This is a genomic window from Salmonella sp. SA14318, from assembly GCF_029866905.1.
GTDB classification, from domain to species: Bacteria; Pseudomonadota; Gammaproteobacteria; order Enterobacterales; family Enterobacteriaceae; genus Salmonella; species Salmonella enterica.
This window is the reverse complement of record NZ_CP123282.1, coordinates 2357507-2413878: the sequence shown is the minus strand read 5'-3', so window position 1 is coordinate 2413878 and position 56372 is coordinate 2357507. Positions and strand designations below refer to the sequence as shown.

The window sequence follows — 56372 nt, the reverse complement described above, 5'->3', positions numbered from 1 at the left end:
GGATTACCTTTCGCCAGTGGGGAAGGCCGGTGCGACGTCAGAATGTTAATGGAGCCGCCGCGATCGACTTTGTCGCCAAACATGTCGGCATTTAACCAGGCGCCCTGGCCGATAGCGGTGACGCCAGGCAATATGCGCGGCGTGACTTTTGCCGGAATGAGCATCTCTCCGTTCTGGTTAAAGACCCGCACGGTGTCGCCGTGCTGAATGCCGCGCGCTTGCGCATCAATCGGGTTGATCCAGATCTCCTGCGGACACGCCTGTTGCAGGACGTCGATATTGCCGTAGCTGGAGTGGGTACGCGCTTTATAGTGGAAGCCGGTTAGCTGTAGCGGGTAGCGCTGACGAAGCGGATCGTCCCAACCGTCAAAGCCTGGCGTATAGGCGGGTAAAGGATGGATAATCTCATCTTTCTTCAGCTCCCACGTGTTGGCGAGGGTTGCCAGACGCTCGGAATAGATTTCGATTTTACCGGACGGCGTTTTCAGTGGGTTGGCGGCAGGGTCTTCGCGGAAGGCGCGGAAAGCGACGTAGTGCTCCTCCGGGCATTTTTTCTTGAAAATCCCTGTTTGTTTCATCTCTTCGTAATCCGGCATTTCCGGGTTACGCGCTTTGGTTTTTGCGTGCAGGTATTTGACCCACTCATGCTGCGTGCGGCCTTCTGTGAAGGTCTGGTATACGTCCGGACCAAGCCGTTTAGCCACTTCACTGAGCGTCCAGTAAATGGGCTTTCTTTCAAATTTCGGCGAGGTGGCGGGCTGACCAAGAATGACATAGCCCATATTGCCTGCGGATTCGTGGGAAATCAGATCTTCCTGCTCGGTCGGCATTAAATCAGGCAGCAGAATGTCGCAATATTTTGCCGATGCGGTCATAAAGTGCTCGATGCCGACGATCATTTCACATTTACTGTCGTCCTGAAGCACCTCGTGGGTGTGGGCGATGTCGCCATGCTGATTGATCAGCGTATTACTGGCGTAGCACCACAAAAATTTGATCGGCACGTCGAGCTTGTCTTTTCCCCGCACGCCGTCGCGTGTGGCGGTCATTTCCGCGCCATGATCGATAGCGTCGGTCCAGGTAAAGACCGAAATCTGGGTTTTTACCGGGTTCTCCAGCATAGAAAACCATTCGACGCCCAGATCCCAGGTGCCTTCGCGCACGCCGGAATTACCGCCATTTATGCCGACGTTACCGGTGAGTACAGACAGCATGGCGATTGCGCGTGCGGTCTGCTCCCCGTTAGAGTGGCGTTGCGGTCCCCAGCCCTGGCAAATGTAAGCCGGTTTCGCCGAGCCGATTTCCCGCGCCAGTTGAATGATTTTTTCCGCCGGAATACTGGTAATCTGCGCGGCCCATTGCGGCGTTTTAGCAATACCGTCTTCGCCCTGACCCAAAATATAGGCTTTATAGTGCGCGTTACGCGGGGCCGAGGCGGGCAGAGTGGTTTCGTCGTAGCCGATGCAGTATTTATCCAGAAACGGTTTATCAATAAGATCTTCGGTAATCAGCACCCAGGCGATTGCCGCCGCCAGCGCGCCATCGGTACCCGGGCGAATCGGCAGCCACTCGTCTTCGCGGCCGGCGGCAGTGTCGTTATAACGCGGGTCAATGACGATCATCCGGGCGTTGGAGCGTTCGCGCGCCTGTTCGACATAGTATGTCACGCCGCCGCCGCTCATACGTGTTTCCGCGGGGTTATTGCCAAACATCACCACCAGTTTTGTATTGGCGATATCATCCGGACTATTGCCGTCGTTGCCGCCGAACATATAGCTCATGGCCGCGCTGATTTGGGCGGTGCTGTAGCTACCGTAACGGCTGAGATAGCCGCCGCAGGCATTCATCAGGCGATACGGTACGTTAGAATTGGTAATATTGCCGCCGTCCACGCCGGTACCGTAAAGCACATGTACCGCTTCGTTGCCGTAGTCCTTGAGGATGCGTTTCAGGTTATCGCCGATGGTATCCAACGCTTCATCCCAACTGATACGTTCGAATTTGCCTTCTCCTCGTTTACCAACGCGTTTCATCGGATATTTCAGGCGATCGGGATGATTCATCCGGCGACGAATAGAACGACCGCGCAGGCAGGCGCGTACCTGATGGTTGCCATATTCATCGTTGCCCGTGGTATCTGATTCAACCCAATATACGGTGTCATCTTTTACGTGCAGGCGCAGCAGGCAGCGGCTGCCGCAGTTAACGGTACATGAACTCCAGACCGCTTTTTCTGCCACATTGCCAGATGCGAGGTCTGCTGCGGCGTGGGCGATGCGGGAGAACGGAAGGGTGAAAGCGCTACTGGCAAGCGCAAGGCTACCGATAGCGGAGGTTTTCACCAGGCTTCGTCGGCTGATACTGGCCGCCATTAATGCCTCAGGGTTGGTGATTTTCATAACAGCTCACTATGCTCATCCAAAAAAGAGTTTTAAATGTCGTTGTGTTCGCAAAACGGGGAGCGCCGGGCGCGTAAAAACGTCCCGGAGCAGGCGGCTTAGATTTTTTCGATTTCCACCAGATTTGTATGTTGAGGATTCCCTTTTGCCAGGGGGGAAGGACGCAGCGTCGTGAGCGTATTGATGCAGGCGCCGTGGTCAATTTTATCGCCAGCCATATCCGCATTATGCCATGCGCCCTGACCCATCGCGCTGACGCCCGGCAGAATACGCGGCGTGACTTTGGCGGGTAGACGCACCTCTCCACGATCGTTAAAGACGCGAACCCTATCGCCATTCGCGATACCGCGTTTTTGCGCATCGAGCGGATTTATCCACACCTCCTGGCGGCAGGCGGCCTGTAGAACATCAATATTGCCGTAGCTTGAATGGGTACGGGATTTATAGTGAAAGCCAAACAGCTGTAGCGGGAAGGTGCTCCGTTTCGGATCGTCCCATCCTTCAAAAGTAGGGGTATAAATCGGCAGTGGGCTTATCACGTCGCCTTCCGCCAGCTCCCAGGTACTGGCGATGCGAGCGAGTTTGCTTGAGTAGATTTCGATTTTACCGGACGGCGTTTTTAACGGATTGGCCTGCGGATCTTCACGAAATTTTTTATAGGCGACAAAATGGCCGTTGGGATCTTTGCGTTTATAGATGCCCATTTTTTTCAGCTCGTCATACGCGGGCAATGCCGGATCTCTTGCCTGCATTTTGGCGTACAGATATTGCAGCCATTGCGCCTGGGTACGGCCTTCGGTAAACCGCTGATACACATCGTCGCCGAGGCGTCTGGCGATTTCGCTGAGTACCCAGTAGATGGGCTTGCGCTCGAACTTAGGCGTCGTCGCCGGTTGGATAAAAATCAGATATCCCATATTGCCGGCGTAATCATTGGGGATGATATCTTCCTGTTCGACGGTCATGAGATCTGGCAGTAAAATATCGGCGTACTTCGCGGAAGAGGTCATAAAGTTGTCGATGACCACAATCATTTCGCATTTCGCTTCATCCTGAAGAATTTCATGGGTTTTATTAATATCCGAATGCTGATTAATCAGGGTGTTGCCAGCGTAGTTCCATAGAAATTTGATCGGGACATCCAGCTTATCTTTGCCGCGTACGCCGTCGCGCAGGGCGGTCATTTCCGGGCCGCGCGCAATGGCGTCCGTCCAGCTAAAGCAGGAGATGGCGGTTTTAACGGGATTCTCCAGGACCGGCAGACGTTCAATGGTAATGGTGTAAGTGGATTCGCGTGCGCCGCTATTACCGCCATGAATGCCGACGTTGCCGGTCAGAATCGGTAACATGGCGATGGCGCGAGCGGTTTGTTCGCCGTTCGCCTGACGCTGCGGGCCCCAACCCTGACAGATGTAGGCCGGCTTGACGCTACCTATCTCGCGCGCCAGTTTGATAATTCGATCGGCGGGGATGCCGGTAATATGCGATGCCCACTGCGGCGTTTTGGCGATACCGTCCTCGCCCTGGCCCAAAATATAAGCCTTATAATGGCCATTGGGGGGCGCGTCAGCCGGAAGGGTCTTTTCATCGTAGCCGATGCAATAGTTGTCGAGAAAAGGCTGGTCAACGAGATTTTCGTTAATCAATACCCAGGCAATCCCTGCCACCAGCGCGGCGTCGGTGCCGGGGCGAATCGGTATCCACTCGTCTTCACGTCCGGCAGCGGTATCGGTATAGCGCGGATCTATCACGATCATGCGCGCATTTGAGCGTTCACGCGCTTGCTCCAGAAACCAGGTAATGCCGCCGCCGCTCATGCGTGTTTCAGCCGGATTATTGCCGAACATGACCACCAGTTTACTGTTTTCGATATCAGACGTGCTGTTGCCGTCGTTGGAGCCATAGGTGTAGGGCATGGCGCAAGAAATTTGCGCGGTACTGTATGAGCCGTATTGATTCAACGAACCGCCGTAGCAGTTCATCAAACGCTTCACCGGCGAGGCGGCAGGCGACGAGCGGGTTATGTTGCCGCCTACGATGCCGGATGAATAGTGGATATAAACGGCTTCATTGCCGTAGGTCTCTACGGTCTTTTTCAGGCTGGCGCTAATGGTGTCCAGTGCTTCCTGCCAGCTAATGCGTTCAAATTTGCCTTCGCCGCGGCGGCCAACGCGTTTCATGGGATAGTTAAGGCGATCCGGATGGTTAATGCGCCGACGGATTGAACGGCCCCGCAGACAGGCGCGAACCTGATGATTGCCGTAGACATCGTCGCCAGTATTGTCAGTTTCAACCCACCAGACTTCATTATCTTTTACATGCAGACGCAGGGCGCAGCGACTGCCGCAGTTGACCGAACAGGCGCCCCAGACGATTTTATCTTCTTCGTTGCGCATAGCCTGCTGCACCGCCGCGGCCGCGGTACGCATCCCAAACGGTAAAGATACGCCTCCGGCAGCCAGCGCCAGTGAGCCAAGCGCCGCTGATTTCACTAACGTCCTGCGGCTAACGCCTGTTTGTTGCTTTTCTCCGGGCATCACTCACTCCATTGTCGTTATTATTTCGCTATATATTGATAACTATAACGAAATTATTAACATGCTAATGATGTAATGAGTTTACCCCTTTGGGAGTAAGGATTATTAATCCATATCAAAGAGCGTTACCCTCCGGACCCGGAGGGCAGGAGGAGGTTATTGCGGTTCGGCGGATGAACCGTCCTGAGCGGGAGAGGTATTGGCTGGCGCATTGCCGCTGCTGGTGCGGGTATAAAGAATTTTATGCGTGTCGTTCGCGCAATGGCCCACCACCTGTGAGTCCGGCTGATCGGCCTGGTCGTTAGGAACGATAGTGAGCGTAAAATTATCCGCTGGCACGCCGTTATTGATGATACGTTGTTCAATATCGCTTTTTACTCTCTCGCACGATCCCGGTGCCGCCATCACCAGCGAGGGGGTGCTAACTAACGCCAGAGTGGCTATTGCAGTTGCGATTTTCATCATGAACTCCTGTGATTAATGACGATGTTCTAAGCTTAGCATTTTTCGTGTAAATAACTGTATTTGCTAATATGATGATAAATATCTTTTCATCCTGGTGACACGCGTGAAGAAACCCCTTTTACTGACGTTATTGTGCATGATACTGGCAGGTTGTGATAACCCGAAATCCCTTGAGCCTTTTACGCCGGAAATGGCCAGTTTTTCGAACGAATTTGATTTTGATCCATTACGTGGTCCGGTAAGGGATTTCAGCCAGACATTGATGAGTGAGAATGGCGAAGTGGCGAAGCAGGTCACCGGTACGCTTTCACAGGAAGGCTGTTTTGATACGCTTGAGTTACACGATCTGGAGAATAATACGGGGCTGGCGCTCGTGCTGGATGCCAATTATTACCGGGATGCTCAGACGCTGGAAAAAAAGGTGCAGTTACAGGGGAAGTGCCAGCTGGCGGCGTTGCCTTCGGCGGGCGTGACCTGGGAAACGGACGACAACGGTTTTGTGGTATCGGCGACGGGCAAAGAGATGAAAGTCGAGTATCGCTATGATAGCGAAGGTTATCCGCTAGGTAAGACAACCATAAACTCGCAGAATACGCTCTCTGTGACGGCAAAACCCTCCGCGGACCCGCGTAAAAAGCTGGATTACACGGCAGTCAGCCGGGTGGATGATCGACAGGTCGGCAACGTCACACAGAGCTGCGAATATGATGCGTATGCGAACCCTGTTGACTGCCGGCTTGTTATCGTCGATGAGAGCGTTAAGCCGGCAGTGTCCCACCATTACACCATTAAAAATCGTATCGATTACTACTAAACCGGGCGCGGTGCGACTCTCCGTGACTACCGCGCCGGGCTTACTGCGCGGTGGGTTTCAGGAGCGTAGAACCGGAGGTTTTATGTTCATCCAGATACTGCTGCTGGAAGATACACATGCGGATGGTGTTACGGTATTCGCCGTTAATGAAGAACTCATGAATCAGCTCGCCTTCTACCCTAAACCCGAGTTTACGGTAGATGTGAATCGCTTTTTCATTCTCTTTATCGACGATCAAATACAATTTATAGAGATTGAGTACGGTAAATCCGTAATCCATCGCCAGTTTGGCCGCGCGTGACGCCAGGCCTTTTCCCTGGTACTCCGGCGAGATAATAATCTGAAATTCCGCCCGCCGATGCACATGGTTAATTTCCACCAGTTCTACCAGCCCGGCGTTTTCACCGTCGCATTCGACGACAAAGCGCCGTTCGCTTTGGTCGTGGATGTGTTTGTCGTAGAGATCCGACAGTTCGACAAAAGCCTCATACGGCTCTTCAAACCAGTAACGCATAACGCTGGCATTATTATCAAGCTGGTGGACAAATCGTAAATCTTCACGCTCAAGCGGGCGCAGTCTGACCTTGTAGTCACTTGTCATACTGTATCCTTACACTTCCTTTTAGTTATCCTGCATCAGGGCGTAATAACGCGACCTGTACGACGATCCAGACACCGCAGCGTATTGGGTTCCCAATAGGCGTTGATGTTGGCGCTTTGCTCGCATTTATCGCGGTTATCAAAGGCGGCATCGGCTTTGTCCCACTCTTTTTCTGCGCGGGTATTCACTTTCTGACGCAGACTGCGAGTGTCGTTCCATTGTTCCTTTTCCATCGCCGCTTCCTGACGACTTTGTGCGCTATCTCCCGATTCAATCACCAGTTTACTGGTTTCAGCGAATGCGGAAGTAGTATATACAACGGCCGCCAACGTAAGCATTGCCGTCAGGCACAGGCGTTTGCTCAGCGTATTGTTCATCACAATATCCTTTCATTAGAGGGGAAAAAGCGGTAAACCACCTGTAAATTCTACACTAATCCTTATGCCTGGCATATACACAAGAATGGCCGGATAACCGTAACGATATTCTGTTGTATTATCACTTATCATTTCGTAACCAAATGAATCTCATGCTAAAGACGACTCTGCTTTTCTTTGTCACCGCCCTCTGTGAAATCATTGGATGTTTTCTTCCCTGGCTATGGCTTAAGCGCGGCGCCAGCGTGTGGTGGCTTCTGCCCGCCGCCGCGTCACTTGCGTTATTCGTCTGGCTTTTGACCTTGCATCCGGCGGCGAGTGGGCGGGTTTATGCGGCTTACGGTGGGGTATATGTCTGTACTGCGCTCCTGTGGTTACGTGTTGTCGATGGCGTCCGACTCACGGTTTATGACTGGTGCGGCGCGCTGATCGCGCTGTGTGGAATGCTGATTATCGTCGTCGGATGGGGACGTACGTAACATTGCCGCGCGACCAGAACATTTTGTGATCTGGCAGCGCTTTTTACATCAATATACTTGTATGGTAGTAGCTCAGCTGGGTAAATTTCCTGCATCCCATAATGCGATGTAAGGAATAAACATGAAGATTGTAGGGGCTGAAGTTTTTGTTACGTGTCCAGGGCGTAACTTCGTCACCTTAAAGATAACCACGGAAGACGGGATCACCGGTCTGGGGGATGCCACCCTGAACGGACGCGAGCTCCCGGTGGCCTCGTACCTTACCGATCACCTGTGCCCACAGCTCATCGGGCGGGATGCTCGCCGCATCGAAGATATCTGGCAGTTCTTCTACAAAGGCGCGTACTGGCGCCGTGGCCCTGTCACCATGTCCGCCATTTCCGCGGTTGATATGGCGCTATGGGATATTAAAGCCAAAGCCGCCAATATGCCGTTGTATCAGTTACTCGGCGGCGCTTCGCGTGAAGGCGTCATGGTGTATTGCCATACCACAGGCCACACTATCGACGATGTGCTGGAAGACTACGCGCGTCATAAAGAGCAAGGGTTCAAAGCAATCCGCGTGCAGTGCGGCGTTCCGGGGATGAAAACCACCTACGGCATGGCGAAAGGCAAGGGGCTGGCCTATGAGCCCGCGACAAAAGGCCAGTGGCCGGAAGAACAGTTGTGGTCAACGGAAAAGTATCTCGATTTTACGCCAAAGCTGTTTGACGCCGTGCGCAATACGTTCGGGTTTAATGAACATCTTCTGCACGATATGCATCACCGACTGACGCCTATTGAGGCTGCCCGCTTTGGCAAAAGTATTGAAGACTATCGTTTGTTCTGGATGGAAGACCCGACGCCGGCTGAAAATCAGGCGTGCTTCCGCCTCATCCGCCAGCATACGGTCACGCCGATTGCGGTAGGCGAAGTCTTTAACAGTATCTGGGATTGCAAACAGCTCATTGAAGAGCAATTGATTGACTATATCCGCACCACGCTTACCCATGCCGGTGGTATTACCGGGATGCGCCGCATTGCCGATTTTGCCTCGCTCTACCAGGTGCGTACCGGTTCGCATGGGCCGTCCGATCTGTCGCCGGTTTGTATGGCCGCTGCATTACATTTCGACCTGTGGGTGCCTAACTTTGGCGTACAGGAGTTTATGGGCTACTCCGAACAGATGCTGGAGGTTTTCCCGCATAACTGGACGTTCGAGGGCGGCTATATGCATCCGGGCGACAAGCCAGGACTGGGCATTGAGTTCGATGAAAAACTGGCGGCGAAATATCCGTACGATCCAGCCTATTTGCCGGTGGCCCGCCTGGAAGACGGCACACTGTGGAACTGGTAAGGAGCGAAAAATGAAAAGCATCGTAATCGAAAAACCGAATACATTAACTATCGAAACGCGCGCGCTTCCGCAGCCTGCGCCGGGCGAAGTTCGCATTAAAGTGAAACTGGCGGGTATCTGCGGTTCCGACAGTCATATTTATCGGGGACATAATCCTTTTGCAAAATATCCCCGTGTCATAGGCCATGAATTTTTCGGTGTCATCGACGCGGTAGGCGACAACGTCAATCACGACCGGATAGGAGAACGGGTATCCGTCGATCCGGTGATCAGTTGCGGGCATTGTTACCCTTGTTCAGTCGGTAAACCCAATGTGTGTACCTCGCTGGTGGTGCTGGGCGTGCATCGTGACGGCGGTTTCAGCGAGTATGCGGTGGCGCCGGCCCGTAATGCTCATCGCATACCGGACAACATCGCAGATCATCATGCCGTCATGGTTGAGCCGTTTACCATTGCGGCAAATGTGACGGGGCAGGTGAATCCAACCGAGCAGGACGTGGCGCTTATCTATGGCGCTGGCCCGATGGGACTGACGACCGTACAGGCGCTGAAGGGGGTTTATCAGGTTAAAACGGTCATAGTCGTTGATCGCATTGAAGAGCGTTTAGCGATGGCGAAGCAGAGCGGCGCTGACTGGACCCTCAATAATGGTCAACATTCACTGGCGGAATTTCTACAGCAGAAGGCGCTAAAGCCGACCTTGATTGTCGATGCCGCCTGTCATCCCGCTATCCTGCAAGAGGCGATTACCCTTGCATCGCCTGCGGCACGCATTGTCCTGATGGGATTTTCCAGCGACCCGTGTGAGATTGTACAGCAGGGTATTACCGGAAAAGAGCTGGCTATTTATTCATCGCGTCTTAATGCCAATAAATTCCCGGTCGTGATTGACTGGCTGAATAAAGGGCTTATTGATCCGGATAAGCTGATAACGCATACATTTGATTATCAACATGTCACCGACGCGATTGAGCTTTTCGAGAAAGACCAGCGTCAATGCTGCAAAGTCTTACTCACGTTTGCGAAATAATATAAATAATTGCGAGTAAGTGGTACGCATCTTACCTCTTAGAGATTGCCTATATGACACAAATAAAGCATGAACGATCGACTCAGGATTTAGTGCGCGCTGCCGTATCTGGCTGGTTAGGCACCGCGCTTGAATTTATGGATTTTCAGTTATATTCACTAGGCGCGGCTCTGGTCTTCCATGAGATATTTTTCCCGGAACAGTCTGCCGCGATGGCGCTTATTCTGGCAATGGGCACCTATGGTGCAGGTTATATAGCCAGAATTATCGGCGCCTTTGTTTTTGGTAAAATGGGCGACCGCATCGGACGAAAAAAAGTATTGTTTATTACTATCACCATGATGGGGATCTGCACCACGCTGATTGGCGTACTGCCGACGTATGCGCAAATCGGCATTTTTGCGCCAGTATTACTGGTAACATTGCGAATTATACAGGGGCTGGGCGCCGGGGCGGAAATTTCCGGCGCGGGTACCATGCTGGCCGAGTATGCGCCGAAAGGAAAGCGTGGCATCATTTCCTCGCTGGTCGCGATGGGTACCAATTGCGGTACGTTGAGCGCGACGGCGATCTGGGCGGTGATGTTCTTTGCGCTTGAACGCGAACAACTGATCGCCTGGGGATGGCGTATTCCTTTCCTGGCGAGCGTCGTTGTTATGATATTCGCGATCTGGCTGCGAATGAATCTGAAAGAAAGTCCGGTATTCGAAAAAGTAAGCGAAGGCGAAAAATCGCCAGCGTTAACACCTGCGTCAGAAAATACATTGGGCGCGATGTTTACCAGCAAATCTTTCTGGCTGGCTACCGGTTTACGTTTTGGGCAGGCGGGCAATTCCGGGCTTATTCAAACCTTCCTTGCCGGATATTTAGTTCAGACGTTATTATTTAACAAATCTATCCCAACCGATGCGTTAATGATAAGTTCCGTAATTGGTTTTATCACTATCCCACTCTTGGGGTGGTTGTCCGATAAATACGGTCGTCGGCTGCCGTATATAATATTGAATATCTCCGCGATTATCCTCGCCTGGCCGATGCTGTCTATTGTGGTAGATAAAACGTATAGCCCTGGCGTAATTATGGCGGCGCTCATTGTTATTCATAACTTTGCCGTGCTGGGATTATTTGCGCTGGAAAACATCACCATGGCGGAAATTTTCGGATCGCGTAATCGCTTCACCCGGATGGCGATTTCAAAAGAGGCAGGGGGGCTGGTGGCGGTCGGTTTTGGCCCCGTCCTCGCAGGGATCTTTTGTAACATGACCGATTCCTGGCTGCCCATCTTAATTATGCTGGTGATCTACTCGTGTATTGGTCTGATTTCTGCGTTGTTGATGCCGGAGGTCAGAGATCGCGATCTGAGCTTGCCTGAGGATGCGGCGGAAGCGACAGCGGCAGAGAAGTTACGCCACTCCGCAACTCAGACGAGTTAAATCGTGTTGGCGGTATGGCCGGAACGCTAATGCGGTTTCGGCCATGCTGTCCGGTCACTTTTGTTTAATTAGCGTAAATCCAAATGCACCAGGGCAGGCGTTACTCTGCGACTGTTCCGCTTTCAGAATATAGAGGTTATAAAATGCAAAACAGGCTTTTATCGGCAAAGGCGACGCTTCCTGATTACGATCGCGCGGCGCTGGCGGCGCGGATGGTCCATCTCGGTTTTGGCGCGTTTCATCGCGCGCATCAGGGGGTTTATACAGATATTCTGGCTGCGGAGCAGCATAGCGACTGGGGCTATTATGAGGTTAATCTTATTGGCGGCGAACAGCAGATTGCCGATCTAAAGCAGCAGGATAACCTCTATACCGTGGCGGAGATGTCGGCGGATGCCTGGACGGCGCGTGTGGTGGGCGTCGTCAAAGCGGCGTTGCATGTTCAGGTTGATGGTCTGGAACGTGTGTTGGCGGCGATGTGCGAACCGCAAATAGCGATTGTGTCTCTGACCATTACCGAGAAAGGGTATTGTCATTCGCCAGCCACGGGCCAACTTCTGCTGGAACATCCCATGATTGCCGCCGACCTGCAAAATCCGCATCAACCGCTAACGGTACCGGGTATTATTGTCGAAGCGTTAGCGCGTCGTAAAGCCGCAGGCTTACCGGCATTTACCGTGATGTCCTGCGACAACATGCCGGAAAATGGGCATGTGACGCGTCAGGTTGTGACGGCTTACGCCCGGGAGGTGGATGCGGAACTGGCGATATGGATCGAGCAAAACGTGACATTTCCGTCAACCATGGTTGATCGGATTGTCCCTGCGGTCACGCCGGAGACGCTGGATAAAATCGAACAACTGACCGGCGTGCGCGATCCGGCGGGCGTTGCCTGTGAACCGTTTCGCCAGTGGGTGATAGAAGATACGTTTGTGGCGGGGCGTCCGCAGTGGGAAAACGCGGGCGCGACGTTGGTCGCCGACGTGGTTCCGTTTGAAGAGATGAAACTGCGAATGCTTAACGGCAGTCATTCATTCCTGGCTTATCTGGGGTATCTTGCCGGCTATCAGCATATTAATGACTGTATGGATGACGACAACTATCGTCTGACCGCGCAGGCGTTAATGTTACGCGAGCAGGCGCCAACGCTGAAAGTCCAGGGGGTAGATTTACAGCGTTATGCCGATCAGTTGATTGCGCGTTACCGTAATCCGGCGCTGCGTCATCGTACCTGGCAGATTGCGATGGATGGTAGCCAGAAACTTCCGCAGCGTATGCTGGACTCCGTTCGCTGGCATCTTGCTAATCATAGCGATTTTGATTTGCTGGCGCTGGGCGTGGCGGGGTGGATGCGTTACGTTGGCGGCGTGGATGAGCAGGGCAAGGCGATCGACATTAGCGATCCGCTATTGCCGGTTATTCAGCGCGCCGTGGCAAACAGTGAAGAAGGCGCCAGTCGTGTTAAGGCGCTGCTGGGAATGGCTGAAATTTTCGGCAACGATTTGCCGCAGGTGGCGCGGTTTACGCAAAAAGTGCAAGAAGCCTATGACAGTTTACTGACATATGGCGCGAAAGCGAGCGTGGCGAAATATGCCGAGCGGTTGAAGTAGCGCAACAGAGACCCGGTAGCATTATGCTACCGGGAAGGCCGGAGCGGTTCTTAGCGGCCAGTGGTATCAGTTCATGCCAAGACGAATCAGTTCGACCGGCGCGAATTTACCTTCACAACCTTCGACAATCACCGTTTTGCCGCGGCGAATTTGACCTGCATCCAGACCTTCGCTCTCAATGGCTTTGATAATCCCGGTATGACCCGTGCCGCTTATCATGACCCGGCTACCGGTAGTGATTGCGTTACGGTTACGATCGTATGTCATCATGGTGTTTTCTCCTTTCAAACTTACAGCCAAAGCCCGCAGGTTTCCCCGCATGACGGGCGACATATAAATACGCTTATCGTTGCGAATTTTTTTTGTTTTTGATCAAGCTCACGGCTTTTTAGGCGGGAATGTGCAGGGTGAGAAAGCGGAGAAGGCGTCTCACCCCGACGTTAAAGGGGGTTAGTCTTCGCTAAACCAGCCGCTGTTTTCCTGACGGATAAGCTGAACGGATTCGCTAATTTCCTGCAAATGCTGGGTCATTGCGCTCTCAACCGCATTGCCGTCACGATTTTCCAGCGCGGAGAAAATATCATGGTGCTGGCGCAACAACATCTCCGGCGGAGAAACATGATCCAGACTCATATAGCGAACCCGGTCGATTGTCGCTTTGATATTTTCAATGGTATCCCACGCTAACTGGCAATCGGCGATCTGCGCCAGTTTTTGGTGGAAATCGTCATCAAGCTGGAAAAAATCATCAATCTGTTTGCGCTCGATGGCAATATGTTGCAGGTGCAGGTTTTGCGCCAGTTGATAGCACTGGTTGTCGGTGATCATCGCCGCCGCACGGCGGACCACCGCGCATTCGATCGCCTGCCGTACAAAACAACCATTCTGTACCTGAGAAAGCGAAATCTTATTCACATAACTACCGCGCTGAGGGCGGATCTGAATCAACCCATTTTCCGCCAGCTTTATAAAAGCCTCGCGCACCGGTTGACGCGAAACGTTAAAACGGGTTGAGACCTCTTTTTCTGATAGCGGCGTGCCAGGCGGGATAAGACAATGCACGATATCACGCCGAAGAATACGGTAAATTTGCTGGTTGACAGGCTGTGTAGGGTTAAGCTGCGTTTCGACGGTCATTCATTCTTACTTTTTAGGCGGTTGACCCGGATACTCTACCACTTTTCCGTGGTGGTCTATACCGATCATGTTCTTGGTTGCAGATACGTTTGCCAGGGATTACCCGGCCCGCAGACCGGGTATAACCTCTTAGCTACGGTGGACGCTGAGCCCTGCGAAAGATTGGGTAACAGGCATCATTTCAACGGTATTAATATTCACATGCGCGGGGAGTGTGGCCACCCACCATACCGCTTCGGTAATGTCTTCTGGCGTGAGCGCGGTGGTATTTTCGTAGGTTTTACCCGCTTTCTCATCGTCGCCTTTGAAACGGACGCTGGAAAACTCGGTACCGCCAACCAGACCCGGTTCAATGTCGGTCACGCGAACCGCCGTGCCGTGTAAATCCGTGCGCAAATTCAGGCTAAACTGGCGCACAAAGGCTTTCGTCGCGCCATAGACGTTGCCACCAGCATAAGGCCAACTGCCGGCGGTTGAACCGATGTTAATGATATGACCGCGATTACGTTCGACCATTCCTGGCAGCACGGCGCGGGTCATATAAATTAAGCCTTTATTATTAGTATCGATCATAGTTTCCCAGTCTTCTACGCTGGCTTTATGCGCCGGTTCAAGACCCAGCGCCAGACCGGCGTTATTGACCAGCACATCAATATCGCGCCACTGCGCAGGCAGAGAGGCCATCATCTCTTCGATGGCCGCGCGGTTGCGCACGTCCAGTTGGGCGGTCAATACGTTCTCGCCAAGCTCATCTTTTAACGCTTGCAGGCGTTCATGACGACGTCCCGTGGCAATGACTTTATGTCCATTCTCAACAAAACGGCGTGCAATGCACTCGCCAAACCCTGCGGTTGCTCCAGTTACTAAAACGATCATCACACAGTTCCTCAACGCTTTTTGTGTTGTATTACCATAGCACGCGGCGTTTATGAAAGGGTAATCCTGGTTAACACGGTTGCGGTCAGCATAGGGGGAAGCTTACTCTTATGATCAACCTATTTTCAGGAGTGAAAAATGTCGACGAATCCTTTGTTAGACCAGAGTATGTTGCCTTATCAGGCACCGCGTTTTGATCGGATCAAAGATTGCCATTATCGTCCTGCTTTTGATGAGGGCGTGCGGCAAAAACGCGTAGAAATCGAGGCCATCGTCAATCATCCGGCGGCCCCTGACTTTACGAATACGCTTCTGGCGCTGGAGCAAAGCGGGGCGCTTCTGTCACGCGTCACCAGCGTTTTTTTCGCGATGACGGCCGCGCACACTAACGATGAACTCCAGCGGTTGGATGAGGCCTTTTCTGCCGAGCTGGCGGCGCTCTCCAACGATATTTATCTGAATAGCGCGTTATTCGCTCGCGTGGATGCCGTCTGGCAACAGCGTCACTCACTGGGGCTGGATGATGAGTCGCTACGGTTGGTCGATGTTATCCATCAGCGTTTTGTGTTGGCAGGCGCGCAGCTTGCCGAAGAGGATAAAGCGCGACTGAAAGTATTGAATACTGAATCCGCGACCTTAATGAGTCAGTTTAATCAGCGTCTGCTGGCGGCAAGTAAAGCGGGCGGGCTGGCGGTAGATGACGCGCATTGCCTGGCAGGATTAAGCCCGGAAGAAATGACCGTCGCTGCTGAAGCGGCGCGTGAAAAAGGCCTGGAGGAGCGCTGGTTCATTCCGCTCCTTAATACGACGCAACAGCCTGCGCTTGCTACGCTGCGCGATCGCCAGACCCGCGAAAATTTATTCGCAGCGTCATGGACTCGGGCGGAAAAAGGAGATGCCCACGATACCCGCGCTATCGTTCAGCGTCTGGTAGAGATTCGTCGCTGTCAGGCAAAACTGCTGGGTTTCCCCAATTATGCCGCATGGAAAATGGCCGATCAGATGGCGAAAACGCCGCAAGCCGCACTGAGCTTTATGCGTGGCATTGTGCCGCCAGCGCGTCAGCGTGTACTCAATGAACAGGCGGAAATTCAGAACGTCATTGATGGTGAGCAGGGCGGCTACACCGTTCAGTCCTGGGACTGGATGTTCTATGCCGAACAGGTACGGCGGGAAAAATATGCGTTAGATGAAGCGCAACTGAAGCCCTATTTTGCCTTAAATACGGTGTTGCAAGAGGGGGTTTTCTGGACCGCCAACCAGCTATTCGGCATCACCTTCGTCGAGCGTTTTGACATTCCGGTGTATCACCCTGATGTTCGGGTATGGGAGATTTTCGACTCCGATGGTGTCGGCATGGCGTTATTTTATGGCGACTTCTTCGCGCGGGACTCGAAAAGCGGCGGCGCGTGGATGGGGAATTTTGTCGAGCAATCCACACTCAATGAAACCCGGCCCGTTATATACAATGTATGTAACTATCAGAAACCGGTTGATGGGCAGCCTGCATTACTGCTTTGGGACGACGTTATTACGCTCTTCCATGAGTTTGGTCATACGTTACATGGTTTGTTTGCCGTTCAGCGCTATGCCACGCTTTCAGGTACCAATACGCCCCGCGACTTTGTCGAGTTTCCCTCCCAGATTAATGAGCATTGGGCGAGCCATCCACGTGTGTTCGAACGCTACGCGCGTCATGTCGACAGCGGTGAAAAAATGCCTGCTGATTTACAGGAAAAAATGCGCAAGGCGAGTTTATTTAATAAAGGTTACGATATGACTGAATTGCTCGGCGCCGCATTGCTGGATATGCGCTGGCATATGCTGGAGGAGAGCGTAGCAGAGCAGTCTGTCGCTGAGTTCGAGCAGCAGGCGCTGGCCGCCGAGCATCTTGATTTACCGGCAGTGCCGCCCCGCTATCGCAGCAGTTATTTTGCCCATATCTTCGGCGGCGGCTACGCAGCGGGATACTACGCCTACCTGTGGACGCAAATGTTAGCGGATGACGGTTATCAATGGTTTGTAGAGCAGGGCGGCCTGACGCGTGAAAACGGGCAGCGTTTTCGTGATGCTATCCTTTCCCGGGGGAATAGTACTGATTTAGAAACGCTTTATTCAGCCTGGCGTGGACATGAACCGCATATTGACCCCATGTTGCAATATCGTGGGCTCGATCGCTAAGCTGATACGGTTGTTCGGCACTGTCGAACAACCGCCTGAAAATGAATCCTGCACTTCTGATGACAGCCAGTTAAATTTATGGGGTTAAGTTGTCTGAATATAACGAGGGCGTGCATTCGGATTTTTCTACTTATTTTCCCGTGGTGGCTTGATTGCCAATGATTTATTACCGCTTCGCTGTTGACGTTTTCGAAAAATATATTTTCCGCTATGTGGTGGTATTATGTAAATAATGCGGAAATGAATTTGACACTGCGCGCAGGGCGACTAGATTTAGAACTGTATCACATGATATGAGAAGACATATCATATTTAAAACGCAACATCATCATGAGGATTATATTATGGCAGAACATCGCGGCGGTTCCGGTAATTTTGCAGAAGATAAAGAGAAAGCCTCAGAAGCAGGTCGTAAAGGCGGCCAGCATAGCGGTGGGAACTTTAAAAACGACCCACAGCGTGCATCTGAAGCGGGTAAAAAAGGTGGCCAGAATAGCCACAGTGGCGGACGGAAATCCGGCAATTAATTTTACTGCTGATATTTCATAAATATATTCTGAAATATTGCGCATACGATGCGGGCCATAGGCTCGCATTTTTTTATTCTGACCGGGAGTTATTCTGACCGGTCAGATAAAATTATTGTTTATGCTTTCTTCGTTAACAGAAAAAGCAATTCAGCGAGGGCGAAGCGTACGCATTTTTCCAATACTTCCTGACAATCTCCGTTGAAATGTTGTCGGCTTGTAAAAGTTGTATTGTTAATATTCCAGGCAAACCAAACGGTGCCCGCCGGCGTGCCATCTTCGCCGCCTTCCGGACCGCCATAGCCGCTGATCGCTATGCTGATATTGACCTCAGCCTGATCCTTAGCGCCCTGTGCCATTTCAGTAACGACCGCTTCGCTGACGGCGGTATGTTCGGCAAGACTGTGGCGTTGTACGCGTAAGATTTTTGCTTTGGCTTCATCAGTAAAGGTGACATACCCCACACCGTAAAATGAGGGCGTATCTTCTGCTGCGCACAATGCTGAAGCCAGTTTCCCGCCAGTGCAGGATTCTGCAGTGGTCAGACGGAGTTTCTGGTTAACCAGTAAATCACCAAGTTTTTTTGTCAGGCTATCGACGGATTCGGCTTCATCAAGGGTGACAATATCGTGCTGTTCTAATCTCATCGTTTATTTTTCCGTTACAGAGACAAATGAAATATGTTCGTTCTTCTCAAGTATGGCATATTTATTTTATGACATTGTCAGTGAATGATTATTTTATCTAGTTACCAACAAACCCGCTGTTGCATAACTTGCTTACTTTCTTGCGGCGATGACTGTCATTGATTATGCGTAAGGCCATTATCCTCAAAAAATAAAGCCGATTATTCTGAATTGCTATCCAGACGTTGATGCATATGACTTCAGCTATGTGGCAAGTTAACTATTACGCCGTTACGCTTTCGCGCTCACTGGCGCTGATATCGGTTGCATATTAATCCGGATGGGTTGATTTTATTGCTTAATATTCTGCGGGTAAATTCATGTTTGTAAAAACTAAAAATAGCGGCCAGACTTAATACGTCAAATAGACGTTATTAAGGAGAGAGCATGAAACTACAGGTGGCTGCATTTTTAAGTTTTCTGATAATGCCTTACGCGCTAGCGGAAGATCAGGGGGGATTAAAAAAAGACGTGGCACCGCCGCCGCCTCATGCTATTGAGGATGGTTATCGCGGTACGGATGATGCAGAAAAAATGACCATCGAACAGGCAAAAACCCTGCATGATGGCGCGACCGTTTCGCTGCGCGGCAACCTTATTGATCATAAAGGCGACGATCGCTATGTATTTCGTGATAAGTCCGGCGAGATTAACGTGATAATTCCTTCCGCCGTATTTGATGGGCGGGAAGTTCAGCCGGATCAAATGATCAACATTAACGGTAGTCTGGACAAGAAAGCGAAGGAACCGCTTGTCCGCGTGAACCGATTGCAAAAATAACGCGCGCTAACCGGCAATATCCAGGTCAGCCATACGGGGCATGCGGCTGGCCTGATACTATGGGTCTTGTAAAAGCGCCCTGGGGACAAAAGGTCCCATAATGTCTTATTCAGGTCTGGTTGCGTATCGTTTAAGCTTCATTGATATTGACGGTGCTACAGTCGTTAGCGATCCGTTATCCTCGCAAGAATTTGCCCGGTAGCGTATAAGCAAAACACAAATCTATCCATGCAAGCATTTACCGCTGGTGAACCGGCGGTTTTTTTTGCCTGCCATCCAGACAAAAGCGGCCCCTTGCGCAACGATGCAGCAAGGGGCCGGCTCTGCGAGGGATTATCTCCGTTCATTAATCATCCCATTTGTGACTGAACCAGGCGGCCAGAAATCCAGAAAATAAAATAATTCCTAATACAACGATAAAAAGGTTAATACTGCCTAACATCTCGTTTCTCCTTATTTTAGTGTGCATCCTCTTTTTTAAAAAACCTCGTACAGACTATAGTACTAATTTATACTTAAGCAAAGTCTGAATTGCGTATTTATTTTACTGGAAGGGTAAAGCATTAGAATATTTTCGTCAGCGCCCAGGAATATTCCTGAATTACCGCAGTGACAGCAGATAATTAGCCTGCAATATATAGGGTTAACCCGGTGCGCCAGAAACTGCGCACATCACTGGCTGCAGATAATTAACAGGTAATAGCCTGTTGCGTAGGGGTAATCCGCATTCCTTTTAACATCAGTGCCCAGGCGAACACAATGGCGATTATCAGGACAACGAAAAGCGACCAGGCTGGAAGCGTCGTCAGGATGACGCCGCTGGCCAGCGGGTTTACCGCCGCACCCAGCCAGCCCAACGATTGCGCTGAAAAATAGCTGGCTTTCATCCCGGCAGGCGCAATGTTGTCAATTAACATATATTCGCCGGGGGCATAAATAATTTCGCCAATCGTGAATACTGCCGCTGAAAGCCCCCAAAAAAACAGATTGTCGCCTGAAAAAATAAATCCGATGAGCCCGGCGATAAAAAAGACGGTGCCGGTCGTCATCATTGGTCGAATATTGACGGCGGTAAGTCGACGGCCCACGGCGTATTGCAAACTGACCACAATAACCGCATTAACCGGCAGGACGACGGCTACCACTTTTTCCGCGAAGCCGCTATCGGCAACGACCATAACGTACTGTGAAATACAGGACGCAAAGGCGCCCCCCACAAAGGAGGCCAGAAATGCCGAAAGCGTAAACCACAATAATGCTTTGTCGCGCAGCAGAACGGAGGGAGACCAGATAGCGGCGTTTTTCCCCTCGCTGGCGGCAACCGAACGTGTCACCCATACCTGAATAAAGACCAGCGGAAATGCGGAACAGATGGCGGCAAGCCAGAAGGGTAAATTGATGCTTTGCATCACCAGCAGCGTGCCAAGCGGCGGGCCAACCGTCCAGCCGATATTGAGTACGGTATAGTTGAGCGAAAAAATCCGTGTTTTTGTTGTCGCGGTGAGATTATCGGCGAACCAGGCCTTCAGGACGATAGAAAAAACCGAATAGGCGCAGTTAATAAGCGCAAAAAGCAGGACAACCAGTACGACATTATGCACCATTGGGATGGCGATAAATCCGCAGGCGAAGGCGATAATCGCGAGTAACATGTAGCGCTTTTTATCAAACTTGTCCGCCAGAATCCCAAAGCCAAGACTAAAGACGACGCCAATCGTTAACGCGCTGGTCAGCGCGTAGCCAATCAGATCCACGCCTAAACCGTACTGACGGTTAAGATAGATGGTCATAAAGGGGAGCGTGGCACCGCGTCCAATTGTCAATAACAGCGATGAGGCGAGTAGAGCCAACGTCGAACGTCTCAATCCTGGATTCATTTTTCCTGCCTGAAATGGAGGTTACGTATCGGGACGTTTTAATCTACCGTGCCCGCAAAAGCATGATGTCTGTACGCTATAGCGTAGTCTTAACATACCATAACGCAGGATTTTGCCCATCGTGTGTTGTTCAATGCCATGCTCACGGTAAAAAGAAAAGTCCTGTTATGGCGCACTGATTTCCGATAACTTACCTTTTTACAAAATTTTAATAATGACAGGGGCCGATGATGTCGCGTAAAGACGGTTTTTTGGCGTTACTGGTGGTTGTCGTATGGGGGCTCAATTTTGTTGTCATCAAAGTAGGCCTGCACCATATGCCGCCATTATTGCTGGCAGGATTACGATTTTTACTGGTGGCGTTTCCGGCAATTTTCTTTGTCGCCCGGCCTAAAGTCCCGCTTACGCTGTTGCTGGGCTATGGGCTGACGATAAGCTTTGGGCAGTTCGCCTTTCTCTTTTGCGCGATAAAGTTTGGTATGCCCGCAGGACTGGCGTCGTTGGTATTACAGGCGCAGGCCTTTTTTACCATGGCATTGGGGGCGTTTGTTTTTAGCGAGCGGTTACAACGTAAGCAGTTGGCGGGAATCGCCCTGGCGATTATAGGTGTACTGGTATTGATTGAAGCCAGTCTCAACGGACAGCATATAGCGATGTCGGGATTTATGCTGACTCTGGCGGCGGCATTTAGCTGGGCCTGCGGCAATATCTTTAATAAAAAAATTATGCAACATAGTCCGCGCCCGGCGGTGATGTCGCTGGTGGTCTGGAGCGCGCTGATCCCGATCCTGCCGTTCCTGCTGTCATCGCTGCTACTGGAGGGGGCGGATCACATTACGCAAAGCCTTATTACCATCGATATGACGACGATATTGTCGCTGCTTTATCTGGCTTTTGTTGCCACTATCCTTGGCTACGGTATCTGGGGCGCGTTACTGGGACGCTATGAGACCTGGCGCGTGGCGCCGTTATCATTGCTGGTGCCGGTAGTCGGGCTGGCGAGCGCCGCGGTGTTACTCGGGGAAACGTTGACCGGGATGCAACTTGCGGGCGCAGTACTGATTATGGCTGGACTCTATATCAATATGTTTGGATTTCGTGTGCGCCGTACTGCGCGCGTCAGGGGATGAGGCATTATGTTACTAAGAAGACAAACGCTAATTTCAGACCATGCCGCGAGGTAATAGCGGCGGACTTGTCATCGCCAGACAGTACTAAAAAAATGCCCCGCAAAACGGGGCAAAGAGGTTAAAGGTGTTGGTCGTTATAATAGGGCACGCCTAATTCATCTGACTTATCGCTGTTCACGCTCACGGGGTGAAGGTCATTTGGCGGATCGCCCACACAGGGCAGAAGCATCACATCGCGGCTATTTTGCGCCACAGGTAACAAAGTTTGTTCTGCAATGCCATATCCGGAGGCGATAAGTAACAGACCCGGCAGGGCGGGAAACAGCATTTTCATGGTGCTCTTCGCGTGGCGCATAAACAAACTAGTAGTTGCCATGGTTCAGCGGCAGCATATACCGTGATTCGCCATGCATATTGGTGATCCGGTATTTGTGTGGCGGCACATCAAAATAGTTTTTGAACGTCCGGGTCAATGTTTGCTGTGACTCAAAGCCATAGCGTTCCGCCAGATAGAGAATGGGCTCGTTGCTCTCTTTTAATTTTTGCGCGATTTCCGTCATCTTACGGCTGCGGATGTATTGACCTAATGAATGACCGGTCTCTTTTTTAAACATCCGTTGCAGGTGCCATTTGGAATATCCTGAACGCTCAGACACTTTTTCCAGTGAGAGCGGCGACTCCAGGTTATCCTCGATCCAGTCCAAAATGCTATGAATAGTAATAGCGTCAGTGTTGCGTCTGGACATCGTCATACCTCTTTTTTGTCTACGGCAGAATTTTTTTGAGCAAATACTCAAGCGTTGCCACTTCGTCCGCCGTTAAGTTTTTTGTTAATTCCTGATGCAGGTCTTGCCCTGGTCGTTGATGACATTGCTCACAAATTGCCGCGCCGTCCGGCGTTAGCTTCACCAGTACGCCGCGTTTGTCATTAGGATTCGGCAGTCTTTCGATCCAGCCTTTGCACAGCAGGCGGTCGAGCATCCGCGTCAATGCGCCGAGATCGACAGACAGCACTTTTTTAAGTTCAACCGGGGTAATACATCCCGCGCAGCGTATCGAGCACAGCACTTTAAACTGTGTTGCGGTGATATCCAGCGGGGATAAATAGTTATTTAACAGGCGATCTTTTTTTTGATTTACCATGTAGATCAAGCGACCCAGCGGAATGATTTCATTGAACAGATCACTGGTGCTTTTCAAAATGGTTGCCCCGGCAAGTAATTAATTTCGTCAGATACTATTGCCCAGGCAAGTATAAGTCAACTAAATGAATTGGCCGATGCCACGATTTGCTAAAAGGCGTCCGGAGTATTGTGCTGTGATAACTTGTAACTAATTGATAATTACAGGTTATAGGTTGTAGAGGATATTAATTTGCACACTGGCGAAATGGCGCGCCTGGGCAATTTCACTTTATACTTCCGGTTCATGAAACGCTGATGGGTAAGAGATAGTATTATGATGGATTTGTTTAAAGCGATTGGATTGGGGCTGGTCGTACTGCTCCCGTTAGCCAATCCGCTAACCACCGTGGCGCTGTTTCTTGGCCTTGCGGGCAATATGAATAGTGCGGAACGCAACCGGCAGTCCTATATGGCTTCGGTTTATGTCTTCGCTATTATGATGGTGGCGTACTACGCCGGGCAGTTAGTTATGAACACCTTCGGTATTTCGATTCCAGGGCTACGGATCGCCGGGGGGTTAATCGTGGCGTTTATCGGCTTCAGAATGCTTTTCCCGCAGCAGAAGGCGCATGAGTCGCCGGAAGCGAAAAGCAAATCGGAGGAGCTGGCAGACGAACCGACGGCCAATATTGCGTTTGTTCCACTGGCTATGCCAAGCACCGCAGGACCGGGGACCATCGCAATGATCATCAGTTCCGCTTCCACGGTGCGTCATGGCGGCGAGTTTCCCGACTGGGTCATTATGGTCGCGCCGCCGATTATTTTTCTTGCCGTGGCGGTGATCCTGTGGGGATGCTTACGCAGTTCTGGCGCTATTATGCGGCTGGTGGGTAAAGGGGGGATTGAAGCGATCTCCCGCTTAATGGGATTCCTGCTGGTGTGTATGGGCGTGCAATTTATTATCAACGGCGTGTTGGAAATTATTAAAACGTACCACTAAGGCGCATTGTCGTCTGCCGGAAACCTGTTCCCGGCAGACGAATGTCTTAATGCGGTTGTTCTTCCAGCGTCACTGGCCATTTGCGGAATATGAGCACAGCCCATACCAGCGCGGCACAGGCGGGTATGGCGCCAATATAGCCGATGGCCGACATTGACCAGTGCAAACTCACCTGATTACCTACCAGCGCGCCAGCGCCAATACCAATATTAAAGATGCCTGAAAATAGCGCCATTGCGACATCGGTCGCGTCCGGGGCCAGCGCCAGTACTTTCACCTGCATACCGAGCCCTATCACCATAATCGCGATGCCCCAGAAAATGCTCAGTATGGCCAGATGCGCTTCGCTATCCGCCGCAGGCAGCAGCAGAAGCAGACAGACAACCAGCAGGGCAATAGCGATACTGACGAGCGACGAGGCATGACGATTACCCAGTTTACCAAACACAAGGCTGCCGATGATCCCGGCGCCGCCGAGGATCAGTAACAGGACGGTAGCAAAATTCGCACTGAGCCCGGCGACATTCTGAACGAACGGTTCAATATAGCTATAAGCTGTGTAATGCGCAGTCACCACAACGACGGTCAGTACATAGAGGCTCATCAGCGCCGGGCGTCGGAATAGCAAAGGTAAACTTTTTAGTGAGCCGGAATGCTCGCTCGGCAATTTCGGTAGAAGCTTAATCAGACATAGCAGCGTAATTAATGCGCCCATGCCGATGGCAAAAAAGGTGGTGCGCCAGCCAAAATACTGACCAACAACGCGACCTATGGGCAGCCCAAGCACCATGGCCAACGCGGTGCCGGTCGCTATCAGACTTAATGCCTGCGCGCGTTTCCCGGCAGGGGCCAGGCGGATCGCCAGCGAGGCGGTTATCGACCAGAAAATAGCGTGGGCGAAAGCGATACCAATACGGCTAATGACCAGCACGGTAAAGTTCCATGCCAGAAAGGAGAGCACATGGCTGGCAATAAACAAAACAAACAGACAAATGAGTAGCTTACGGCGCTCCATTTGACTGGTAAGAAGCATAAAAGGCAGCGACATGACGGCAACTACCCAGGCGTAAATGGTTAGCATGATGCCGACCTGCGCGGTTTGCATATGAAAGCTTTCAGCAATGTCTGATAGCAAACCAACCGGCACAAATTCTGTGGTATTGAAAATAAAAGCGGCAATAGCAAGCGTAACTACCCGTAGCCACGCGACCTTGCGGGAAACTGGATTGATTGTCATAAAAATATTTCGGGTTAGTTGCGAGAAGGTGAGACCGCGATCTTAAAACGTTTACTGGCGAAAAGACAATCATTTTGTGACCTGCTTCTCATTTACTTCCCAGGCCGTTTCGTCTTCAGTCGACGCTCGCCAGTTGGGCGTTAAGTAACTCGATAAAGGCCTCAAGCTGACGCGTCATCGCCCCGCGCCGCCACATTAGCCATGTGTTAAGCCAGCGCCACTTCTCCGCCAACGGCCAGGCTTCCACCTGATGATGTCCTGGCATACTGTTGAGCATACTTGCTGGCATCAGCGCAATACCTGCGCCGGCAATTACGCACGCCAACATTCCATGATATGACTCCATTTCGTGAATCGTACCGGGGGTCGCGCCATCGGCATGAAACCAGCTTTCGAAATGCCGTCGGTAAGAACAGTTGGCGCGAAAAGCATAGATGTTATAACCATTCACCTCGCTGGCCCGCGAAACGACGGAATGGCCGTGTGGCGCGACGATCATCATCTCTTCCTGGTAAGCCGGTATACCTTCCAGCCCCGGATGCATTAGCGGGCCATCAATAAAGGCGGCGTTCAGCTTTCCTTCGAGCACGCCATCCAGCATGGCGCCGGAAGGACCGGTCGTTAACGCGAACTGAATTTTAGGGTAACGCTGGTTATAACCCGCCAGCAGCGCGGGGATACGTACGGCGGCAGTACTTTCTAACGCGCCGAGTGAAAACAGTCCTTGCGGTTCCTCTCCGGCAACCACCATGCGGGCTTCATCAACCAGCGCCAGGATCTGCTGGCTGTAACGTAAAAAGTTATGCCCGGCTGGTGACAGCCTGAGTCGCTGGTTTTCGCGAATAAACAGAGAGACGCCCAGGTCGGCTTCAAGCTGACGGATACGCGTGGTCAGGTTGGACGGAACGCGGTGCACTTTTGCCGCCGCCTGCGTAATGCTGCCCGTCAGAGCGACAGCGTTAAACATTTCCAGTTGCGTCAGGTCCATGGTTTTCTCAATTCGTGAATAGTCTGGTTAATATTATTCATTTTTCAGAAAGGGTAAAGGGCGTCATGATGGTACAACTCCCCTGATAACGAGAGAAAGAACATGACCATGATGACTGCAACACAGGCGTTATCCGTGAATCCTGCGACCGGCCAGACGCTGGCGGCAATGCCCTGGGCTAACGCGCAAGAGATTGAACATGCGCTGAGTCTGGCGGCGAGCGGTTTCAAAAAGTGGAAAATGACATCGGTAGCGCAACGGGCGCAAACATTACGCGATATTGGTCAGGCGCTTCGCGCTCATGCAGAAGAGATGGCGCAATGTATTACGCGTGAAATGGGTAAACCCATAAAGCAGGCGCGTGCGGAAGTGACGAAATCCGCCGCGTTATGCGACTGGTATGCGGAACATGGCCCGGCAATGCTGAATCCTGAGCCTACGCTGGTAGAAAATCAGCAGGCGGTGATTGAATACCGTCCGCTGGGCGTCATCCTGGCGATAATGCCGTGGAATTTTCCTTTATGGCAGGTGTTACGCGGGGCAGTGCCGATACTGTTGGCGGGGAATAGCTACTTGTTAAAACATGCGCCCAATGTCACGGGTTGCGCGCAGATGATAGCCCGAATCTTGACGGAAGCCGGTACTCCCGCTGGCGTCTATGGATGGGTGAACGCCAATAATGAGGGCGTGAGTCAGATGATTAACGATCCGCGAATCGCGGCCGTGACGGTGACCGGTAGCGTGCGCGCCGGCGCGGCGATTGGCGCTCAGGCTGGGGCGGCGCTGAAAAAGTGCGTACTGGAACTGGGTGGCTCGGATCCGTTTATTGTACTCAATGATGCCGATCTCGAACTGGCGGTAAAAGCCGCAGTTGCCGGACGCTATCAAAACACCGGACAAGTCTGCGCCGCCGCCAAACGTTTTATTGTCGAAGAGGGCATTGCGCAGGCGTTTACCGATCGTTTTGTGGCGGCTGCCGCAGCATTAAAGATGGGTGATCCTCTGGTTGAAGAGAATGACCTGGGGCCGATGGCGCGCTTTGATTTGCGTGATGAACTCCATCAACAGGTGCAGGCTTCCGTCGCCGAAGGCGCACGGCTACTGTTGGGCGGTGAGAAAATCGCCGGGGAGGGCAACTATTATGCCGCGACCGTTCTGGCGGATGTCACACCTGACATGACGGCATTTCGTCAGGAACTTTTTGGGCCTGTTGCCGCCATTACCGTTGCAAGAGATGCGGCGCACGCCCTCGCGCTGGCGAATGACAGTGAGTTTGGCCTGTCGGCGACGATCTTTACCGCCGACGATACGCTGGCCGCGGAGATGGCGGCGCGTCTTGAGTGCGGCGGGGTATTCATTAATGGGTACAGCGCCAGCGATGCGCGTGTGGCATTCGGCGGGGTGAAGAAAAGCGGCTTCGGTCGCGAGCTTTCGCACTTTGGTTTACACGAATTTTGTAATGTGCAGACCGTCTGGAAGAACCGCGTCTAATCGCCCTGACGTCGCGTGGCGCCCTCTGCTATACTCGCAGGCCTTTTCAGACCTGCGAGCAAGGAGCATGTTGTGGCCAGGGCCATGGATAATGCAATTTTAGAGACGATTTTACAGCGCGTTCGCCCCCTCATTGGCCAGGGCAAAGTCGCTGACTATATTCCGGCATTAGCGTCCGTCGAGGGTTCAAAGCTGGGGATAGCGATTTGTACCGTGGACGGGCAGCATTATCAGGCGGGCGATGCGCACGAACGCTTCTCTATTCAGTCTATTTCGAAAGTGCTCAGTCTGGTGGTGGCGATGCGCCATTATCCGGAAGAGGAGATCTGGCAGCGTGTCGGAAAAGATCCTTCCGGCTCGCCGTTCAATTCGTTGGTTCAGTTAGAGATGGAACAAGGCATCCCGCGTAATCCATTTATTAATGCGGGCGCGCTGGTGGTATGCGACATGTTGCAAGGGCGGCTTAGCGCGCCGCGTCAGCGAATGCTGGAAGTTGTGCGCGCGCTTTGCGGTGTATCGGATATTACATATGACGCTACGGTCGCGCGTTCTGAATTTGAGCATTCCGCCCGTAACGCCGCTATTGCCTGGCTGATGAAATCATTCGGTAATTTTCATCATGATGTGCCTACCGTGTTGCAAAATTACTTTCACTACTGTGCGTTGAAAATGAGCTGCATGGAACTGGCGAGGACGTTTGTCTTTCTGGCGAATCAGGGCGAGGCGTTTCATCTCGACGAGCCGGTAGTTACCCCCATGCAGGCCCGACAGATTAATGCGCTAATGGCGACCAGCGGTATGTATCAGAATGCCGGAGAGTTTGCCTGGCGGGTGGGATTGCCCGCTAAATCCGGCGTGGGCGGCGGTATTGTCGCCATAGTGCCGCATGAAATGGCGATTGCCGTCTGGAGTCCGGAGCTGGATCCTGCGGGAAACTCTCTGGCAGGTATCGCCGCGCTTGAGCAATTAACACAAACGTTAGGACGTTCGGTATACTGATGAATGCGCTTGAACCGCTCTTTGCCCGCCTGGCGCGATCGACATTTCGTTCGCGTTTTCGTCTCGGGATAAAAGAAAAACAATATTGCTGGGATAAAGGCGCGGAGGTGATTGATAAACACGCCGCCGATTTTATCGCCCAGCGACTGGCGCCAGCTCACCCGGCGAATGATGGTAAGCAAACGCCGATGCGGGGCCATCCGGTATTTATCGCGCAACATGCGACGGCAACCTGCTGTCGCGGGTGCCTGGCGAAGTGGCACCAGATACCTCAGGGAGAACCGCTGAGCGAAGCGCAGCAACAGTATATTGTCAGCGTTATCCATTACTGGCTGGTCATACAAATGAATCAGCGGTAGAGCAGCGCGTCGTTGCTGACGCTTTCCCCGATAAATCACCCTATACCACTGATAGCAGCCGTTGACCGTCATATATCTCATGTGCTGAAGTGTCTTTTTAGTTACAACATACATTTGGTTGTTTTTTTTCAATGCCTGTCAGCACCGTGCAAAAAAATGTTCTACAGGGCAGGGGAGCCGTGTATCACCAGAAGCTTGCAACCTTGATCTGGATCACGTTTAATGACAGTGCTTTTTTACCTGCTGAAGATAATCATGATCGTTAGACCACAACAGCACTGGATTCGCCTGATATTTGTCTGGCATGGTTCCGTGTTATCTAAAATCTTTTCACGACTGCTCCTTAACTTTCTTCTTTCTATCGCCGTTATTATCATGCTGCCCTGGTACACAATGCTGGGTATTAAGTTTACCCTTGCGCCGTTTAGCATACTGGGCGTCGCTATCGCCATTTTTCTTGGGTTTCGCAATAATGCCTGTTATGCGCGTTACGTCGAAGCGCGACATTTGTGGGGGCAGTTGATGATCGCTTCACGCTCAATACTGCGTGAGGTGAAAACAACCTTACCTGATGAACGCGGTATCGAGGATTTTGTTCGGTTACAAATCGCTTTTGCCCACTGTTTGCGTATGACATTGCGTCGACAGCTTCAAACGCAAGTTTTGGGCAACTATCTTGACCAGGGCGCGTTACAGAAAGTTGTCGCTTCCCATTCCCCCGCTAACCGTATCTTATTGCTGATGGGAGAGTGGCTGGCGATTCGCCGCCGCAGCGGAAAGCTTTCCGATATTTTATTTCATAGCCTCAACAACCGTTTAAATGATATGTCGTCAGTGTTGGCCGGCTGTGAACGCATCGCCAACACACCGGTGCCTTTTGCCTATACGTTAATTTTGCATCGTACGGTTTATCTTTTCTGCATTATGTTGCCATTTGCACTGGTGGTTGATCTGCACTATATGACGCCGTTTATTTCGGTGCTTATTTCTTATACGTTTATCGCGTTGGATGCGTTAGCGGAAGAGTTGGAAGATCCGTTCGGTACTGAAAATAATGATTTACCGCTGGATGCGATATGCAATGCGATAGAAATCGATTTACTGCAAATGAATGATGAAAGGGATATTCCGGAAAAACGGATACCGGATAAGCGCTATCAACTGACCTGAGTTTGTCTTAACAGGCGCAGAATGTTCATCTGCGCCATAACCTGAAGAGCAAAGCTTAATAGCCTTCTCCAACGCCGGTTTTGGCTGGACCGGAGTAGTGGACATGAACGATTCGCCATCCTGTGTTTGGTATCTTCGCCCACACCTGGCTTTCGCGGCCTGTCGTGTGTTGAGTCTGCCCATTATCACGGCGTACCGCGGTAAAATGCCAGTCGAACTCTGCAACGGCGGCATTGCCATACACATGAATAGCAGGGGGAGCGTCCAGTTTTAATGTGCGTTTACTGAAAGTTTTACCCATAGTGGTGCCATAAAAATTTTCAGCGATCTGCGACCATCCGCGTTCGTGACCGCGTGGATGAATAAAACTGGTTTCCGGTGAAACATAAAAGAGCTGCTTGCCTAACGTTGGGTCTGCCTTATCTATTGAATAAAGGTAACGGTTAATGCCTTCTGTAATTTCTTGTTTAACGGTCGACGTAGCTTCATTTTGTGCGGCGGTTGGCGTTGCCGCTGATGCCGATGACACCATCAGAGTTAACGTTATCGCGGCGGCCGAAAACAATAGTGACGTTTTTTGCATAATAGTTATACCCATATGGTCTGTTTTTGAGACGCTTTATCTTTCCTGTTACGTTCACTTTTATACTAAAGGAGCATGGCTCACGAGCAATAAAAAACATCCTTCTATAAAATTACCCCGAAAAGGGAGTAGTGCAATTAAGAATATCGTATTTGTTTGTAACGGCATGACTCAAAATATCAAAATTTAGAGTTTCAGTATTGTTGTTGTCCCTTGATTTGTTTTTGTATTTATTACCGCTGGTAAATAGTTAATCTTATGAATAGTGATACACAAATGACCGTTTGCGCTATGTGATAATTAACCATAGTAAAAATACACGAAGCGAAGAAGTGCTATTTCAGTAGTACTGATATTTTCATAACGCTAATTTAAAAATAAATGTAAACGTAACAAATTATACACAAAAATAAGAAGGGCTGTGGCCTCAACTGACTTGATTATGATTCCGTCTTAACGAATGCCAGCCGAGTGTTCAGTGCCATTCTCGCCCTGGCATCCCCGACCGTAAGCCAGTTCTCTACTGGTAACCTCCTTGTTATTACAGCAGAAAACAGGGCATATCATTGATGTAGCCATGCTTAACTTGCATTTTAACATCACTAATACATAGCAAGCTAATATTACACTTTGAAACTTAACGCACGGTAATTGTTAGTGATATTGTCCTGGACAGTTCCGCGAGCAGGCTTTGCGGAAAGTCCAAAAATAAGACAAATAAGGCATATAAAATGAAAAAAGTAGTGGTGTTATCTGCGGTAGCCGCAGCCGTAATGATGGCTGGAGCCGCCAATGCAGCAGAAATCTATAACAAGGATGGCAATAAACTGGATTTGTATGGCAAGGTCGACGGCCTGCATTATTTTTCCAGTAATCATAGTACGGATGGCGATCAATCTTATATCCGTATGGGTATTAAAGGCGAGACTCAAATTACCGATCAACTAACCGGTTTTGGACAGTGGGAGTATCAGGTCAACGCCAATCGTCCGGAAGATGGTGACTCCAGCGGTTCCCCGCAAAGCTGGACGCGTCTCGGTTTTGCTGGTTTAGCATTTGCCGATATGGGGTCTGTTGATTATGGTCGTAACTATGGCGTGTTATACGACATTGGTTCATGGACTGACGTACTGCCTGAATTTGGTAATGATTCGTATGAAGCTTCCGATAATTTTATGACCGGACGCGCGAATGGCGTTCTGACTTATCGCAATAATGATTTCTTTGGTCTGGTTGATGGTCTGAATATTGCGTTGCAGTATCAGGGTAAAAATGACGGCCTGTCGAAAGAAGGTGATCCTTTAAGTAATAATGCCAGAAAAAGTATCGCGTACCAGAATGGCGATGGTTTCGGGGCATCAGCGACATATGATTTGGGCATGGGGGTGAGCCTGGGGGCAGCCTATACCAGTTCCAAACGCACGCTTGATCAGATGACGCAAGATAAATACGACAATGGTAACCGCGCTGAAGCCTGGACTGGCGGCGTGAAGTATGATGCCAATAATATTTACCTGGCGGCAAACTATACCCGTACTTATGATATGACCTATATGGGCGATACATTGGGCGGCTTTGCACATAAAACCGATAACTGGGAAATGGTAGGGCAATATCAATTTGATAATGGCTTACGCCCATCACTGGCGTTCCTGCAATCCAGAGCCAATGATGTTGATGGACTGGGTTCGTTCGACCTTGTGAAATATATTGATGTGGGTTCCTATTACTACTTCAATAAAAATATGTCCGCGTATGTTGACTACAAAATCAATCTGCTAAAAGATGGCAACCCATCGAATCCTAATACAGACAACACCGTGGCGCTCGGCTTAGTCTACGAGTTTTGATAAAACTTGCTGATTAAGACAGTTTAGGGATACCCTCCTTTTCCCAAAACTGTGTCACTGCTTAACCTTTATTATTGTTAATTTATTCTTTTATTATTTCAGGACGCTTCTGGCGTCCTTTTTTATTGATTATTCGTTGACTATTCGACTTCGATCTCGCGAATGCGCATTCTGCTACTGTCATCTATCTGCACTTTGCCTGAATGACAAAAGGGACAACAGAGTGTGGATGTTTGAGAGGTGAAGGGTTGATTACAGGACAGACACCAACCTTGCGCCGGTGCGATAGTAATGTGGAAACGCGCATTGTCAGCAAGGGTATGACGAGCGGCGACGTCCAGGCCAAAATGCAGCGCCGGCACCTCAACACAGGCCATAACGCCAATCTCCAGCCAGACTTGCTTTACCTTGCTGAACTGGTGATTTACTGCCTGCTCCTCCAGCAATTCGATAATATTTTGCGCCAGGGCTAATTCATGCATGGGCCAGCTCCTTCATTCAACAATATTTACGGCGACACAAGGATCAATTACCTGTAACTGTTGCGACCACAATGAGAGTGGAATAGTGGCCAGTTCGCGAGCAATGACGCCGTCAGATTGGGCGTGACGTGTGGTAGGCGAGATAATACGGTAATCAAGAATATTGCCTGACGTCGTCAGTCTGGCCTGATGAACTAACCATCCTCGCGCGGTTTCCACTACCGCTATTTTCCATTCGCCATCATCAAAACGATTCCAGCGCAGGGTAGGAAGGGCGCTCAAACTTCGGGCGAGCGTAATGCAGCGGGCCAGCAGACGTAGCGCAGTCGTTTTTCCGCTAAGACAACAGGCTGACAGTAGCGGATATTCGATGGCCAGAGGCGAGACATCCAGGGGACCAGGGGTTATTAACGTATGGTCCGGGGACGACGCCATCGGTAGTGTTGGTGTAATGATATTCTGTACTGCCGCCAGCCAGCGGGCGGTTTCAGAACGCTCTTGCAAAAACCAGGCTTCCCAGCCCTTTACGCCACCGGCAAGCCAGGTCTGAGGATCATCGTCAAAAAAGATTGTGCTTGCCAGCGGGGATAACTCTCCGCGACGTAACAACGCCCATTCTTCAGAGGTTGCCTGTCGGTGGCTAAACAGGGGGAGCCAGTCGGTCAACGCGCGACGGAGCGTTTCTCGCGCCAGCTCCTGTTGTGCGGCCTGCATATCTGGCTTCTCTTCAGGAAACAACAGTAAAGCCGCCGCTACGCTGTGCGCCTGAGCGCACAACGTAAACAAACGTGAAATAAGCGTTTTTGCGTACACCGGTGTTGCGCCCTGTAACAAACGACCGATCGGCGCCTCCTGCCAGATAATCCGTAGCGGGTGAGAATAGACGGTCAATCTTTGCACGAATTATTACCTTCATCGATCACCATAAACCCGGACTTACTGGTTTCGCAAACCGGACAGCACCAGTAATCAGGTAACTGGTTGAAGGGCACGCCGGGTGGAATTTGCCATACATCATCGCCCAGCGCAGGGTCGTAAACCCACCAACATACTTTGCACTCCATGCGCACCACTGGCTCATTTTCTGTAACCGGGTATTCTTTCAACCATTCCAACGTATTTTTTAGCCCCGCGTAGGCATCTTCGATATCATCGATGCCTGCAACGGCGATATCAGGAATGTCCGCTATCTCAATCATATCTTGCAGTAATGTATTCATATCATTGAAATAGTTGACCCGCCATACGCCGGGAAAATGCGTGCTTACAATCCGGCATTTACCATATCCGCGTGAAAAAATAGCGCTACAGCCTTCGCCTAAAAAATGATCCAGATACTCGCGATCGGCATCGTTTACTGGCAACAGCGTTAAGTTAATGATATGCGGCTCTTTTACCGGCTGTTTTACGCGCTCGGCTATTTCATGCGCGATAAAGGCGCCATTCATCAATCCCGCCGGTTGTGGCGGCAATTCTGGTGTAATCGGCGGCTGCGGATGCGTCTGCCAGATGCTCTCCGGGATCGGGCCAATGATAATTTCATCGGCAACCCGTTGCTGGTCAGCGTTATATTCACGCACACGCCAGACGCCCGTAAAAACCGTCTCCTGAATACGCTGTTCTTTTCCATCGGATAATAGTACCCGGGCGGATATTTCACCTTCGCCGAGCAGTTGATCCAACAAACCGCTATTCTGTTGCTCAGTGGCATTCAGCTTATAGCTCAGGGGAAAGGGGAGCGTTGCCACCGGGTTATCCATATCGCGAATAAGCGTAGTCAGGATGTGTCTGGCAACACGAAGCTCAGCGGGCAGCGCCTGTTCCGGTAAAACCGGCGTCAGTGGGAGATTAATGCCGGCGGGGATAGGAAGAAAGTTAAAGTCTTCCTCTTCTGGCTGCGAGCCTGGTCCGGCAATATTAACGACTGGAATAGTTCTGGAATGATTCACGTGTGTTACCTTTCATTCTATTGCGTGATAACGGGGATATCCTGACGATAGCCCGGTGTGGTCAGCAATGCGGCCACCCGCTGAGAGTATTCTTGCCAGCTATATAATCCCGCCAGACTGCCGACAAAACGGTGCTGGCGAAAGAAAAGCAGCGCCGGATATTTCAGAATGCGATACTCCCGGGCGATCAGTTCACTCTGTTCGCTATCCGCAAATGCCGCGGTATAAGACGTCGCCGGAAATTGCTTGAGGAGCTCCGGGATGATGACCCAACTGTCGGCGACTTCCGGATGTTTGTTGGGGTCGCTTTGCAGCAAAACCAGCACAGTCGGATGCGCATTAATCAACGACGGGAGCGTTTGCGCATCGGTAACCAGAAAGCCTTTATCCGCCAGTGGACAAACAGGATTTTGGGGTGAGATAGTCATTTTTTTAAATGCTCCGGTAATTCAGGCGTGCGAGACAATAAATCGGCAAAACCGGTCAGCGGATCGCTTTGCGTGAGCATGGCCTGTTCCAGCGAGTCCAGCGCCGCCAGTACCTCAACGGCTTCCGTTTCGTCCATTTCTCGTCGTGCTGCGCCGCCAAATGTCAGCAGCCATGCGCCTGCTAAGGGGGGAGCCACAAGCCGAATATCAACGTCGATAAGCTCGCCGTGTCGGTCGCGGCATTTGGCGAACCACTGACCGGGTGAAATAACCTGCACAGGAACGCCGATACACATTATGATTTCTCTCTCTGTAGCACCCGAATATCGCCGACCCGGCAAGCGCTTTGCGCATCTGGCCGTTCATCTTCGTAGCGTTCCATACACAGGCTGTAATGATTGAGTCTTTCAGTGGGCAAGGCCGCTGAAGAGGCGGTGATACCCCATTGCGCCAGCACTTCCTGCGCGAGACAGACCGCAGGCATCAGTTGCGCCTTTACCTGCGGCGTAAGACTCCCGCCATAGTCATCCAGACATTCCGGCTGCACGCCAATCAGCACAATCTCCGATAACTGGCCGCCGGTTAATTGCAGCAATGCCAGCACTTCAGAAAAACTGGTCTGATGTAAACTGAGTTTTTTCGCCGTCAGATAGGCGGGAACCTGTTCATCACGAAACATCGCCAGCGAACCTGGCGCCATACCAAAATCGATAGCATCCATGATTAACAGTTTTTCGGTCTGTTGCAGCCAGGGCAGCAGCGCCAGCCCCTGCGTACCGCCATCAACAACGTCAACTTTCTCGTTATCGGCATACTGTTCAAACAGCTTTTCCGCCGCTCTGACGCCGAACCCTTCATCTGCCCAAAGCAGGTTGCCAAGCCCTAAGATTGTTACTTCTGCCATTGTTATCACCTGAACCAGCGCCAGCCGCTTATCATGACGGAAATCACGCTTTGTCGGCTCATAATGTCTTCGCGGATAGCGGTATAAACATGCGCAATGACGAAGGCGATAATGAACCACATGCCCAGCCGGTGCCAGAAATGCAGCGCGAGGCTATCGTTGCCAGTCAGGCGAATCATCCAGCCAAACCATTGATACGCCCAACTGTCTGTTCCAAGCCCTTCGCCATAGAGCGCAAAGCCGCTACACACCATCAGTACGGACATCCAGAAATAGAACATTACCGCCAGTCCCGCTACCGGATTATGTCCATAGTAACGATGGGCCTCTTTTTCGAGGAAAAAATACCAGCGGATTTCGCTGATAACGCCTTTGCGCCAGGCGCGGCGCCAGAACGGAACCAGAAACATCTCCCTGGCGTACTCATTGCCGACACATGCCCAGTAAATACGAAACAGCAGCGCGACAGTAAAAATATACGCCGTGGTAAAATGGATCAGTCGTATCCAGCCCATCCAAAACATAAAGGTCGCTTCACCTTGAATCGATGGCAGGGGGCGGCCAATGAAATATCCTGTAACAGCCAGGACGACAATGGATAACGCCGTGATCCAGTGCCATAAACGGACCGGCGCTTCATAGATATAGTACCCCTGGCTGGTTATTTCTTTGAGATGCATTGAGACCTCCGAATCGTCGTCATCGTACCTGAACCCTGACCAGCTCCCCTCCATGATTATCAATAACATGGGTGGAGCAGGCCAGGCAGGGATCGAAGCTGTGCAGAGTACGTAAAATCTCCAATGGTTGATCGGGAACGGCGAGTTTAGTCCCCATTAACGCCGCTTCGTACGCGCCAATTTGACCTTTATCGTCACGTGGCCCGGCATTCCAGGTTGTCGGTACCACACATTGATAGCTGTCGATTTTCTGATTTTCAATTTTTATCCAGTGCCCCAGCGCGCCGCGCGGCGCCTCGCTGAAACCAACGCCTTTTGCCGATGTAGGCCAGGTATCGGGTTCCCAGAGCGTGACGTTTGCCGTCGCCGTATCGCCGGACTTGAGGTTACGCATCAGACGATCGAAGAAATATTGCAGCGTATTGCCTGCCCATACGGATTCCAGCGCACGCGCGGCAGTACGTCCTAATGTAGAAAAGAGCGCTTCTTTAGGCAGCTTTAATACACTCAGCAGTTGATCCACAGGTTCTTTAAATTCCGGTTTATTTTGATGATATCCAATCAGATAACGCGCCAGCGGACCTACCTCCATCGCATGTCCCTTCCAGCGCGGCGATTTAATCCATGAATATTTAGCGGACTCATCCACCTGTTCGATAAAGGTTTTTGTGCCTTTATAGTGTTCGCCCATGACCAGTTGCGGTTCGGTCAGACCATCCCACGGATGCAGGCCCTTATCGTTATTGCCGTTACCATAGGTATACCAGGAGTGAGTGACAAACTCCTGAATTTCATCGGGGGCGGTTAAATCGACAGGATGAATTTCGTCGAAACGACCGTTAATGATAGCCCCACGCGGAAGCAGAAGATTACTGGCGGAATAATCGTTAGGGTTATCCGGAAACTCGCCATAAGCCAGCAGGTTCATGCTCGATAACCCGCCGCCGATTTTTGCCCAGTCTTTGTAATAACTGGCAATCAGCAAGACGTCCGGAAGATAAACCTGTTCGCAGAACTGGCGAGCTTTTTGGATGATGGAACTGACAAGATTCAGACGTTCCATATTCACTGCGCCGACCGCGCCCGTTTCGTCAAGGTTGATGGCGCAAGGAACGCCGCCCACCAGCCAGTTAGGATGCGGGTTTTTACCACCGAAAACGGTGTGAATTTTTACGATCTCTTTTTGAAAATCGAGCGCTTCAAGATAGTGGGCGACCGCCAGCAAATTGGCTTCCGGCGGAAGTTTCATCGCCGGGTGTCCCCAGTAGCCATTACGGAAAGGGCCAAGTTGACCGGACTCGATAAACCGCTTCAGTCGATTTTGCAAATCGCGGAAATATCCCGGCGAGGATAGCGGCCATGCGGAAAGGCTTTGCGCGATGGCGGAGGTCTGATGCGGGTCGGCTTTCAGGGCCGCAACCACATCAACCCAGTCCAGCGCGTGCAGATGATAAAAATGCACCAGGTGATCGTGAACGTGTAGCGTAGCCTGCATCATATTACGGATACAGTTTGCGTTGTCCGGAATCGCGATTCCCAGCGCATTTTCTACGGCACGGATTGAGGTCAGAGCGTGTGTACCGGTGCAGACGCCGCAAATGCGTTCAACGAATGCCCAGGCGTCTCGCGGATCGCGACCTTTCAGGATAACCTCCAGGCCGCGCCACATGGTGCCGGTCGACACGGCGTTAGTAATAACATTATTACTGTCGATATTCACTTCGCAACGCATATGCCCTTCGATGCGAGTAACCGGATCGACCACAATTCGCCGTCCGCTATTGTCCAGCGTAAAACCCTGAGTCTGATAAGGATATGCCATAATTATTTTTTCTCTTCCGGAGCGTTTTCTGATGACGTGTTGTTTTTATTGCGGGCATGTTTTATGGCGCTCACCGTGGCGTGAGCGATGGCGGCAGCGCCCGCGACGCCAGCAACGCCCAGTCCGATTTTATCGGCGGTAGCCTCAATGCCGGTTTGCGGAATGCCCGTTGCCCGGCTGTAAAAAGAACCGTAATCCCAGAATCCATCTTCCGAACATCCGAGGCATCCATGACCCGACTGGATAGGAAAAGACACGCCATCATTCCAGCGAACGGTTGAACAGGCGTTATAGGTGGTCGGGCCTTTACAGCCCATCTTGTACAGGCAATACCCTTTTCTGGCGCCTTCGTCATCCCACGCTTCCACAAACTGACCGGCATCGAAATGCGCGCGTCGGTAACATTTGTCATGAATTCGCTGGCCATAAAACATTTTGGGTCGTCCAAGACGATCAAGGGGAGGGATGCGATCAAATGCCAGCATATAGGTGATAACGGCGGACATCACTTCAGGTATAGGCGGGCAGCCTGGCACTTTAATAATGGGTTTATCGGTAATTAATTTGTGAACCGGCGTGGCTTTAGTTGGGTTGGGGCGGGCTGCCTGCACGCAGCCCCATGATGCGCAGGACCCCCAGGCGATAATCGCTTTAGCATCCGCGCTGACGCGTTTTAACTTCTCCAGGAACGGCTCGCCAGCCAGTATGCAAAACATCCCATCTTCATTCAGCGGCGCGTTACCTTCCACGGCAACGATATAATTTCCTTTGTACTCACGCATCACATCCGCCAACGCCTGCTCGGCTTGTTGCCCTGCGGCGGCCATAATGGTGTCGTCATAATCCAGGGAAATGAGCGACAAAATGGCATCTTTTGCCAACGGGTGCGCAGAGCGAATGAAAGATTCGGTACAGCAGGTACATTCAAGACCATGCAGCCATATCACTGGCGTACGCGGTTTATTCTCCAGGGCATAAGCTATCTGAGGAATCATCGAACTGCTCAGGCCTAAAGACGTTGCGGTAAGGCTGCAAAACTTGAGGAAGCTACGCCTTGTCACGCCGTGTCTACGCATAACTTGATAAAATGTATCTTGTGTTTGCATAACGTTTATCCCAAACCACTATAGTTAGTGTGGGCATCATATGTTGCATTTCTTGTCTTTCTCAACGTGTTTTAGTAGCAATTATGTTTCTAATTCGTAACAACTGATTACATGTGTGCTACTCACATTACTCAAAAACATAAATTAATTTAATGTTATTGGTGATGTGGAGTAAATATAGCGTTGTGATGGTATCTGTTAATGTTGATAAGATTTATTTATAACATGATGGGATTTTTTAAAATGGTCACACGGATAACGCGTTTTCATGTTAGTTCGCTGTGTTTAACTCTCCTTTAAACCCGTCAGTTAAATTTATTAGCTTGTAAAATAAGATCACAATTAATTACGTGCTGCATAACCATTGATAGGTTTAATTTAATATATTCGTCCAATCCATTTTACAAACAAGGAGAGCATGATGAAAAAAAGTAAAGCAATGTTATTTATCGCTCCGGCGCTGTTTTCATACGCCCTGGCTGCACAGGCCTGCACAACCCTTGCTATTCAGGATAAACAAGGCGATATTTTTCATGGGCGTACGCTGGAATATATGCAGGATTTACCCTCATGGTTAACGTATTACCCGGCGGGAACACAGTTTGATAAAAAAACGCCGGATGGCAGCCAGGGGATAAGCTATCAGGCGAAGTATCCGATACTGGCCATTACTTCCACCATTACTGATGGCGATAGCAGAGACATACTTGAAGGCATGAATAGCGCGGGATTGTCATTTAGTGAAAACATGATCATGAATGCGCAGTTGCCGCCATTGCCCGCGAGTGAATATAAACAGGCAATTCCTGTCACCTCGTTGGGAGAATGGGCGCTGGCCCGTTTTGCTACTGTCGGCGAGGTAAAACAGGCAATAAAAGAGGGCAAATTCTGGTCACCGGAACTGCATCGGTTTGGCGATCTGAAATCGCCATTTCATTATGCGTTTTACGACAAGAAAGGAGGAAGCATTGTCGTTGAAGTGGAAAATGGCAAATTCCATGTCTATGACAATCCCACTCGCGTGATGACAAATGGTCCCGCATTCCCCTGGCATCTGACAAATCTGAATAATTATACGCAATTAACCAATGTGGACCGCTCTTCAGGCACACTGGGCGGGATAAAAGTGATGCAGCCTGATAGCGGGATTGCTATTGCAGACTTGCCATCGTCCGATACGTCGGTTTCCCGTTTTATACGCGGCGTTTATTACACCACATATGCGCCGCAAGCGACATCCGCCCACGATGCAATGAATACGCTTGCGCATATTATGAGCCGTTTCGATCGTCCGAAAAATATTACGGTTGACTATATGGGGAGTGAAGGGGAAGGCAACGCCACCCGCAAACCGGTCTCAGAATATACGGTCTGGACAACGCTGTCTGACTTAACGCACGGTGAGATGATGGTGCGCGGCTACAATGATATCAACTATAAAACCTGGTCTCTTTCTCAGTTTAAGAACGCGACAGCGCCCGTGTTCGAGAAAATCAACGTCAAAGGATAAATAGCTCATCTCGGTTTAGTTTCCCCGGTAGTCTCGGCGAAGGTAATGGAGGCTACCGGCGGTTGCTTCTCTTTATCATGCACGGTAATTAATTATCACGATCACCAGCGCCAGGATGGTATGCTAAATCCATTCAAAATCCCCTGGATATGGATTGGAGGGCGCATGGTTATACCTGAGGTCAGGCAGGAGAGGCTCTATCAGAAGATAGCCAACCTCATCATTAAGCTGATCAATGATAATATTTTCCCCCCGGGAACTTTTTTACCGCCAGAACGCGAACTGGCAAAACAGCTTGGCGTGAGCCGCGCCTCCTTGCGAGAAGCCCTTATTGTACTGGAGATCTCGGGATGGATCGTGATTCAGTCCGGTAATGGGGTTATCGTTTCAGATAAAAAACACCTTGCCAGCGACTATACCATCGAAGAAATTCTCTCTACTCGCGAGCTGGTCGATAGCCATTGTGCGCGCTTAGCCGCACAAAACGATAACGTTGACGTCATCAATCAAATAGAGGCGATTTATCATCGTATGGATCAAGCCATTAACGATAATAACGTCCACGGCTTTTACTCGCTGGATAAAGAGTTTCACCTTGCGATCTCTGAGGCCAGCCGTAACCGGGTGTTGTTCGATATGTCCCGTATGTTATGGGAACAACGGATTAATATCCCTTATGCCGGGCTTGATGAGCAGTCTGGAGACAGAAATGTTTTACTTAATCTCAACAAACAACATAAAGCGATAGTGGATGCGATGCGCCAGTCTGATGCTGACAGCGCCTATGAGGGATCGCTGGAACATTTACGCTATGTGAGAAAGATTGTCGGCGGCTAAGTTTGTCGATGAATAACACCGCATGGCGGTCATGCCATGCGGTGGAGCTTGCCGTAAATCAATGGAAAACAGCATTAATCTTTAAGTAGCGCTCCGGATAGCGATCAAGTTCTTTAACTGCATCAGGGATCTCATCAAGATTGACGACCTTACTGACAACATCTTGCGGATTAATCTCCAGCGTTGACAGCATGCGTAATGCCTCATCAAATTCACCGGCACTGGTGCGGGAACCGCGTAAATCCAGTTCTTTGTAGGTGATCAGGTTCGTCGGCAGCGACGTTTCCTGTTTTGGCCATCCGGTAAACGAAATACGACCAGCAAACGATGCTAAATCAAGCGTATTTCGAATAGCGCTATTTGCGCCGGAGGCTTCTATCACGACCTGCGCCATGGTGCCGTGGGTGATATTTTTAATAGCGTCGATAACCTGATCGTCAGCGGCGTTCAGTACATAAGGAACGCCAAGCTTTTGCGCATAGCGTAACCTTTCTTCCACAATATCGATCAGAATAGGCGTTGCCTTGTAATGTCGAGCGCTTAATGCCGCCATAAGACCAATGGCCCCCGCGCCGATGATGGCAACATATTCCCCGGCCTTAACGTTTGCCCGGTGCAGCGCGTGCAGAGCGATGGTCAGCGGTTCTGCCAGCGGCGCCATTTCAGAAGGCACATTATCTGGTATTTTATGAATTAAATGTGCGGGATGAGTAACCACCTCCTGCATTGCGCCATCGACATGCACGCCAATGACGTTTAAATTTTCACAACAATTAGTTCTGCCGACAGAGCAAGGGTAGCAGTGACCACAATAAATATAGGGGTCAACAATCACGCGGTCGCCTTTTTTAATATTGCCCGGCATTCCGGTGCCTTCCTGAAGAACAATTCCGGTCACTTCATGCCCAATAATTCTTGGGTAAGTAACCAGTGGGTTCGTTCCACGAAAAGCCCCGATATCCGATCCGCAAATGCCTGCAGCATCAACCTTAATTAATACTTCATTTTCTTTCTTATGGGGATAATCCACCCAGCGGGTTTCAACTTCACCAGGCTTATTAATGAACACAGCTTTGACTTTCATTGGCTTTGAATCCTTTACTTTTTACAAACACGAAGACCAACAGGCTTGAAACGATAGCGATAGCACCAGCCAGATAGAACGCATAGTCATATTTACCGCTAAATTGAACGATAAAACCGGTGACAAGCGGACCGATAATACCGGATATATTAGCCAGGCCATGCATGGCTCCGCCGACGCTCCCTACCTTATCTTTATGAACAACATCCTGAATAACCGCCCAATAAATTGGGCCCGTTAAATAGAGCAGGAAGAGTGAAACTGACATGAGCGTAATTGCGCTACCAATAGTGCTAACAGTACCGGAAACGGCAACACATACCGCTGCGCCTGCCAGACATACGCCCAGAATAAGTCGACGTGAGAGCAGAGCATTACCGGTAATCCGATAAATTACATCAGAACAGACGCCGCCGAGCACCATACCAATGGCGCCGATGACCCAGGGAATTACCGTAGCGATACTAATTTCTTTAATATCGAGATGTAACGAATGGTTCAGGTAACTTGGGAACCAGGTCAGGAAGAAAAAAAGAATATAGTTGTAGCTGAAAAAAGCCAGAGTTGTCGCCCATACCATTGGTTGTTTCATGTAATAGCCGAGTGAAGGCGTAGCCCGGCCATCATCAGATAAAATAACGTCCTCATGATTTTCAAAATCAATGCGTTCTTCCGGCGCCAGGCGTTTACTCATTGTTGGCTTATCGCTAACGATAAAGTACCACAGCAATACCCAGACCAGGCCAAATAAGAAAATAATGCCAAATGCGGGGCGCCAGCCTAAGGATAACGCCAACAGGCCCACTATCGGCCCGGACACCGCGCCGCCGAGCGGGGAACCAGCGCTAAAAATTCCGATCGCCGTGGCAGACTCCTTTCGGGAAATCCAGTTATTGATGATTTTATTTCCGGCAGCGCTGACCGGTCCTTCAGCCATACCGAAAAGAACGCGCACGATAAGCATTGTCCACAATCCGGTGACCAAACCAGTTAAGCCACAAAATACAGACCATAGTAACGCTGCGATGAGAAAAACCATTTTTGGCCCAACTTTATCGCTGGCCCAGCCACCAATAAAATTAAACAGGGCGTATCCGATAAAAAATGCGCTGAAGATCATTCCCATCTCCGCGGCGTTAAATCCTAACTCCTTTTCGATCAAGGGGGCAGTTATCGACAATGCTGAACGATCCATATAGTTTAGCATGTAAACTACAAATAGAAGAAAAACGATAAGCCATCCCATTGTTTTTCTTTTCATGATTAATCCTCTTATTGTGGTCTAGCGGCCTGACCACAATATTTTAAGGTTATTTTCAAATCACCTCTCTTGTGGTTAGAACGTGATCAATATAACAAAAATTTATCGCAGAGGATTTTTATCCATCGCAAGCGTGATGGATAAAATTATTTAAAATCAGACAATTACTTGAAAATTCAATCGGGGCTATCGTTTTCCCCTAATCCACGCCCCGGTAACGTTTGACATGCGGCGTTAACGGAAGGTGGTGCTGTCTGTGGGTATTTTTCATCGGGCGTAATATAAACCTGACTCGTGGCGACATAGCCATCATTAAAAGTGGCTTCGATATAGGTAGCTTCCCAACCTGTCTTCGGTTCATTTAACGTAATACTGATCTTATTGTTGGCGGGAATATCTATTGTAAGCGGCTTATAGCGGATGCCACAGGCATAACGGAAATCACGCGCATTTGGATTGTTGGCTGTCCAGCGAACGACTTTTACCGGCGCTTCTGAGAAATAGACCGTAAGAAGATGGTGGTGAATAAGGCCGATCAACTGTGGTAATGTTTTTTTACTTTGAAACCTATTAATAAAAGGAACGAGGCTTTCTTCAGCGAACTGGTTAATTGAGTAGTGGTTCATATTAGGCACTATACGTAATGATTTTACGCCAGGAAGTTTGCTATAATAAAAGCGAGTATTGTCTGGTACGAAAAAATCATCGCCGCTTGCATTAATAATATATTTCGGTATTGCAAGGCGGGGTTGATAAATAGTGTTGAGATATCTTAGCGGATCTATTATTTGCCTTAGCTGGGTAAATGTGGGGGATTTTATTTTCTCATCTATGCCTTGCTGGTAGTAGGGGTAGAATGTAATGGGCCAATTTCCACCGTATGATTGATAAATATGCTCAAGTGAAGCATCAATATCAAGTAGATCAATGGCGAAGGGAACAATTGCCTCAACATCAGGATCGGCGATAGCTGACAACCAGGTGGTCCACCCACGCTTTGAAATACCTGTAATGATAAAGGAATTTATATTCCATTGCGTTAACTCCTTTTTTGCTAATCTCATCGCTTGCGATAGGGCAGTGACCATAGGAATATTTAAAGGCATTAACTCACGTTTCTCCGGCGCTTCCATAAATAATGCCCAGCTTCGGGAAACGCTCTCGTCCTCTTTCAGTGGTTTTTTATCATCCTGAAAGGTTAAATATTGGTTAGGTATATCACTCACTGATATTACGATGGTATTCGTATCACGGGAGATGCTTGCCAGTGTTTCCTGGGGGAAATCACCGGGTTTACCAGTGATTTGTACGCCTTTTTCATAATTAATTCCGTTGTTTACAACCACCAAAGCATGGTGCTCTTTTGCCGTTTCAGGGATATAAATATCAACGTTATGTCGCCATTGCGCAGGGGTTACCATGTCATCTGGCGACCAGTGTTGCGATAATAATTCATAGTGTCTGACTACCACCTGTGCTAATGGAGCTATATTAATCAAGGTATATTTTAGCGGTGTGCCTGAAATCTGCTCCCGGTAGTCGGGGAGAACATGAGACAAATCACACTCCGGGCTGTTTCGACAAAAGAAGATGTTGTTATGAAGTAGTGTATAAACTTTTGTAGAAATAAAAAACAGTACAATAACAACGAGATATATTTTTTTCATGCTTTCCCCGCGCTTTACAAGGGCAAATGCCAACCAGCATAATTTCCATAAATACCTCTTAAACATTCAATATAAGTACAATACTTTTGATAAATAACGGAAGAAGGGAACAATAATATTTGTGACGCTGTCACATTATTCTGTTTCTGGTTTCACTATTAGCACTGAACTTTTTGAAAGATAAATCATTGCCGTCACCAGACCAATAATGGCGACAGAGATAGCTATACCGATCCAGACGCCGTACAGGGCATACCCCAGGACCAATCCGCCCAATACGGGGGATATAAAATCAGCGATTGCGATTAATGCCTGTGCCGTTCCGATGACGATACCTTGTCGGGCAGGCGATACATGGACGGACAAGGCGGCAAGATAAGTGGGTTTGGCTAGCGCATCAGCGATGCTAATACAAACGATAGCAAAAATAAGCACTGGTATGGTCGTGGCGATACCCGCAGTGAGAAATCCAGTACAAAGAAGGGCGAAGATGAGGATAATTAGCTTTCGCTCCGAAAAATATTGGCTCACCCAACCTAACAGAAATAGCTGAACGAAAATATTAATAACCCCGTCCGCCATTAACAGGTAGCTTAACGCTTTTGGCCCAAAGGGAAGCCCATTCCAGATGAAGGTGTCAGAAAGAAAAACAGGTAATTGTGAAGAGTACATGCCATAGGCGAAGAAATGACAAAGCATTACGATGATTAAGACGCGAAGGACTGGCATCTTTAAAATAGCGCGGGCAGAGAACGACGCTATTTTATCTGTGGTACGTGATGTTGTGGAAGGGTCTTTTAACCCCCAAATCGCGACCAGGGCAGACCCAAGGACAAGTATAAAGGCGGCGTAGATCGGCGCGCCCAGACTGATACGCGATAGCCACCCGGAAACGCCTGCCCCGACAATACCGCCTAAACCAATGCAGCCTGTGAGGATACCGATTGCCTGACGCCGATTTCTGACATGCGTACAATCGGCAATATAGGCTGCGGCGGCTGACAAATTCCCGGCGCTAATGCCAAAAAGCGTGCGGGCGAGCAGGATAAACAGGATACATTGCGCGTTGGCGAGTAATAGTAGACTTATCGCCGCAATAGCCAGCGTGACAATCAGTATTCGCTTGCGGCCAACGCGATCGGAAAGGTGGCCAATCAGGGGCGCTGCACAAAATTGGCTAAAAGCCTCAGTGGCGATGATGATTCCAATGATAAGCGGCGAACCGCCCATCTCGCGGATATAAAAAGGCAGTACCGACATCACAGCCGCTGTACTGGCGGCGTAAAGGCCGACAAGCAGGAAAACAGGCAAAATACGCCGCTTGTTGAGCGGGGTGATAGTTTCGCTGTCGGTGTTCTCATAGACATTAGTATTCATCTTTAATCCCTATGGCAAAACGAGAGAGATAATTTTCAATATCGTTGCTCTGTTTGCTGTGAAAGAATGCGCCGACATAGCCATCGGGTCGGATCAGCACGCATTGACCCGGCGCCAGATGATAGGATTCCCGGAAGTGCCCCAGGGTATCGATGAGCTCGTCCTGCTCGCCAATGTGATGAATACGCAGTCCTCGCCGCGCATCGATGACCTTACCGTGGGTTTCGTAGGCCAACAGATTCCAGTCCGGACCTTGTAGTAACTGAAATAATCGTAATGATTGGCCGCCGGCGCCCAAAAGAGGAGCATCCGGAGCTCTTTCTCCCGCTTGTAACCCATGCTGACGTTCGGGCAACGTGTGGGCTAAGGGGGAGTTGGTATACTGGATGTCAAGTTGTTGAACGTCGCGTTCTCGTTTGATGCCACCCTGTTTTTGAGAGTCAAGTAATCGGGTAGAAAGGTGGAGCAGTGATTCGGCTACCGGGCGGCGTTCCTGTTCATAGCTATCGAGAAGCTCTTCTCCTGCGCCCCGCAGCGAGGCTGCCATTTTCCATCCCAGGTTATAGGCATCCTGGATGCTGGTATTTAACCCTTGCCCACCCGTCGGCGGATGCACATGAGCGGCATCACCGGCTAAAAATACCTTACCCACACGGTAATGTTCCGCTATGCGCGCATTCATCTGGTACTTCGATACCCAGGGAATCGAATGGATGCGAACATCCGTCCGCCCGATTCGTTCAGTAAGAAAAGCCGTGAGCACGTCGGCTGAGAAATTCTGCGAGTCGTCCGGGGCCAACAATGCCTGGATTTGAAAGAGCTGCGTACCGGCGAGAGGGCAAATCGTTATCATCCGCGCCATATCGCCATCGTTAAAATGGTGCCATACATCCCGGTTCAGACCGGAAAGTGAAGCGTCAGCCACAAGCGCATGGATTCCCAACGTACGGCCGGGAAAGCTGACGCCTAATTTTTTTCTGACAAAGCTTCCGCCGCCATCCGCGCCTATCAAATAATGCGCGATGATGACCTCTTCTCCAGCCGGCCCGGCAACATACGCGGTGACCGTGCGTGGGGTTTGCGCAAAATGTCGTAACTCGCAGCCGAACTCCACCCGATGTCCCCATGCTTTTAATTGCTCGCGCATAATCGTTTCTGTCACGTTCTGTGGAACCATCAATGGCAGATGGTAGGGTTCGGCGTGGGTCGGTTTTGTATGATGCGCAATATCTGAATCTACATAGCTTCCGTCGTGACGGTAGGTTCGTAGTCGGGGATAGAGCCCGCCGGCGGCGACCACTTTATTGAGTATTCCAAGATCCTCGAAGATTTCTTGCGTTCGCGGCTGAATACCTTTACCGCGGGAGCCGATAAAAGGCGTCGTTCTTTTCTCAATCAGGCGAAATGAGACCCCGTGACGCGCCAGTTCGATGGCTAAAGTAAGCCCGGTAACGCCAGCGCCGCAGATCAGTACATCTGTAGTGGTGTATCTTGTCATCGTCTCTCCGATATGTGTATTATGCACATAAGAGGAGACATGCTATGTCAGAAAATAAAAATGTGCAAGATACACATATTTCCGAGCAAATGAAGGCGCTTCACGGTGCGTTGATTCGCGTGGTGAGCGCGCTTAACCGGCCTTGTAATGATGAGAAATTAATTGCAGAGGCGGGGATACAACTCGATCGTGCGCTATTTTCGATCCTTATTAGTATCGAACGTTTAGGGCCGATTGGCGTTGTTGAGTTAGCCGAACGTGCCGGTCGTGATTATACGACTGTGAGCCGACAGGTCGCCAAACTGGAGAAGCTGGGATTGATAATACGGCAACATAATGCCATCGATCGTCGTATACGCGAGGCCGTTATTTCCCGGACAGGAAAGGCGATGACGGAGCGTATAGACGCTGCGCGAGAGCAAATGGGCAAAGTTGTTTTTAAAGACTGGCCTCAGGATGAACTTGATGTCTTTGTTCGGTTAATGCAAAAGTTTGCCGATGCAATGGATAGCGATGCTTCAATGCCGGAATAAGCAAAAGAAAAGGGCGGTCAAATCCGATCGTCCAGCTTAATATCGGTATCTGACATTGATTAAATAGCCAGCAAAGTAAATATAATAACAACATTTATCGAGTTAATTTTTATCCTTTGAAAGCCCAACGTATACTGCAGAATACGGCTATATAACAATCGCCGTATCAATGGTTTTTCAAAGGGTAAATATATGCTTACCGAAAAATATGATTTTCGCATTACCGATCAGATGACTATCCCACTCAGACCTCATTGGATAGCCAATGATTTATACAGGGAAAAGTGTAAAATGCTTGTCCTCAACCGGAGTAAAGGGGAAATTCATAAGGTAGACTTTAGTAAAGTAACAGATTATATCAAAGAAGGTGATGTAATCTGTTTTAACGACAGTACTATAATAAACCATATGTTTATCTGTAAAACAAGACAGAATAGGTTAATTAAAATTGTTTTAGAGGGATTTTTACCAAATAATAGAGTAATTATTTCCGGACTTTTAAAAGAAAGGCTTAACGCGAATGATGTTTTCTCTTTGATTGATAACCCTGAAATTTCCATTAAGATAGAGCAAAGGTTTAGCGAGGAGAGCCAGTACCGGGCCGTCGTGGAAAATCATGAGGCCTTAATTTGCTATTTAGCCAGTCATGGTGAGCGTCTTGATGAGTATGTGGACTCCAGCTTGTTTTATAAATATCCAGATGCTTACCGTTCCGTTTTTTCTAAAAAGTATGGCTCTTTGGAAATACCTTCTGCCGGCATTCATTTTACCTGGGATCTTATCCAAAGAATCAAAGATAAAGGTGGGTTAATATCCTTCATCACTTTACATGTTGCATCAACAGAAATGTTGTCCAACAGAAAAATACAAACAAAATGTGTAGAGGAAGTGACTATCAACGAAGAATACTACGAGGTTCCACAAGCTACAGCGGATATCATTAATACTGCGAAGCAAAATGGCGGACGTATTTTTGCCGTAGGAACTACCGTTACACGATGTCTGGAATCTGCGTATTCGAGAGAGCACAATTGCCTAAAAGCAAGTTCTGGCTGGACTGCGCTTTATATACATCCAGGTTATCAACTTAAAGTGGTTGACTGCCTGCTAACGAACTTACATCAGCCAAAAACGACGCATATGGTGTTAACTGGTCAGTTTGCTGGGGTTGATCTACTCATGAAGGCCTATGCCTCAGAAGATATCCAGTCATGTCAGTTCGATATGTTTGGTGATTGCATGTTAATCATACAGGATGTAGGGTAGGGGTGAATAAAATAAAACCGGTACACATAATGCTACCGGTTTTACCGAGAATAAGCATCAGGGGATTCGGGCAATAACCTTTATTTCGAAATCAAAGCCGGCCAGCCAGGTAACGCCAACAGCGGTCCAGTTAGGATAAGGGGGATGGGCAAATATCTCCTGTTTCACCGCCATCACGTCGTTAAGTTGTTGCTCTGGATCGGTATGGAAGGTGGTGACATCCACTATGTCATCGAATGTGCATCCTGCTGCAGTCAGTGTTGCTTTCAGGTTTTCAAAAGCAAGCCTCACTTGTTTTTGAAAATCAGGCTCCGGCGTGCCGTCTGTGTGACTGCCTACCTGGCCTGAAACAAACAGTAAATCACCAGAACGGATGGCTGCGGAATACCCATGTTCCTCATACAGAGAATGGCGGTCGGCAGGAAAAACCGCGATACGTTGCGTCATAATGTTATCCTCAGATAGCGTAAACACTCCGGGCGGGAATAAAATGAATGTCACATACACAACGTAGGCCATAGTTTCATATACGTGGCATATGTCAAGGTGCCGTCACATAAAAGAACTGAGCCTGTTTGTCGTATCGTTTGACGGGAAAGAGAGTATTTCCTGAGTGATTAGCTTCTGTGTCGTGTCACTTTGTAGACGGCATCATTTTCACGCTTTCCAACACCAATGACAGTTACCGTGATAATTTCATCTTCGACGCTGTACACCAGTCTGTATCCTGCACCACGCAGCTTAATTTTGTACTGATCCTTTCTTCCATGTAATTGAGAAGCCGGAACCCGAGGGTTTTCAAGCCGTTCCCTTAGCTTTTTTTTAAACTGTTCCTGTATGGTATGACCCAGTTTTTTCCACTCTTTTAGTGCTGATTCGTTAAATGCCAGCTTATAAGTCATCAATGTTGACCTCAATGACGCGTTCATTCGCACGCTCATCGATAATACGACCGAGTTCTTCATCCTCAAGAATATCCATAAGATGAGCATAAAGTGCCGGAGGCACACAGTAGAAAGCCGGTTCATTACGGTTAAGAATGGCAACTGGAGCGCCATCTCCGGCATTGAAAGTTCCCATTGGATCACGTTTCAGTTCTGTAATGCTTGCTGCAGTAGTCGTTAAAATTTGAAATGCCATAATTTACCTCCTGGTTGATGACTAAATATAGCACCTTTAATAGTACTAATAAAAGCATCCTTCACGAAGGGGATTCAGCTCCAGCCCGGTCAGTGATGCGGGCAGCTGACGGTTTTTTCAAGGCTAAGTTCAGATGTCCAGAACCTCGCTTAGAGCGTCCACATTATGTGAGTAAGATCACACTCGGAAGTGACGGACAGAGATACCCAGGCGCAGCGCGGCCATCTGGGTGCTCAGGACACTGGTCGACAAACCTGGACAAAAATGGCTACAAATAGGCATTAGCATTGGGCCTCTACAATTTAAATGCGCATAATGTACGGCTGTTGAAAAGGCCGCTGCGAAAATCGGATCCCGCAACGGCCTTTTTAGCATAACGTCATTGGGCGAACCAATTGCTATTTTCCAATACCTAATCACCCCTGGAATGATAATAATAAAGATATGCCAATCCAACTGGAGCGATAAATATTGAAAATATCCAACATAAGCACATTGTGATGACCTTAGCCATTAACATCACTATCGCATTGATGAAGAAGACATTTTCACCCATTATGAACGAAACAACCTGCTCATATACGAATCTTGCATATGGATAAAGTAACGCATTGATAACAAAGAATATTACATTACCCACCTTCATCCCAGAAGGATTCTGCATAGAGATGTAAATAAAGAATGTTGAAATTATCGCGCCAAAAATGAAATGGCGAATATAATAACTTGCTTTTAAACCCCCTAAAGTTTTTCGGAATAACTCCATATTTAATAAGCTCCCTTTTCCTTTGCGAGGATTAAAACACCTTCGGTATAAGAGTAACCATATCCGTAACCATATCCACCTCTGCCGGTTCCATTGTTGATAGACCCTGAGTCATATTTAAATCCCCAGTTTCCGGACGTTACTGGCGTTATGCTAATAACTTCAAATCCGTCTTGGTTGAGCTTATCTACTGTGCGTGTAATATCTTCATTCAATCTTTCACCATCAACCTGGCAATCTGACCATCCTTCCTGTACTACCTCTTTTTTGCGGATTTTTTCCTCAATATCAATAAATCCAAGAAATCGTTTTGTATTTCCGGTGGGAACTTTGACCGTTACCTCTTTGTAGATAGGTTGGAAGTAGCTTGGTACATACACGGTTTTGTTCATAATTTACCCTTTCCTTGTGTTTAAAAATCACCCAACCAAGAACATTTAGTGTTGGTAATACTGCACGTTTGTCTCATTCCTGAGGCTGTTAATTTTTTTACACCTCTCCAGACATCGCTTTTTTCATAAATCTTTTGTACTAGTGGTGTATGATTCTCGTGTATCAGGTGCAGATTTACCAATAGCAGCAGGATGATATAGTGAAGTGGCGAATATAATAACTTGTTTTTAAACTCCCTAAGGTTTTTCGGAAAAACTCCATGTTTAATAATTATCTACTGCGCGTGTAATATCTTCATTCAATCTTTCGCCATCAACCTATATAATCTGCATATACTGACCCTATGCGGAAACGTATTGGCTGCAGAAAATAGCCGGCATCGGCACGGTGTCGGAAACACATCCGGAAGGGGTAACTATGCGAACTCCGCTGTTCGCTCAACGATTTCCTGGAGCCGATCACAGGTGGAGTAGGGAAGAACAGCGTCATTAAGGCGGAGTTCTTTAAGACCATCCGGGTAGTGCCAGACCTCGATATACTTCCCGATAGCCCTCATCATGTACCAAAGGCTGATTCAGCCTCACCAAAGCGGAGGTGCATCAGGTGACCGATAGCATCATCAATAAAAACAAGCAGGCAGCATTTCGGCGCTCGTCCTTCAAACGCATTGCCAGAGGAAGCGATAAAATATGGTAAGTGATATTCTTGAACAGCGGATTTATGAACTGGTAAGAAGCCATGATGGAATTTACCTTTTTAAGAAAAAAGAACTGACACCGTCAACAGATTTGGATTCAGATCTACGGTTGGAAGATGATGAAGCACTGGAATTGATGGATGATTTTTTTACGACATTCAATGTAGATAAAGGGAATTTCTCGCTCACAACATACTATCCGCCAGAACCACCGCTAAAGCATTTGCTTAATCCGTTTCGCAAAAACGATATTCCTCAGGTGCCGGAGTTCACGATAGGTATGCTCATTGCGTCTGCCAGAGCTGGTTGACTGATTCACGCTGGGGACTGCTTTTCGCTTTCCGCCATTATGATGCGCATAATGTATATTATGTTAAATGCACCAGAACATTTAAAAGACATGTTAAGGCGGCTGGATTCGTGCATGTCAAAAAACTTCTGGCCCATAAGTTTGATCCCTTCCCTGCCGTGACGCTGCGCGAATTCTGTTGATTTGCACCCGCTATCCTGCACACGATTTCACGCAGCACACGCCGCGCAGGCATAAAAAAACCGGCCATTGTGACCGATTCGTCAATGTCAGTGTGTCAGTCCGGGATGAAATCGTCGCGCAGCGCATCAGCGAGCACCCACGGCATTTCAGACGGAAAACTCTTTTCACGCGCTGCAGATAACATGGCATCGCCGTAGGACTCAACAGCCATTTCCGACAGTTCCCGTTTTAATAACGGGCTTTTTTCCAGACGACGGGCAATTTTCCTGCGCTGCGCTGACATGGGCTAAAAAATTAATGGGAACCTCATTTCACAAGGTTTGATTATTCACTGTCTGCCAATGTCTTGCATTCACACTCGCCACCTACACTGGCGGCGGTCAAACATAATCGGCTCGTATTTTAACGTCGCGCCTGGCATGACCTGCACATGCGTAACCGTATCGCCTGGCCTGTTTGTTTTTGTATACAACGCCGCCGAACATCCAAAAAGGTTGCGAAGAATTGGTAGCGATTTTACAAATGGCATGTCTTACCTCAATCACCCGGTAAAAGTCATATATCGATAGCAGTATGTTACTCCAGATGAAACAAGCAGCTCAGAAAGGGATATGTTCCAGCAGACAGGAATGTTATAAGGAGCTTCCCCCTTCGACACAAATAATGGTTGAGGACTGAGAACAGATGCAGCTGAATATGCTGGAAGCCATGAATATTTATGTCAATGTGGTAGAGCAAGGGAGCTTTATCCGCGCGGCGGAGGTGCTTGAGCTGCACCGCCCTGCTGTTACCCGCGCCGTTCAGAATCTGGAACATGATCTGGGCGTTAAGCTCCTGCATCGTACAACACGACAGGTCAGTATGACGGATGAAGGGGAAAAGTTTTACCAGCGTTGCCTGTCGCTCTTAAGCGAGCTGGACGACGTCCGGCGATTATTTTCCAGCACGCAACCGCCGAAAGGCCGCCTGCGCCTTGACGTCCCTATTACGCTCGCCCGGGCAGTCATCATTCCGGCTCTTGGAGATTTTCAGAACCGATACCCGGATATTGAGATTGTACTTGGCACGTCCGATCGCAAGATTGATTTGATTGCCGAGCGTGTGGACTGCGTCATCCGACTTGGTGAGCTTAATGACTCCAGTTTTGTTGCCAGACGTCTGGGAACGGCAGCCATGGTGACCTGTGCTGCGCCATCTTATCTTGCGAAGCATGGCACGCCGCACTCTATCGATGAGCTGATGAAGTCCCACCGGGCTGTAAATTTTTTCAGTAATCACAGCCTGCAGATAATGGAGTGGAAATTCACGGTTGATGGCAGTATCGCGTCAATAAAAATTCCCTCCAGCATCCTGGTAGACAATTCAGAAGCGTTTCTTTCATGCGGACTGGCGGGGTTGGGTGT

At 49.7% G+C, this 56372-nt stretch carries 59 protein-coding genes (2 of these 59 running past the window's edge); 22 read left to right on the top strand and 37 right to left on the bottom strand.

Annotated features, from left to right (window positions below; genetic code table 11):
* The 3 genes from ynfF to QEN32_RS11515 form a co-directional block, all read right to left on the bottom strand.
* Positions 1-2399, bottom strand: the 5' portion of a protein-coding gene (gene ynfF, locus QEN32_RS11525) for a selenate/tellurate reductase subunit YnfF (RefSeq protein WP_000705282.1). 37 nt of this gene lie to the left of the window's left edge; only the first 2399 of its 2436 coding nucleotides appear in the window; the start codon lies at positions 2397-2399; the stop codon falls past the left edge of the window.
* Positions 2400-2497: 98 nt separating this feature from the next.
* Positions 2498-4936 carry a selenate/tellurate reductase subunit YnfE gene (gene ynfE / locus QEN32_RS11520; protein WP_276017400.1) on the bottom strand — a complete coding sequence of 813 codons (2439 nt, stop codon included), beginning with the start codon at positions 4934-4936 and terminating at the stop codon, positions 2498-2500.
* Between the two features lie 156 nt (positions 4937-5092).
* Positions 5093-5401, bottom strand: a complete 309-nt coding sequence (locus QEN32_RS11515) for a DUF1161 domain-containing protein (protein WP_114051649.1) — start codon at positions 5399-5401, stop codon at positions 5093-5095.
* 103 nt (positions 5402-5504) lie between these two features.
* Here QEN32_RS11515 and QEN32_RS11510 point away from each other — a divergent pair, with 103 nt between their 5' ends.
* Complete coding sequence (locus tag QEN32_RS11510) at positions 5505-6215, top strand: YnfC family lipoprotein (protein ID WP_265322128.1); 711 nt, start codon at positions 5505-5507, stop codon at positions 6213-6215.
* 40 nt (positions 6216-6255) lie between these two features.
* Here the strand turns inward: QEN32_RS11510 and speG are convergent, their stop codons facing one another.
* A complete protein-coding gene (speG, locus tag QEN32_RS11505) occupies positions 6256-6816 on the bottom strand; it encodes a spermidine N1-acetyltransferase (protein WP_000199997.1) in 561 nt (186 codons plus the stop codon).
* A 35-nt stretch (positions 6817-6851) separates the two neighbouring features.
* Positions 6852-7193, bottom strand: coding sequence for a DUF1283 family protein (locus QEN32_RS11500; RefSeq protein ID WP_001066440.1), 342 nt, complete (start codon positions 7191-7193; stop codon positions 6852-6854).
* A gap of 152 nt (positions 7194-7345) precedes the next feature.
* Here QEN32_RS11500 and QEN32_RS11495 point away from each other — a divergent pair, with 152 nt between their 5' ends.
* The 5 genes from QEN32_RS11495 (at position 7346) to QEN32_RS11475 (ending at position 13081) form a co-directional block, all read left to right on the top strand.
* Complete coding sequence (locus QEN32_RS11495; RefSeq protein ID WP_000921389.1) at positions 7346-7672, top strand: YnfA family protein; 327 nt, start codon at positions 7346-7348, stop codon at positions 7670-7672.
* A 121-nt stretch (positions 7673-7793) separates the two neighbouring features.
* Positions 7794-9008 carry a starvation-sensing protein RspA gene (rspA, locus tag QEN32_RS11490; RefSeq protein ID WP_000706269.1) on the top strand — a complete coding sequence of 405 codons (1215 nt, stop codon included), beginning with the start codon at positions 7794-7796 and terminating at the stop codon, positions 9006-9008.
* 10 nt (positions 9009-9018) lie between these two features.
* On the top strand, positions 9019-10038 hold the full coding sequence (locus QEN32_RS11485) for a Zn-dependent oxidoreductase (RefSeq protein WP_000836487.1): 1020 nt from the start codon (positions 9019-9021) through the stop codon (positions 10036-10038).
* 53 nt (positions 10039-10091) lie between these two features.
* Positions 10092-11471, top strand: coding sequence for an MFS transporter (locus tag QEN32_RS11480; protein ID WP_197390983.1), 1380 nt, complete (start codon positions 10092-10094; stop codon positions 11469-11471).
* A gap of 143 nt (positions 11472-11614) precedes the next feature.
* Positions 11615-13081: a mannitol dehydrogenase family protein gene (locus tag QEN32_RS11475; RefSeq protein ID WP_265322127.1), complete on the top strand. Its 1467-nt coding sequence runs from the start codon at positions 11615-11617 to the stop codon at positions 13079-13081.
* Positions 13082-13147: 66 nt separating this feature from the next.
* Here the strand turns inward: QEN32_RS11475 and ydfZ are convergent, their stop codons facing one another.
* From ydfZ to ydfG, 3 genes are all read right to left on the bottom strand, one after another.
* Complete coding sequence (ydfZ, locus tag QEN32_RS11470) at positions 13148-13351, bottom strand: putative selenium delivery protein YdfZ (protein ID WP_000989267.1); 204 nt, start codon at positions 13349-13351, stop codon at positions 13148-13150.
* 180 nt (positions 13352-13531) lie between these two features.
* On the bottom strand, positions 13532-14218 hold the full coding sequence (locus QEN32_RS11465) for a GntR family transcriptional regulator (protein WP_000215562.1): 687 nt from the start codon (positions 14216-14218) through the stop codon (positions 13532-13534).
* Positions 14219-14347: 129 nt separating this feature from the next.
* Positions 14348-15094, bottom strand: coding sequence for a bifunctional NADP-dependent 3-hydroxy acid dehydrogenase/3-hydroxypropionate dehydrogenase YdfG (ydfG, locus tag QEN32_RS11460; protein WP_000636564.1), 747 nt, complete (start codon positions 15092-15094; stop codon positions 14348-14350).
* A 138-nt stretch (positions 15095-15232) separates the two neighbouring features.
* Between ydfG and dcp the strand changes: the two genes are divergently transcribed.
* Positions 15233-17275, top strand: a complete 2043-nt coding sequence (gene dcp, locus QEN32_RS11455) for a peptidyl-dipeptidase Dcp (protein WP_265322126.1) — start codon at positions 15233-15235, stop codon at positions 17273-17275.
* 344 nt (positions 17276-17619) lie between these two features.
* On the top strand, positions 17620-17802 hold the full coding sequence (locus QEN32_RS11450; protein ID WP_000807642.1) for a general stress protein: 183 nt from the start codon (positions 17620-17622) through the stop codon (positions 17800-17802).
* A 119-nt stretch (positions 17803-17921) separates the two neighbouring features.
* Here the strand turns inward: QEN32_RS11450 and QEN32_RS11445 are convergent, their stop codons facing one another.
* Positions 17922-18449 carry a 2-oxo-tetronate isomerase gene (locus tag QEN32_RS11445; protein ID WP_001235357.1) on the bottom strand — a complete coding sequence of 176 codons (528 nt, stop codon included), beginning with the start codon at positions 18447-18449 and terminating at the stop codon, positions 17922-17924.
* Between the two features lie 426 nt (positions 18450-18875).
* Here QEN32_RS11445 and QEN32_RS11440 point away from each other — a divergent pair, with 426 nt between their 5' ends.
* Positions 18876-19268 carry a YdeI family stress tolerance OB fold protein gene (locus QEN32_RS11440; protein ID WP_000776351.1) on the top strand — a complete coding sequence of 131 codons (393 nt, stop codon included), beginning with the start codon at positions 18876-18878 and terminating at the stop codon, positions 19266-19268.
* A 346-nt stretch (positions 19269-19614) separates the two neighbouring features.
* Here the strand turns inward: QEN32_RS11440 and mgtS are convergent, their stop codons facing one another.
* Positions 19615-19710, bottom strand: a complete 96-nt coding sequence (mgtS, locus tag QEN32_RS11435; protein ID WP_000901531.1) for a protein MgtS — start codon at positions 19708-19710, stop codon at positions 19615-19617.
* Between the two features lie 247 nt (positions 19711-19957).
* Positions 19958-21145, bottom strand: a complete 1188-nt coding sequence (ydeE, locus tag QEN32_RS11430; protein ID WP_265322125.1) for an efflux MFS transporter YdeE — start codon at positions 21143-21145, stop codon at positions 19958-19960.
* 227 nt (positions 21146-21372) lie between these two features.
* Here ydeE and eamA point away from each other — a divergent pair, with 227 nt between their 5' ends.
* Positions 21373-22275, top strand: a complete 903-nt coding sequence (gene eamA, locus QEN32_RS11425) for an O-acetylserine/cysteine exporter (protein WP_072103659.1) — start codon at positions 21373-21375, stop codon at positions 22273-22275.
* 118 nt (positions 22276-22393) lie between these two features.
* On the opposite strand, the gene marB is transcribed toward eamA, so the two are convergent.
* Genes marB through marR form a run of 3 tightly spaced genes read right to left on the bottom strand, consistent with a single transcriptional unit; the run spans position 22394 to position 23475 of the window.
* The gene (marB, locus tag QEN32_RS11420) at positions 22394-22609 is read right to left on the bottom strand and encodes a multiple antibiotic resistance protein MarB (protein WP_000783049.1); all 216 of its coding nucleotides are present in this window, start codon (positions 22607-22609) and stop codon (positions 22394-22396) included.
* A gap of 28 nt (positions 22610-22637) precedes the next feature.
* Positions 22638-23021 carry an MDR efflux pump AcrAB transcriptional activator MarA gene (marA, locus tag QEN32_RS11415; RefSeq protein ID WP_000091194.1) on the bottom strand — a complete coding sequence of 128 codons (384 nt, stop codon included), beginning with the start codon at positions 23019-23021 and terminating at the stop codon, positions 22638-22640.
* A gap of 19 nt (positions 23022-23040) precedes the next feature.
* Positions 23041-23475 (bottom strand): multiple antibiotic resistance transcriptional regulator MarR, encoded by a 435-nt coding sequence (gene marR, locus QEN32_RS11410; protein WP_000843434.1) that lies wholly within the window; start codon positions 23473-23475, stop codon positions 23041-23043.
* A 258-nt stretch (positions 23476-23733) separates the two neighbouring features.
* Between marR and QEN32_RS11405 the strand changes: the two genes are divergently transcribed.
* Positions 23734-24399 (top strand): MarC family NAAT transporter, encoded by a 666-nt coding sequence (locus tag QEN32_RS11405; RefSeq protein ID WP_000968968.1) that lies wholly within the window; start codon positions 23734-23736, stop codon positions 24397-24399.
* Positions 24400-24445: 46 nt separating this feature from the next.
* Here the strand turns inward: QEN32_RS11405 and QEN32_RS11400 are convergent, their stop codons facing one another.
* Together QEN32_RS11400 and QEN32_RS11395 are read right to left on the bottom strand one after the other, a co-directional pair.
* Positions 24446-25636 carry a sugar transporter gene (locus tag QEN32_RS11400; protein ID WP_000154617.1) on the bottom strand — a complete coding sequence of 397 codons (1191 nt, stop codon included), beginning with the start codon at positions 25634-25636 and terminating at the stop codon, positions 24446-24448.
* Positions 25637-25751: 115 nt separating this feature from the next.
* Positions 25752-26624, bottom strand: coding sequence for a LysR family transcriptional regulator (locus QEN32_RS11395; protein WP_000366539.1), 873 nt, complete (start codon positions 26622-26624; stop codon positions 25752-25754).
* Between the two features lie 102 nt (positions 26625-26726).
* Here QEN32_RS11395 and sad point away from each other — a divergent pair, with 102 nt between their 5' ends.
* The 4 genes from sad to QEN32_RS11375 all read left to right on the top strand — a co-directional run bounded on the left by sad (position 26727) and on the right by QEN32_RS11375 (position 30643).
* Positions 26727-28115, top strand: a complete 1389-nt coding sequence (gene sad, locus QEN32_RS11390) for a succinate-semialdehyde dehydrogenase (protein ID WP_000178413.1) — start codon at positions 26727-26729, stop codon at positions 28113-28115.
* Between the two features lie 72 nt (positions 28116-28187).
* Positions 28188-29114 carry a glutaminase B gene (gene glsB / locus QEN32_RS11385; RefSeq protein WP_000090081.1) on the top strand — a complete coding sequence of 309 codons (927 nt, stop codon included), beginning with the start codon at positions 28188-28190 and terminating at the stop codon, positions 29112-29114.
* Positions 29114-29473: a DUF4186 domain-containing protein gene (locus tag QEN32_RS11380; RefSeq protein ID WP_000992444.1), complete on the top strand. Its 360-nt coding sequence runs from the start codon at positions 29114-29116 to the stop codon at positions 29471-29473. The genes glsB and QEN32_RS11380 overlap by 1 nt, the downstream gene beginning before the upstream one ends.
* Positions 29474-29728: 255 nt before the next feature.
* Positions 29729-30643 (top strand): bestrophin family protein, encoded by a 915-nt coding sequence (locus QEN32_RS11375; RefSeq protein WP_045717768.1) that lies wholly within the window; start codon positions 29729-29731, stop codon positions 30641-30643.
* A 55-nt stretch (positions 30644-30698) separates the two neighbouring features.
* Here QEN32_RS11375 and QEN32_RS11370 read toward each other — a convergent pair whose 3' ends face one another.
* Positions 30699-31241 (bottom strand): nuclear transport factor 2 family protein, encoded by a 543-nt coding sequence (locus QEN32_RS11370; protein ID WP_000513126.1) that lies wholly within the window; start codon positions 31239-31241, stop codon positions 30699-30701.
* Between the two features lie 716 nt (positions 31242-31957).
* On the opposite strand from QEN32_RS11370, the gene ompC reads away from it, so the two are divergent.
* A complete protein-coding gene (gene ompC, locus QEN32_RS11365) occupies positions 31958-33076 on the top strand; it encodes a porin OmpC (RefSeq protein WP_000758339.1) in 1119 nt (372 codons plus the stop codon).
* A 140-nt stretch (positions 33077-33216) separates the two neighbouring features.
* Here the strand turns inward: ompC and hypA are convergent, their stop codons facing one another.
* From hypA to QEN32_RS11320, 9 genes are read right to left on the bottom strand one after another with little or no spacing between them, the layout of a single operon-like run.
* Positions 33217-33558 carry a hydrogenase maturation nickel metallochaperone HypA gene (gene hypA, locus QEN32_RS11360; RefSeq protein ID WP_000544772.1) on the bottom strand — a complete coding sequence of 114 codons (342 nt, stop codon included), beginning with the start codon at positions 33556-33558 and terminating at the stop codon, positions 33217-33219.
* Between the two features lie 12 nt (positions 33559-33570).
* The gene (locus tag QEN32_RS11355) at positions 33571-34458 is read right to left on the bottom strand and encodes an ATP/GTP-binding protein (protein ID WP_265322124.1); all 888 of its coding nucleotides are present in this window, start codon (positions 34456-34458) and stop codon (positions 33571-33573) included.
* Positions 34446-35507, bottom strand: a complete 1062-nt coding sequence (locus QEN32_RS11350) for a hydrogenase expression/formation C-terminal domain-containing protein (protein WP_001660060.1) — start codon at positions 35505-35507, stop codon at positions 34446-34448. The genes QEN32_RS11355 and QEN32_RS11350 overlap by 13 nt, the downstream gene beginning before the upstream one ends.
* Positions 35508-35524: 17 nt before the next feature.
* Complete coding sequence (locus QEN32_RS11345; protein WP_058821035.1) at positions 35525-35935, bottom strand: hydrogenase; 411 nt, start codon at positions 35933-35935, stop codon at positions 35525-35527.
* Positions 35932-36231 carry a HypC/HybG/HupF family hydrogenase formation chaperone gene (hypC, locus tag QEN32_RS11340; RefSeq protein WP_000334910.1) on the bottom strand — a complete coding sequence of 100 codons (300 nt, stop codon included), beginning with the start codon at positions 36229-36231 and terminating at the stop codon, positions 35932-35934. Before hypC ends, QEN32_RS11345 begins: the two co-directional genes overlap by 4 nt.
* Entirely contained in the window at positions 36231-36839 is a 609-nt protein-coding gene (gene hybD, locus QEN32_RS11335) for a HyaD/HybD family hydrogenase maturation endopeptidase (RefSeq protein ID WP_000852663.1), read from the bottom strand. The genes hypC and hybD overlap by 1 nt, the downstream gene beginning before the upstream one ends.
* Positions 36840-36844: 5 nt before the next feature.
* Positions 36845-37588, bottom strand: coding sequence for a Ni/Fe-hydrogenase, b-type cytochrome subunit (cybH, locus tag QEN32_RS11330; RefSeq protein ID WP_000924456.1), 744 nt, complete (start codon positions 37586-37588; stop codon positions 36845-36847).
* Positions 37539-39341, bottom strand: a complete 1803-nt coding sequence (locus QEN32_RS11325; protein ID WP_000331200.1) for a nickel-dependent hydrogenase large subunit — start codon at positions 39339-39341, stop codon at positions 37539-37541. The genes cybH and QEN32_RS11325 overlap by 50 nt, the downstream gene beginning before the upstream one ends.
* 2 nt (positions 39342-39343) lie before the next feature.
* Positions 39344-40447, bottom strand: coding sequence for a hydrogenase small subunit (locus QEN32_RS11320; protein WP_001194448.1), 1104 nt, complete (start codon positions 40445-40447; stop codon positions 39344-39346).
* 418 nt (positions 40448-40865) lie between these two features.
* On the opposite strand from QEN32_RS11320, the gene QEN32_RS11315 reads away from it, so the two are divergent.
* Positions 40866-41957, top strand: a complete 1092-nt coding sequence (locus QEN32_RS11315; protein WP_000976500.1) for a linear amide C-N hydrolase — start codon at positions 40866-40868, stop codon at positions 41955-41957.
* 45 nt (positions 41958-42002) lie between these two features.
* Positions 42003-42794, top strand: a complete 792-nt coding sequence (locus QEN32_RS11310) for a FadR/GntR family transcriptional regulator (RefSeq protein ID WP_000388417.1) — start codon at positions 42003-42005, stop codon at positions 42792-42794.
* Between the two features lie 58 nt (positions 42795-42852).
* On the opposite strand, the gene QEN32_RS11305 is transcribed toward QEN32_RS11310, so the two are convergent.
* The 5 genes from QEN32_RS11305 to QEN32_RS11285 form a co-directional block, all read right to left on the bottom strand.
* On the bottom strand, positions 42853-43878 hold the full coding sequence (locus tag QEN32_RS11305) for a zinc-binding alcohol dehydrogenase family protein (RefSeq protein WP_000864936.1): 1026 nt from the start codon (positions 43876-43878) through the stop codon (positions 42853-42855).
* On the bottom strand, positions 43853-45139 hold the full coding sequence (locus tag QEN32_RS11300; RefSeq protein WP_265322123.1) for an MFS transporter: 1287 nt from the start codon (positions 45137-45139) through the stop codon (positions 43853-43855). The genes QEN32_RS11305 and QEN32_RS11300 overlap by 26 nt, the downstream gene beginning before the upstream one ends.
* A 176-nt stretch (positions 45140-45315) precedes the next feature.
* Positions 45316-46872 (bottom strand): PhoPQ-activated pathogenicity-related family protein, encoded by a 1557-nt coding sequence (locus QEN32_RS11295; protein WP_265322122.1) that lies wholly within the window; start codon positions 46870-46872, stop codon positions 45316-45318.
* Positions 46873-46941: 69 nt separating this feature from the next.
* Positions 46942-48183 (bottom strand): MFS transporter, encoded by a 1242-nt coding sequence (locus tag QEN32_RS11290; RefSeq protein ID WP_001095730.1) that lies wholly within the window; start codon positions 48181-48183, stop codon positions 46942-46944.
* Positions 48173-49681, bottom strand: a complete 1509-nt coding sequence (locus QEN32_RS11285) for an FAD-dependent oxidoreductase (protein ID WP_000199413.1) — start codon at positions 49679-49681, stop codon at positions 48173-48175. Before QEN32_RS11285 ends, QEN32_RS11290 begins: the two co-directional genes overlap by 11 nt.
* A 44-nt stretch (positions 49682-49725) precedes the next feature.
* Here QEN32_RS11285 and QEN32_RS11280 point away from each other — a divergent pair, with 44 nt between their 5' ends.
* Both QEN32_RS11280 and QEN32_RS11275 read left to right on the top strand, forming a co-directional pair.
* A complete protein-coding gene (locus QEN32_RS11280; RefSeq protein WP_265322121.1) occupies positions 49726-50214 on the top strand; it encodes a MarR family winged helix-turn-helix transcriptional regulator in 489 nt (162 codons plus the stop codon).
* Between the two features lie 192 nt (positions 50215-50406).
* Positions 50407-51480 (top strand): S-adenosylmethionine:tRNA ribosyltransferase-isomerase, encoded by a 1074-nt coding sequence (locus tag QEN32_RS11275; protein ID WP_000954681.1) that lies wholly within the window; start codon positions 50407-50409, stop codon positions 51478-51480.
* 57 nt (positions 51481-51537) lie between these two features.
* Here the strand turns inward: QEN32_RS11275 and QEN32_RS11270 are convergent, their stop codons facing one another.
* The 5 genes from QEN32_RS11270 to QEN32_RS11250 form a co-directional block, all read right to left on the bottom strand.
* Entirely contained in the window at positions 51538-51927 is a 390-nt protein-coding gene (locus QEN32_RS11270; protein ID WP_000194089.1) for a RidA family protein, read from the bottom strand.
* Between the two features lie 170 nt (positions 51928-52097).
* Positions 52098-52382 (bottom strand): type II toxin-antitoxin system RelE/ParE family toxin, encoded by a 285-nt coding sequence (locus QEN32_RS11265; RefSeq protein WP_000221345.1) that lies wholly within the window; start codon positions 52380-52382, stop codon positions 52098-52100.
* Positions 52372-52620, bottom strand: a complete 249-nt coding sequence (locus QEN32_RS11260; protein WP_000885424.1) for a type II toxin-antitoxin system Phd/YefM family antitoxin — start codon at positions 52618-52620, stop codon at positions 52372-52374. The genes QEN32_RS11265 and QEN32_RS11260 overlap by 11 nt, the downstream gene beginning before the upstream one ends.
* 412 nt (positions 52621-53032) lie before the next feature.
* Positions 53033-53386 carry a hypothetical protein gene (locus tag QEN32_RS11255; protein ID WP_000418733.1) on the bottom strand — a complete coding sequence of 118 codons (354 nt, stop codon included), beginning with the start codon at positions 53384-53386 and terminating at the stop codon, positions 53033-53035.
* Between the two features lie 2 nt (positions 53387-53388).
* Positions 53389-53778, bottom strand: a complete 390-nt coding sequence (locus QEN32_RS11250) for a hypothetical protein (protein WP_001044696.1) — start codon at positions 53776-53778, stop codon at positions 53389-53391.
* Between the two features lie 690 nt (positions 53779-54468).
* Here QEN32_RS11250 and QEN32_RS11245 point away from each other — a divergent pair.
* Complete coding sequence (locus QEN32_RS11245; RefSeq protein WP_109187489.1) at positions 54469-54786, top strand: DUF1493 family protein; 318 nt, start codon at positions 54469-54471, stop codon at positions 54784-54786.
* Between the two features lie 277 nt (positions 54787-55063).
* On the opposite strand, the gene QEN32_RS11240 is transcribed toward QEN32_RS11245, so the two are convergent.
* The gene (locus QEN32_RS11240; RefSeq protein ID WP_265322120.1) at positions 55064-55252 is read right to left on the bottom strand and encodes a DUF29 domain-containing protein; all 189 of its coding nucleotides are present in this window, start codon (positions 55250-55252) and stop codon (positions 55064-55066) included.
* A 401-nt stretch (positions 55253-55653) separates the two neighbouring features.
* On the opposite strand from QEN32_RS11240, the gene QEN32_RS11235 reads away from it, so the two are divergent.
* Positions 55654-56372 carry the 5' portion of a LysR family transcriptional regulator gene (locus tag QEN32_RS11235; RefSeq protein ID WP_265322119.1) on the top strand. 190 nt of this gene lie beyond the right edge of the window, so 719 of the gene's 909 nt are visible here — the first part of the coding sequence; the start codon lies at positions 55654-55656; the stop codon falls past the right edge of the window.

Excerpts from the sequence above, each read along its gene's own strand:
- ynfE (WP_276017400.1), bottom strand. The coding sequence starts at position 4,936 with ATGCCCGGAGAAAAGCAACAAACAGGCGTTAGCCGCAGGACGTTAGTG.
- QEN32_RS11515 (WP_114051649.1), bottom strand. The coding sequence starts at position 5,401 with ATGATGAAAATCGCAACTGCAATAGCCACTCTGGCGTTAGTTAGCACC.
- speG (WP_000199997.1), bottom strand. The coding sequence starts at position 6,816 with ATGACAAGTGACTACAAGGTCAGACTGCGCCCGCTTGAGCGTGAAGAT.
- QEN32_RS11500 (WP_001066440.1), bottom strand. The coding sequence starts at position 7,193 with ATGAACAATACGCTGAGCAAACGCCTGTGCCTGACGGCAATGCTTACG.
- QEN32_RS11495 (WP_000921389.1), top strand. The coding sequence starts at position 7,346 with ATGCTAAAGACGACTCTGCTTTTCTTTGTCACCGCCCTCTGTGAAATC.
- rspA (WP_000706269.1), top strand. The coding sequence starts at position 7,794 with ATGAAGATTGTAGGGGCTGAAGTTTTTGTTACGTGTCCAGGGCGTAAC.
- QEN32_RS11485 (WP_000836487.1), top strand. The coding sequence starts at position 9,019 with ATGAAAAGCATCGTAATCGAAAAACCGAATACATTAACTATCGAAACG.
- QEN32_RS11480 (WP_197390983.1), top strand. The coding sequence starts at position 10,092 with ATGACACAAATAAAGCATGAACGATCGACTCAGGATTTAGTGCGCGCT.
- QEN32_RS11475 (WP_265322127.1), top strand. The coding sequence starts at position 11,615 with ATGCAAAACAGGCTTTTATCGGCAAAGGCGACGCTTCCTGATTACGAT.
- ydfZ (WP_000989267.1), bottom strand. The coding sequence starts at position 13,351 with ATGATGACATACGATCGTAACCGTAACGCAATCACTACCGGTAGCCGG.
- QEN32_RS11465 (WP_000215562.1), bottom strand. The coding sequence starts at position 14,218 with ATGACCGTCGAAACGCAGCTTAACCCTACACAGCCTGTCAACCAGCAA.
- ydfG (WP_000636564.1), bottom strand. The coding sequence starts at position 15,094 with ATGATCGTTTTAGTAACTGGAGCAACCGCAGGGTTTGGCGAGTGCATT.
- dcp (WP_265322126.1), top strand. The coding sequence starts at position 15,233 with ATGTCGACGAATCCTTTGTTAGACCAGAGTATGTTGCCTTATCAGGCA.
- QEN32_RS11450 (WP_000807642.1), top strand. The coding sequence starts at position 17,620 with ATGGCAGAACATCGCGGCGGTTCCGGTAATTTTGCAGAAGATAAAGAG.
- QEN32_RS11445 (WP_001235357.1), bottom strand. The coding sequence starts at position 18,449 with ATGAGATTAGAACAGCACGATATTGTCACCCTTGATGAAGCCGAATCC.
- QEN32_RS11440 (WP_000776351.1), top strand. The coding sequence starts at position 18,876 with ATGAAACTACAGGTGGCTGCATTTTTAAGTTTTCTGATAATGCCTTAC.
- mgtS (WP_000901531.1), bottom strand. The coding sequence starts at position 19,710 with ATGTTAGGCAGTATTAACCTTTTTATCGTTGTATTAGGAATTATTTTA.
- ydeE (WP_265322125.1), bottom strand. The coding sequence starts at position 21,145 with ATGAATCCAGGATTGAGACGTTCGACGTTGGCTCTACTCGCCTCATCG.
- eamA (WP_072103659.1), top strand. The coding sequence starts at position 21,373 with ATGATGTCGCGTAAAGACGGTTTTTTGGCGTTACTGGTGGTTGTCGTA.
- marB (WP_000783049.1), bottom strand. The coding sequence starts at position 22,609 with ATGAAAATGCTGTTTCCCGCCCTGCCGGGTCTGTTACTTATCGCCTCC.
- marA (WP_000091194.1), bottom strand. The coding sequence starts at position 23,021 with ATGTCCAGACGCAACACTGACGCTATTACTATTCATAGCATTTTGGAC.
- QEN32_RS11405 (WP_000968968.1), top strand. The coding sequence starts at position 23,734 with ATGATGGATTTGTTTAAAGCGATTGGATTGGGGCTGGTCGTACTGCTC.
- QEN32_RS11400 (WP_000154617.1), bottom strand. The coding sequence starts at position 25,636 with ATGACAATCAATCCAGTTTCCCGCAAGGTCGCGTGGCTACGGGTAGTT.
- QEN32_RS11395 (WP_000366539.1), bottom strand. The coding sequence starts at position 26,624 with ATGGACCTGACGCAACTGGAAATGTTTAACGCTGTCGCTCTGACGGGC.
- sad (WP_000178413.1), top strand. The coding sequence starts at position 26,727 with ATGACCATGATGACTGCAACACAGGCGTTATCCGTGAATCCTGCGACC.
- QEN32_RS11380 (WP_000992444.1), top strand. The coding sequence starts at position 29,114 with ATGAATGCGCTTGAACCGCTCTTTGCCCGCCTGGCGCGATCGACATTT.
- QEN32_RS11375 (WP_045717768.1), top strand. The coding sequence starts at position 29,729 with ATGATCGTTAGACCACAACAGCACTGGATTCGCCTGATATTTGTCTGG.
- QEN32_RS11370 (WP_000513126.1), bottom strand. The coding sequence starts at position 31,241 with ATGGGTATAACTATTATGCAAAAAACGTCACTATTGTTTTCGGCCGCC.
- ompC (WP_000758339.1), top strand. The coding sequence starts at position 31,958 with ATGAAAAAAGTAGTGGTGTTATCTGCGGTAGCCGCAGCCGTAATGATG.
- hypA (WP_000544772.1), bottom strand. The coding sequence starts at position 33,558 with ATGCATGAATTAGCCCTGGCGCAAAATATTATCGAATTGCTGGAGGAG.
- QEN32_RS11345 (WP_058821035.1), bottom strand. The coding sequence starts at position 35,935 with ATGACTATCTCACCCCAAAATCCTGTTTGTCCACTGGCGGATAAAGGC.
- hypC (WP_000334910.1), bottom strand. The coding sequence starts at position 36,231 with ATGTGTATCGGCGTTCCTGTGCAGGTTATTTCACCCGGTCAGTGGTTC.
- hybD (WP_000852663.1), bottom strand. The coding sequence starts at position 36,839 with ATGGCAGAAGTAACAATCTTAGGGCTTGGCAACCTGCTTTGGGCAGAT.
- cybH (WP_000924456.1), bottom strand. The coding sequence starts at position 37,588 with ATGTTATTGATAATCATGGAGGGGAGCTGGTCAGGGTTCAGGTACGAT.
- QEN32_RS11325 (WP_000331200.1), bottom strand. The coding sequence starts at position 39,341 with ATGGCATATCCTTATCAGACTCAGGGTTTTACGCTGGACAATAGCGGA.
- QEN32_RS11320 (WP_001194448.1), bottom strand. The coding sequence starts at position 40,447 with ATGCAAACACAAGATACATTTTATCAAGTTATGCGTAGACACGGCGTG.
- QEN32_RS11315 (WP_000976500.1), top strand. The coding sequence starts at position 40,866 with ATGATGAAAAAAAGTAAAGCAATGTTATTTATCGCTCCGGCGCTGTTT.
- QEN32_RS11310 (WP_000388417.1), top strand. The coding sequence starts at position 42,003 with ATGGAGGCTACCGGCGGTTGCTTCTCTTTATCATGCACGGTAATTAAT.
- QEN32_RS11305 (WP_000864936.1), bottom strand. The coding sequence starts at position 43,878 with ATGAAAGTCAAAGCTGTGTTCATTAATAAGCCTGGTGAAGTTGAAACC.
- QEN32_RS11300 (WP_265322123.1), bottom strand. The coding sequence starts at position 45,139 with ATGAAAAGAAAAACAATGGGATGGCTTATCGTTTTTCTTCTATTTGTA.
- QEN32_RS11295 (WP_265322122.1), bottom strand. The coding sequence starts at position 46,872 with ATGTTTAAGAGGTATTTATGGAAATTATGCTGGTTGGCATTTGCCCTT.
- QEN32_RS11290 (WP_001095730.1), bottom strand. The coding sequence starts at position 48,183 with ATGAATACTAATGTCTATGAGAACACCGACAGCGAAACTATCACCCCG.
- QEN32_RS11285 (WP_000199413.1), bottom strand. The coding sequence starts at position 49,681 with ATGACAAGATACACCACTACAGATGTACTGATCTGCGGCGCTGGCGTT.
- QEN32_RS11280 (WP_265322121.1), top strand. The coding sequence starts at position 49,726 with ATGTCAGAAAATAAAAATGTGCAAGATACACATATTTCCGAGCAAATG.
- QEN32_RS11275 (WP_000954681.1), top strand. The coding sequence starts at position 50,407 with ATGCTTACCGAAAAATATGATTTTCGCATTACCGATCAGATGACTATC.
- QEN32_RS11270 (WP_000194089.1), bottom strand. The coding sequence starts at position 51,927 with ATGACGCAACGTATCGCGGTTTTTCCTGCCGACCGCCATTCTCTGTAT.
- QEN32_RS11265 (WP_000221345.1), bottom strand. The coding sequence starts at position 52,382 with ATGACTTATAAGCTGGCATTTAACGAATCAGCACTAAAAGAGTGGAAA.
- QEN32_RS11260 (WP_000885424.1), bottom strand. The coding sequence starts at position 52,620 with ATGGCATTTCAAATTTTAACGACTACTGCAGCAAGCATTACAGAACTG.
- QEN32_RS11255 (WP_000418733.1), bottom strand. The coding sequence starts at position 53,386 with ATGGAGTTATTCCGAAAAACTTTAGGGGGTTTAAAAGCAAGTTATTAT.
- QEN32_RS11250 (WP_001044696.1), bottom strand. The coding sequence starts at position 53,778 with ATGAACAAAACCGTGTATGTACCAAGCTACTTCCAACCTATCTACAAA.
- QEN32_RS11245 (WP_109187489.1), top strand. The coding sequence starts at position 54,469 with ATGGTAAGTGATATTCTTGAACAGCGGATTTATGAACTGGTAAGAAGC.
- QEN32_RS11240 (WP_265322120.1), bottom strand. The coding sequence starts at position 55,252 with ATGTCAGCGCAGCGCAGGAAAATTGCCCGTCGTCTGGAAAAAAGCCCG.